Source organism: Aeromonas sp. R5-4 (genome assembly GCF_040908215.1).
GTDB lineage: Bacteria > Pseudomonadota > Gammaproteobacteria > Enterobacterales > Aeromonadaceae > Aeromonas > Aeromonas veronii.
Map to the genome: position 1 here is coordinate 1 of NZ_JBFODG010000028.1, position 56475 is coordinate 56475.

At 55.8% G+C, this 56475-nt stretch carries 52 protein-coding genes, 4 tRNA genes, 1 pseudogene and 1 riboswitch (1 of these 58 only partly in view); of the genes and pseudogenes, 36 read left to right on the plus strand and 21 right to left on the minus strand.

Annotation, left to right across the window (positions count from 1 at the left end):
- The 9 genes from AB5Y83_RS13715 to AB5Y83_RS13755 form a co-directional block, all read right to left on the minus strand.
- A tRNA-Ser gene (locus AB5Y83_RS13715) sits at positions 1-88 on the minus strand.
- A gap of 145 nt (positions 89-233) precedes the next feature.
- On the minus strand, positions 234-851 hold the full coding sequence (locus AB5Y83_RS13720; RefSeq protein WP_005337196.1) for a TPM domain-containing protein: 618 nt from the start codon (positions 849-851) through the stop codon (positions 234-236).
- Between the two features lie 20 nt (positions 852-871).
- A complete protein-coding gene (locus AB5Y83_RS13725) occupies positions 872-1597 on the minus strand; it encodes a YgcG family protein (RefSeq protein ID WP_129503897.1) in 726 nt (241 codons plus the stop codon).
- Positions 1594-2184 (minus strand): LemA family protein, encoded by a 591-nt coding sequence (locus AB5Y83_RS13730; protein WP_005346564.1) that lies wholly within the window; start codon positions 2182-2184, stop codon positions 1594-1596. Before AB5Y83_RS13730 ends, AB5Y83_RS13725 begins: the two co-directional genes overlap by 4 nt.
- Positions 2185-2269: 85 nt before the next feature.
- A complete protein-coding gene (gene mepA, locus AB5Y83_RS13735) occupies positions 2270-3007 on the minus strand; it encodes a penicillin-insensitive murein endopeptidase (protein WP_040067286.1) in 738 nt (245 codons plus the stop codon).
- On the minus strand, positions 3001-3906 hold the full coding sequence (locus AB5Y83_RS13740) for an amino acid ABC transporter permease (protein WP_100646116.1): 906 nt from the start codon (positions 3904-3906) through the stop codon (positions 3001-3003). Before AB5Y83_RS13740 ends, mepA begins: the two co-directional genes overlap by 7 nt.
- A complete protein-coding gene (locus AB5Y83_RS13745; RefSeq protein ID WP_236302580.1) occupies positions 3906-4727 on the minus strand; it encodes a transporter substrate-binding domain-containing protein in 822 nt (273 codons plus the stop codon). The genes AB5Y83_RS13740 and AB5Y83_RS13745 overlap by 1 nt, the downstream gene beginning before the upstream one ends.
- A 2-nt stretch (positions 4728-4729) precedes the next feature.
- Entirely contained in the window at positions 4730-5527 is a 798-nt protein-coding gene (locus AB5Y83_RS13750) for an amino acid ABC transporter permease (protein ID WP_064336642.1), read from the minus strand.
- Positions 5520-6290 (minus strand): amino acid ABC transporter ATP-binding protein, encoded by a 771-nt coding sequence (locus tag AB5Y83_RS13755; protein WP_368175338.1) that lies wholly within the window; start codon positions 6288-6290, stop codon positions 5520-5522. The genes AB5Y83_RS13750 and AB5Y83_RS13755 overlap by 8 nt, the downstream gene beginning before the upstream one ends.
- 106 nt (positions 6291-6396) lie before the next feature.
- Between AB5Y83_RS13755 and AB5Y83_RS13760 the strand changes: the two genes are divergently transcribed.
- Both AB5Y83_RS13760 and AB5Y83_RS13765 read left to right on the plus strand, forming a co-directional pair.
- Positions 6397-6939 carry a hypothetical protein gene (locus AB5Y83_RS13760; RefSeq protein WP_368175339.1) on the plus strand — a complete coding sequence of 181 codons (543 nt, stop codon included), beginning with the start codon at positions 6397-6399 and terminating at the stop codon, positions 6937-6939.
- Positions 6940-7155: 216 nt separating this feature from the next.
- Positions 7156-7437, plus strand: coding sequence for an RNA-binding protein (locus AB5Y83_RS13765; protein WP_005337180.1), 282 nt, complete (start codon positions 7156-7158; stop codon positions 7435-7437).
- A 70-nt stretch (positions 7438-7507) separates the two neighbouring features.
- On the opposite strand, the gene AB5Y83_RS13770 is transcribed toward AB5Y83_RS13765, so the two are convergent.
- On the minus strand, positions 7508-8407 hold the full coding sequence (locus AB5Y83_RS13770; RefSeq protein ID WP_368175340.1) for an aldo/keto reductase family oxidoreductase: 900 nt from the start codon (positions 8405-8407) through the stop codon (positions 7508-7510).
- A gap of 147 nt (positions 8408-8554) precedes the next feature.
- Here AB5Y83_RS13770 and AB5Y83_RS13775 point away from each other — a divergent pair, with 147 nt between their 5' ends.
- From AB5Y83_RS13775 to ltaE, 3 genes are all read left to right on the plus strand, one after another.
- The gene (locus tag AB5Y83_RS13775) at positions 8555-8962 is read left to right on the plus strand and encodes a helix-turn-helix transcriptional regulator (RefSeq protein ID WP_005351138.1); all 408 of its coding nucleotides are present in this window, start codon (positions 8555-8557) and stop codon (positions 8960-8962) included.
- An 87-nt stretch (positions 8963-9049) separates the two neighbouring features.
- On the plus strand, positions 9050-9751 hold the full coding sequence (locus tag AB5Y83_RS13780) for a short-chain dehydrogenase (protein ID WP_201991436.1): 702 nt from the start codon (positions 9050-9052) through the stop codon (positions 9749-9751).
- Between the two features lie 112 nt (positions 9752-9863).
- A complete protein-coding gene (ltaE, locus tag AB5Y83_RS13785) occupies positions 9864-10883 on the plus strand; it encodes a low-specificity L-threonine aldolase (RefSeq protein WP_069527969.1) in 1020 nt (339 codons plus the stop codon).
- Positions 10884-10972: 89 nt separating this feature from the next.
- On the opposite strand, the gene AB5Y83_RS13790 is transcribed toward ltaE, so the two are convergent.
- Genes AB5Y83_RS13790 through AB5Y83_RS13800 form a run of 3 tightly spaced genes read right to left on the minus strand, consistent with a single transcriptional unit; the run spans position 10973 to position 13428 of the window.
- Positions 10973-11404, minus strand: coding sequence for a PAS domain-containing protein (locus AB5Y83_RS13790; protein ID WP_005337175.1), 432 nt, complete (start codon positions 11402-11404; stop codon positions 10973-10975).
- An 8-nt stretch (positions 11405-11412) separates the two neighbouring features.
- Positions 11413-12435: a response regulator gene (locus AB5Y83_RS13795; RefSeq protein ID WP_047438363.1), complete on the minus strand. Its 1023-nt coding sequence runs from the start codon at positions 12433-12435 to the stop codon at positions 11413-11415.
- 54 nt (positions 12436-12489) lie between these two features.
- Entirely contained in the window at positions 12490-13428 is a 939-nt protein-coding gene (locus tag AB5Y83_RS13800) for a LysR family transcriptional regulator (RefSeq protein ID WP_005337171.1), read from the minus strand.
- Positions 13429-14289: 861 nt separating this feature from the next.
- Between AB5Y83_RS13800 and AB5Y83_RS13805 the strand changes: the two genes are divergently transcribed.
- From AB5Y83_RS13805 to AB5Y83_RS13825, 5 genes are all read left to right on the plus strand, one after another.
- Positions 14290-16242, plus strand: a complete 1953-nt coding sequence (locus tag AB5Y83_RS13805; protein ID WP_013723827.1) for a bifunctional diguanylate cyclase/phosphodiesterase — start codon at positions 14290-14292, stop codon at positions 16240-16242.
- Between the two features lie 143 nt (positions 16243-16385).
- Positions 16386-17951 carry an AbgT family transporter gene (locus AB5Y83_RS13810; RefSeq protein ID WP_368175341.1) on the plus strand — a complete coding sequence of 522 codons (1566 nt, stop codon included), beginning with the start codon at positions 16386-16388 and terminating at the stop codon, positions 17949-17951.
- A 71-nt stretch (positions 17952-18022) separates the two neighbouring features.
- Complete coding sequence (gene nfsA / locus AB5Y83_RS13815) at positions 18023-18748, plus strand: oxygen-insensitive NADPH nitroreductase (protein ID WP_368175342.1); 726 nt, start codon at positions 18023-18025, stop codon at positions 18746-18748.
- 191 nt (positions 18749-18939) lie between these two features.
- A complete protein-coding gene (locus AB5Y83_RS13820) occupies positions 18940-19704 on the plus strand; it encodes a hypothetical protein (RefSeq protein WP_005337161.1) in 765 nt (254 codons plus the stop codon).
- Positions 19698-20252, plus strand: a complete 555-nt coding sequence (locus tag AB5Y83_RS13825; protein ID WP_368175343.1) for a VOC family protein — start codon at positions 19698-19700, stop codon at positions 20250-20252. The genes AB5Y83_RS13820 and AB5Y83_RS13825 overlap by 7 nt, the downstream gene beginning before the upstream one ends.
- A 145-nt stretch (positions 20253-20397) precedes the next feature.
- Here the strand turns inward: AB5Y83_RS13825 and AB5Y83_RS13830 are convergent, their stop codons facing one another.
- Complete coding sequence (locus tag AB5Y83_RS13830) at positions 20398-21621, minus strand: MFS transporter (protein ID WP_368175344.1); 1224 nt, start codon at positions 21619-21621, stop codon at positions 20398-20400.
- A gap of 95 nt (positions 21622-21716) precedes the next feature.
- On the opposite strand from AB5Y83_RS13830, the gene AB5Y83_RS13835 reads away from it, so the two are divergent.
- Positions 21717-22592 (plus strand): LysR family transcriptional regulator, encoded by an 876-nt coding sequence (locus AB5Y83_RS13835; protein ID WP_005351154.1) that lies wholly within the window; start codon positions 21717-21719, stop codon positions 22590-22592.
- A gap of 63 nt (positions 22593-22655) precedes the next feature.
- Positions 22656-23612, plus strand: coding sequence for a LysR substrate-binding domain-containing protein (locus AB5Y83_RS13840; protein ID WP_368175345.1), 957 nt, complete (start codon positions 22656-22658; stop codon positions 23610-23612).
- An 81-nt stretch (positions 23613-23693) separates the two neighbouring features.
- Here AB5Y83_RS13840 and ribA read toward each other — a convergent pair whose 3' ends face one another.
- On the minus strand, positions 23694-24287 hold the full coding sequence (gene ribA, locus AB5Y83_RS13845) for a GTP cyclohydrolase II (protein WP_005351157.1): 594 nt from the start codon (positions 24285-24287) through the stop codon (positions 23694-23696).
- A 248-nt stretch (positions 24288-24535) separates the two neighbouring features.
- Here ribA and cmk point away from each other — a divergent pair, with 248 nt between their 5' ends.
- From cmk to pyrF, 6 genes are all read left to right on the plus strand, one after another.
- Complete coding sequence (gene cmk / locus AB5Y83_RS13850; protein WP_019444698.1) at positions 24536-25228, plus strand: (d)CMP kinase; 693 nt, start codon at positions 24536-24538, stop codon at positions 25226-25228.
- Positions 25229-25322: 94 nt separating this feature from the next.
- A complete protein-coding gene (gene rpsA, locus AB5Y83_RS13855; RefSeq protein ID WP_005337148.1) occupies positions 25323-26993 on the plus strand; it encodes a 30S ribosomal protein S1 in 1671 nt (556 codons plus the stop codon).
- Between the two features lie 92 nt (positions 26994-27085).
- The gene (gene ihfB, locus AB5Y83_RS13860; RefSeq protein WP_005299934.1) at positions 27086-27370 is read left to right on the plus strand and encodes an integration host factor subunit beta; all 285 of its coding nucleotides are present in this window, start codon (positions 27086-27088) and stop codon (positions 27368-27370) included.
- 158 nt (positions 27371-27528) lie between these two features.
- Positions 27529-27813 (plus strand): LapA family protein, encoded by a 285-nt coding sequence (locus AB5Y83_RS13865; RefSeq protein WP_005337143.1) that lies wholly within the window; start codon positions 27529-27531, stop codon positions 27811-27813.
- Positions 27814-27822: 9 nt separating this feature from the next.
- Entirely contained in the window at positions 27823-28989 is a 1167-nt protein-coding gene (lapB, locus tag AB5Y83_RS13870; RefSeq protein ID WP_368175346.1) for a lipopolysaccharide assembly protein LapB, read from the plus strand.
- Positions 28990-29007: 18 nt separating this feature from the next.
- A complete protein-coding gene (gene pyrF, locus AB5Y83_RS13875; RefSeq protein ID WP_040069331.1) occupies positions 29008-29709 on the plus strand; it encodes an orotidine-5'-phosphate decarboxylase in 702 nt (233 codons plus the stop codon).
- Here the strand turns inward: pyrF and rrtA are convergent.
- Positions 29684-30277 carry a rhombosortase gene (gene rrtA, locus AB5Y83_RS13880; protein ID WP_368175347.1) on the minus strand — a complete coding sequence of 198 codons (594 nt, stop codon included), beginning with the start codon at positions 30275-30277 and terminating at the stop codon, positions 29684-29686. The two genes, pyrF and rrtA, sit on opposite strands and share 26 nt — an antisense overlap.
- On the opposite strand from rrtA, the gene AB5Y83_RS13885 reads away from it, so the two are divergent.
- From AB5Y83_RS13885 to AB5Y83_RS13905, 5 genes are all read left to right on the plus strand, one after another.
- Positions 30276-30899 carry a tRNA-uridine aminocarboxypropyltransferase gene (locus AB5Y83_RS13885; protein WP_368175348.1) on the plus strand — a complete coding sequence of 208 codons (624 nt, stop codon included), beginning with the start codon at positions 30276-30278 and terminating at the stop codon, positions 30897-30899. The two genes, rrtA and AB5Y83_RS13885, sit on opposite strands and share 2 nt — an antisense overlap.
- Before the next feature lie 20 nt (positions 30900-30919).
- A complete protein-coding gene (gene queC, locus AB5Y83_RS13890; protein ID WP_206877013.1) occupies positions 30920-31627 on the plus strand; it encodes a 7-cyano-7-deazaguanine synthase QueC in 708 nt (235 codons plus the stop codon).
- Positions 31628-31688: 61 nt separating this feature from the next.
- Positions 31689-32360: a 7-carboxy-7-deazaguanine synthase QueE gene (gene queE, locus AB5Y83_RS13895; RefSeq protein ID WP_168769897.1), complete on the plus strand. Its 672-nt coding sequence runs from the start codon at positions 31689-31691 to the stop codon at positions 32358-32360.
- A gap of 1 nt (position 32361) precedes the next feature.
- Complete coding sequence (locus AB5Y83_RS13900; protein WP_005337126.1) at positions 32362-32592, plus strand: DUF3820 family protein; 231 nt, start codon at positions 32362-32364, stop codon at positions 32590-32592.
- A complete protein-coding gene (locus AB5Y83_RS13905) occupies positions 32589-33164 on the plus strand; it encodes a cob(I)yrinic acid a,c-diamide adenosyltransferase (protein ID WP_026034843.1) in 576 nt (191 codons plus the stop codon). Before AB5Y83_RS13900 ends, AB5Y83_RS13905 begins: the two co-directional genes overlap by 4 nt.
- 69 nt (positions 33165-33233) lie before the next feature.
- On the opposite strand, the gene AB5Y83_RS13910 is transcribed toward AB5Y83_RS13905, so the two are convergent.
- On the minus strand, positions 33234-33638 hold the full coding sequence (locus AB5Y83_RS13910) for an H-NS family nucleoid-associated regulatory protein (protein WP_368175349.1): 405 nt from the start codon (positions 33636-33638) through the stop codon (positions 33234-33236).
- 302 nt (positions 33639-33940) lie between these two features.
- Positions 33941-34112, plus strand: a riboswitch (Lysine riboswitch).
- 88 nt (positions 34113-34200) lie between these two features.
- Here AB5Y83_RS13910 and AB5Y83_RS13915 point away from each other — a divergent pair.
- The 3 genes and pseudogenes from AB5Y83_RS13915 to AB5Y83_RS13925 form a co-directional block, all read left to right on the plus strand.
- The gene (locus tag AB5Y83_RS13915; RefSeq protein ID WP_368175350.1) at positions 34201-35781 is read left to right on the plus strand and encodes a Na+/H+ antiporter NhaC family protein; all 1581 of its coding nucleotides are present in this window, start codon (positions 34201-34203) and stop codon (positions 35779-35781) included.
- Between the two features lie 91 nt (positions 35782-35872).
- Entirely contained in the window at positions 35873-36454 is a 582-nt protein-coding gene (locus AB5Y83_RS13920; protein WP_005337121.1) for a thymidine kinase, read from the plus strand.
- Positions 36455-36568: 114 nt separating this feature from the next.
- Positions 36569-37684 (plus strand): annotated as a pseudogene (locus AB5Y83_RS13925) (IS3 family transposase); the annotation flags it as partial.
- Positions 37685-37690: 6 nt separating this feature from the next.
- Here the strand turns inward: AB5Y83_RS13925 and AB5Y83_RS13930 are convergent.
- A protein-coding gene (locus tag AB5Y83_RS13930) for an IS3 family transposase (protein WP_368175351.1) occupies positions 37691-38853 on the minus strand; the annotation gives its coding sequence in 2 pieces (ribosomal slippage) (positions 37691-38598 and positions 38598-38853; 1164 coding nt in all).
- A gap of 217 nt (positions 38854-39070) precedes the next feature.
- A complete protein-coding gene (locus AB5Y83_RS13935; RefSeq protein ID WP_368175352.1) occupies positions 39071-44269 on the minus strand; it encodes a RecQ family ATP-dependent DNA helicase in 5199 nt (1732 codons plus the stop codon).
- A gap of 356 nt (positions 44270-44625) precedes the next feature.
- Here AB5Y83_RS13935 and AB5Y83_RS13940 point away from each other — a divergent pair, with 356 nt between their 5' ends.
- Together AB5Y83_RS13940 and AB5Y83_RS13945 are read left to right on the plus strand one after the other, a co-directional pair.
- A complete protein-coding gene (locus AB5Y83_RS13940; RefSeq protein ID WP_368175408.1) occupies positions 44626-45156 on the plus strand; it encodes a class I SAM-dependent methyltransferase in 531 nt (176 codons plus the stop codon).
- Positions 45140-46213: an HNH endonuclease gene (locus AB5Y83_RS13945; RefSeq protein WP_368175353.1), complete on the plus strand. Its 1074-nt coding sequence runs from the start codon at positions 45140-45142 to the stop codon at positions 46211-46213. The genes AB5Y83_RS13940 and AB5Y83_RS13945 overlap by 17 nt, the downstream gene beginning before the upstream one ends.
- Before the next feature lie 44 nt (positions 46214-46257).
- Here the strand turns inward: AB5Y83_RS13945 and AB5Y83_RS13950 are convergent.
- Both AB5Y83_RS13950 and AB5Y83_RS13955 read right to left on the minus strand, forming a co-directional pair.
- Positions 46258-46333, minus strand: a tRNA-Asn gene (locus AB5Y83_RS13950).
- A gap of 4 nt (positions 46334-46337) precedes the next feature.
- Positions 46338-46413 (minus strand) — tRNA-Asn (locus AB5Y83_RS13955).
- Positions 46414-46900: 487 nt separating this feature from the next.
- On the opposite strand from AB5Y83_RS13955, the gene dauA reads away from it, so the two are divergent.
- The 8 genes from dauA to AB5Y83_RS13995 all read left to right on the plus strand — a co-directional run.
- Positions 46901-48637, plus strand: a complete 1737-nt coding sequence (gene dauA / locus AB5Y83_RS13960) for a C4-dicarboxylic acid transporter DauA (protein WP_005333688.1) — start codon at positions 46901-46903, stop codon at positions 48635-48637.
- Positions 48638-48820: 183 nt separating this feature from the next.
- Positions 48821-48908: transfer RNA gene (locus AB5Y83_RS13965), tRNA-Ser, on the plus strand.
- A 400-nt stretch (positions 48909-49308) separates the two neighbouring features.
- Complete coding sequence (locus tag AB5Y83_RS13970; protein WP_201873082.1) at positions 49309-50256, plus strand: site-specific integrase; 948 nt, start codon at positions 49309-49311, stop codon at positions 50254-50256.
- Positions 50257-50540: 284 nt separating this feature from the next.
- On the plus strand, positions 50541-51677 hold the full coding sequence (locus AB5Y83_RS13975; RefSeq protein ID WP_042877944.1) for a tyrosine-type recombinase/integrase: 1137 nt from the start codon (positions 50541-50543) through the stop codon (positions 51675-51677).
- Between the two features lie 282 nt (positions 51678-51959).
- On the plus strand, positions 51960-52658 hold the full coding sequence (locus tag AB5Y83_RS13980) for a hypothetical protein (RefSeq protein WP_109113091.1): 699 nt from the start codon (positions 51960-51962) through the stop codon (positions 52656-52658).
- Positions 52649-54358, plus strand: a complete 1710-nt coding sequence (locus tag AB5Y83_RS13985) for a relaxase/mobilization nuclease domain-containing protein (protein WP_368175354.1) — start codon at positions 52649-52651, stop codon at positions 54356-54358. The genes AB5Y83_RS13980 and AB5Y83_RS13985 overlap by 10 nt, the downstream gene beginning before the upstream one ends.
- Before the next feature lie 155 nt (positions 54359-54513).
- Positions 54514-55506 (plus strand): AAA family ATPase, encoded by a 993-nt coding sequence (locus tag AB5Y83_RS13990; RefSeq protein ID WP_368175355.1) that lies wholly within the window; start codon positions 54514-54516, stop codon positions 55504-55506.
- Positions 55507-56269: 763 nt separating this feature from the next.
- Positions 56270-56475, plus strand: the 5' portion of a protein-coding gene (locus tag AB5Y83_RS13995; protein WP_368175356.1) for a hypothetical protein. The gene runs 556 nt beyond the window's last position; the window shows 206 of its 762 coding nt (coding positions 1-206); its start codon is at positions 56270-56272; its stop codon lies off the right edge, out of view.

The window sequence follows — 56475 nt, forward strand, 5'->3', positions numbered from 1 at the left end:
TGGCGGTGAGGGAGGGATTCGAACCCTCGATACGTTGCCGTATACACACTTTCCAGGCGTGCTCCTTCAGCCACTCGGACACCTCACCAAATTTTCGTTCGCTGCGCTGTTGCGCTGGAACGGGGCGTAATTTAGGGGAAAGGGCTGTGTGGGTCAACCTCTTTTCCCCTTATTTTTCATAATCTTTTCCGAATGCCTAACGCTTGCGCAGAATGCCTGTTTTTTAAACCGGATCAGGGCTTGTCGAGGATGATCAGGCTGTCCGGCAGCTCGTTTTGATCCCGGGTGGCCGGGAAGGCATCGGTCAGAATGGCGCTAACGCGCTCAACGCACTCCAGAAAACCTTGTTCGATCTCCTTGTTGCGCACTCGCGCCACGAAGTCGTCGATGATCTCCTGCCACTGGCCGTTGTCGATATGCTGGGCGATGCCGTCATCCACCAGTATTTCTACATAGTGCTCGGCGGCCGAGACGAAGATCAGCACCCCGAGCCGGTCGCGGGTGCGGTGCAGCCCCTGCTCGACAAATTGCAGGCGAGCCATCAGGGCCGCCCGGTGCTGGCGAACCTTCTTCGGGATGAGCCGCATCTTGATGGGGGTCCAGTGGAACAGCAGGCTCAGCAGCAGCCAGACCGACCACTGCACCAGCAGGATTTCGTACCAGCCGAGCCAGAAGCCGAGCTGGAACACCAGCAGCGGGGTGAGCATCGCCAGCAGCGCCGCCCAGAGGGTAGGAATGTAGCGATAGCCATCGCTGGCCGGGGCCAGCACGGTGACCAGTTCAGCATCAGTCTCTAGCTCCGCTTCGCGCACCTTTGCCTGAAGCGTGTGGAAGAACTGTTTAGAAATCATGATTTGTCTCTTTACTCCTGTTACCAGCCACCGGAGGCTCCGCCACCGCCAAAACTGCCGCCGCCACCGCTGAATCCGCCGCCGGAGCGACCACCAAAGGAGCCGGCACCCAATCCACCGGCCATGTAGGCCGACCGACGTCGTCCTCCCGGACCACCGCCGCCACCCCCGCGCAGGTTGTGGAGCACGATCATCGCAATCACCACCAGAATAAACAGCCAGGGGCCGCCACCGTTGTCACTCTTTGGCTGCTCGACCGGCTGATACTCTCCGGCGAGTGCCTTCATGATGCTCTGGCTGCCCGCCATGATCCCGGCCACCATATCGCCGCGCTTGAAGGCGGGCAGGATGCGGCCATGGATGATGTTGGCGGCGATGGCGTCGGGCAGGGCGCCTTCCAATCCATAGCCTACCTCGATGCGAACCTTGCGCTCATCCTGGGCGATCAGCAACAGCACGCCATTGTTCTTGCCTTTCTGGCCGATCCCCCAGTGGCGACCGAGCTGGTAGCCGTACTCCTCGATGGTCTCCCCACCAAGGCTGTCGACGGAGACCACCACCAGCTGGATGCCGCTGCGTTTTTCAAAGGCCGCCAGCTGCTGGGTCAGTTGATGGGCCTGTTTGCGGGACATCAGACTGGCTTCATCCACCACCCGTCCGCTCAGCGTCGGGAAGTCCGGCGCCGCTTGCAGGGCACTGGCCCAGAGCAGCAGACAGGGAAGAAACCAGCGCAGCATCATCTTCATTGGAAGCTGACCTTGGGCGCCTCATCGGCACCGGGTTTGGCACTGAAACTGGGTTTGGCCTCCAGATCCGAGTAGAGCAGCTTGGACCAGATAACGCCGGGGAAAGTGCGGATCTCGGTATTGAACTGGCGCACCGCCTCGATATAGTCGCGGCGAGCCACCGAGATGCGGTTCTCGGTTCCTTCCAGCTGGGCCTGCAGGGCAAGGAACTGCTGATCCGCTTTCAGCTCGGGGTAGCGCTCTACCACCACCATCAGGCGAGAGAGGGCGCTGGAGAGCTGGTTCTGCGCCGCTTCAAACTCCTTGAGCTGGGCAGGATCGCTCACCTGCACGCTGCCGACCCGGGCACGGGCATCGGTGACCGCCTTTAGGGTCTCCTGCTCATGGCTGGCGTAGCCCTTGACGGTGGCGACCAGATTGGGAATGAGGTCGGCGCGGCGCTGATACTGGTTCTCCACCTGCCCCCAGCTTGCTTTAACCTGCTCATCCAGGGTCGGGATGTTGTTCATGCCGCAACCGGTCAGGCCGAGCAGCAGGGTCAGGGTCAACAGGCTCTGCGTGGTTCTGCGCCAGAGTGATGTGGCCATCTTGTTGTTCTCCTTTGATATTTCGAGTCGATAGTGCGCCATGGATGGTGTACGACCAAGAGTGCACCACCATACCAGCTTGGGGTCAGTTGCCACAACGCGCAGGTAGCTCGGGTCGCTTGTTGATGCCGGAGACCTTGGGCAACTGGGGCTTGTCTTTTAGCCAGGATGCCAGCTCTTCCCCGCAGCCATTGCCGGGCGGAATGGGGGCCTGAGGTTCGCAATCTGGGCTGCCCACCGGGCAGCGCAGCCGTACGTGGAAGTGGCTGAAGTGGCCCACCCAGGGGCGCAGCTTGGCGACCCAGGGCTCGTCACCAGCCTGCTGGCAGACCGCGGATTTGATCACCGGATTGACGAAGATGCGGGCCACCTCGGGCTTGCTGGCCGCCAGCCGCAGCAGGGTGAGCTGCTGGGGGCCAAAGCGACCCGGCAACATCTTGTAGCTGGGTTCGTCGATCAGTGCCCACTCCTTGGGGGCATCCTGCTCCCATTTGCTGATGGGGCGGTTGGCCATGCGAAACCAGATATCGGCATCAAGGCCAGTCTGGTGGCTGCGATGGCCGGAGGTAAAGGGGCCGCCACGGGCCATCGCCAGATCGGCGATATAGAGATCCGGCAGCCCGGCCATGCGGGTCTGGTTGGCCAGCGCTTGCAGATAGTGGATGAGGTCGGGGTGGCCGTAGTAGCGCAGCCGTTTGGTACGGATCACCTGATAACCCGGCCCTTCGAGGGGTAGGGATACGCCGTTTTTCAGGCAACCGGCGGCATAACCACCGATGGCTTCCGCTTGCAATACAGTCGCCAGCAACAGGGACGTCAGCATGTGCGTGCTCCTTGTCTTGCTTCGAGTCGGCTCAGCAGTACGAACAGACTCAAACATATAAATAAATAGGCCGCGGCCACCAGCAGCCAGATCTCGTAGACCAGTCCGCTGGAGTTGGCCATTTCGGTGCCAACGAAGGTGAGCTCCTGCACCGAAATAAGCGAAACGATGGCGGTATCCTTCACCAGCGCGATGAGCTGACCGGTGAGGGGGGGCAACATCAGCAGCATGGCCTGCGGCAGGATCACATGGCGCAGCCGCACCCAGGGAGAGAGCCCGAGGCTCTGCGCCGCCTCCCACTGGCCACGGGGGATGGCGGCCAGCCCGGCGCGGACGATCTCGGCGACGAAGGCTGCGCTGATCATGCCAACGCAGAGGGTGCCTGAGATGAGGTTCTCCCAGCGGGCTGGTGGGCCAAACAGCGCCTCTTGCCACGGGGAGAGTGATACGGTGCCGAGCCAGCGGGAGAGGCCGCTCGAAGGCAGCAGCTGGTTGGCGATAAAGAAGTAGAAGATGAAGATAAAGACCAGCGGCGGTAGATTGCGGATCAGCTGGATAAAAAGGGTCGCGGGCATCACCAGCCAGGGGCGGCGGCTGAAGGCGGCTACCCCCAGCGCAGTGCCGAGCAGCAGCGCCAGCACCATGCCGAGCAGGGCGATGCGCAAGGTGGTGAGCAGACCGCTGAAAAAGTAGGGCAACTCGCCGTGAGGGCCGGGGGTGAACAGCAGGTCGAAGGCTTCATGCCAGCGCCACTGATAGGCTACCCCGATGTGCAGGCGGCTGGCCAGCCAGAGGCCAGCCAGCAGCAGGATCAGGGCGATCGCCCCATCCAGCCAGTTGATGTTCCGACATGGCCCACGGATGATGCGCCGGATGGTCTCTTTTAGAGCAATCAGCATCAGGGGTTAGCGACCTGTGCTTCCCACGCCAGCGACTTGAACCAGTAGTCATGGCGCGCCTTGAGCCAGCCATCGGCCTGACGGGCGGCGATCCACTCGTTGAACTGCTCAGCCAGGGCATCATCCCCCTTGCGCAGGGCAAAGCCTTCATCGCCTTGTGCCAACGGCTCGGCAAACGGCATAAAGAGGGCATTCGGGTGGCGCAGCGCCTCTTGCTCGGGTTTCGGGGAAGAGGAGAGGGCGCCGTGGGCGCGGCCGTTCAGCACCTCCTGAAATACCTGTGACTCGTCATCGAACTGGCGCAGGGTGGCCTTGGGGAAGTGTTCTTTTGCCACCTGTACCGGTGAGGCGCCACGACGTACCGCCAGGATCACCCCGCGCTGGTTGAAGTCCGCCACGGTTTTCTTCTCTTTGGCCATGGTGCTGGAGGCGGCCAGCTGCACCCCCGAATGGGAGTAGGCCTGGGTGAAGCGCACGCTCTTCTCCCGCTCGGGGGTGATGGTGAGGCCGCCGATGATGACGTCATATTTTTTCGCCAACAGGGAGGGGATGATGCCATCCCAGGCGGTAGGCACGAACTCTACCTGCCAGCCGTTATCTGTGGCGAGGCGACGGGCCACGTCAATCTCGAAACCGATCAGGGCCCCCTGCTTGTCGCGCATCGCCCAGGGGGCGAAGGTGGACATGCCGACCCGCAGGGTACCGCTCTGCTCGATCTGCGCCTGGGTGTCGGAGGGGGCGGTTTCTGCCAGTGCTGGAGTGAGCAGGCTTGCCAGCAGCAGGGCTGCGCCCGACAGGGTGGTCTTGAATGACAGAGTCATGGTTAGCGTCCTTGTTGATCCGGATTCAGGTGACGGGCCAGCGCCCGCGAACAGGCTGACAGCGTCAGGGTTAACAGCAAATAGAGGGCAGCTACGGTAAACCACACCTCAAAGGTCAGAAACGTATCGGCAACCAGAGTACGCCCTTCGTTGGTCAGATCGAAGATGGCGATCACACTCACCAGCGCCGAATGTTTGATAAGGGAGACCAGCTCGTTGGTCAGCGGCGGCAAGGTGATGCGCACCAGCTGGGGCAGGATCACCTTGCGCAGGGTGATGGTTCGCGACAGGCCAAGAGAGTGGGCCGCCTCCCACTGTCCTTTGGGAATGGCCTGTACGCCTGCACGCAAGACCTCGGCGGTGAAGGCACCCTGATAGAGGGAGAGGCTCAACACGGCGCAGGCAAGGGGGGCCAATCCCAGCATGGGGCCAAGCAAGAAATAGAGAATATAGAGTTGCACCAGCTGGGGCGTGGTGCGCACCAGCGCCAGATAGGCGATGGCGAGCCAGGGGCCGAGCCGGGAGGGGACCAGCCGCAGGCTGACCACGCACACCCCGATCGCCAGAGTGCCCAGCAGACTGAGCAGCGCCACCTGCAAAGTGACCAGCAGGCCGTTTAGCAAGGGGCCGGCATAAAAGGTTCCCTCATCCCATTCGCCGAGAAAGGGCAACACCCGCGGCCACTGCCACTCATAGCCCATCTGGCGAGCGCCGCTATAGAGCGCCCAGCCCAGTAGCGCACAGAGCATCACAGTGCCTGACAACCAGCCGAGCAGGCGGGGGCGATTGAGCCTAGCCATGATAGCTGAGCACCTGTTCGAGGAAGGCCCAGGTACGCGGGTGACGAGGGGCGTTGAACAGCTGGGCGGGCGGGGCCGACTCGATGATTTTCCCCTCATCCATAAAGAGCACCCGATCCGCCACTTGACGGGCAAAGCCCATCTCGTGGGTGACGCAGATCAGGGTCATCCCCTCGTCAGCCAGCTCGCGGATCACATCGAGCACTTCGCGGATCATCTCGGGGTCGAGGGCGGAGGTGGGCTCGTCAAACAGCATCAGCTCGGGTTGCATGCAGAGGGAGCGGGCGATGGCGACCCGCTGCTGCTGGCCGCCGGAGAGCTGGTGAGGGTACTTGTCGGCCTGTGCCTGAATGCGCACCCGCTCGAGCAGCCCGAGCGCCCGGGCTTTGGCCTCCTCAGGGCGCAACCCCAGGGTATGCACCGGCGCCACCATCAGGTTTTCCAGCACCGTCATATGGGGGAAGAGGTTGAATTGCTGAAACACCATGCCAACCCGACCTTGCAGGCGGCGCAGGTAGGAAGGGGTCACCGGCTCGCCAAACAGGAACAGTTGGCCGTCGTCGATCCCCTCCAGCCCGTTGATGGTGCGGATCAGGGTCGATTTTCCCGAGCCTGACGGGCCACAGATGACCCACTTCTCTCCACGTTCAATGGTGAGATCGATGTGATGAAGAGCCTGAAAATCGCCATAGAATTTGTCAACGCCACAAAAGCGCACACAGGGTTGCGAGCTGGTCAAGAAGCGGGTTCCACTGAGGATCATTTACGCCATGGTATTGATTTTATAGGGGGATGACAAAGAAAACCCCCTTGTCAGCATCCTGATGGCTATTCACAATGGCGCCATTTCGTGATGACAGGAGCTTTTCATGCGTATTACATCCTTGCTTGCCGGTTCCCAGGTGCAGCTGTTGATGCCGCCAGCGGTTCGCTATCGCTGCGTCATTTTTCTGTTGTTGCTGGTGAGTTGGGGCGTGGTGGCGGCCTCCTTGTGGGATGGTTGGGGCGCCATGGCGCAGCTCAACTGGGTGGGCGTGGTCTTTGGTGGCATCACCGGGATCATGGTGTCGCTGCCCCGCAGCTGGCAGCCCTGGCGCCTGGCGGAGCTGGGGTGGGATGAACAGCATATCTATTTGCTCAATGGCAACAAGGATGAGGCGTTGGCGCTGCCCCGCAACCAGCTGGTGGCGCTCGAACGAGAGAGGCGAGTGGGTCACGACGGCCAGTGGCTCGACTTCAGCCTCGATCTGCAACTGAGTGAAGAGGAGCTGGCGGCGGCCATGGCCTTGCTGGATCTCAAGGCGGGGGAGCTGCATCTGGTGAGCCCGTCTGTCTATCGCTTCGGCTTTAAACGGGCCTGGCACGGTCGCCGGATGCTGGCGCAACGGTTGTCAGATCTGCTATCGGCCTGAGTCGACTATTTTCTCGACAATTCCCGGCAAAGCTCAGATACTGCCAGTGACTCGAATTGATCTTGTCTGCACTGTTAACCCAAGAGATCAATCACTTGACGACAGTGTGGAGAAGGCCACGGCATGAAGCCATGGCAGGTCCGGCATAGGGGTTGTGCCCTTACCGTTATGCTGGGAATTGCATAGAGAAGGCACCTTGAATCGAGAGTGGATGGCATGAAGATTTACGTAGGAAATCTGTCGTACCGGATGACGGCCGACGAACTGAAAACCCTGTTCAGCCAGTTTGGACAGGTCGACAAGGTTGATATCATCATCGACCGCGATACCGGCCAGTCAAAGGGGTTTGGTTTTATTGAAATGCCGGTCAATGGTGATGCCGAAAAGGCCATCGCTGGTCTGCATGGCACTGAAGTCGGTGGCCGTACCATCACCGTCAACCAGGCCAAACCGAAGACAGATGCTCCCCGTGGTCGCCCGCAACAGCGCCACCGCTAAGGTGCCTCGGCAATGAAAAACGGCATGGGTTTCCCCCATGCCGTTTTTGTTTCTGGACGTTTTGCTGTTATCAGGGGACGTCATAACCGAGCGCCGCCTTGCGGATGCGGAACCACTGCTGGCGGTTCAGCTCGACAGATTCGGCGGCTACGGCGGCAGCAATCCGCTCCCGCTTGCCGGAGCCAATCAATGGCAGCGGCTGGCTTGGCAGCATCATCACCCAGGCGTAGACCACCTGCTCGATAGTCTGGGCGCCCACTTCCTGACGGATCTGCTCCAGTTCGGCACGCAGCGGGGCATAGGCGTCATCGCTGAACAGTCGGCCGCCGCCGAGACATGACCAGGCCATCGGCTTGATGCCAAGCTGCTGGCACTGATCCAGGGTACCATCGAGGGTCCCTTCCTGATGAAGCGGCGAGATCTCCAGCTGGTTGGTGATCAGCGGGAAGGGGAGGCGCGATTGCAGTAGCTCGAACTGACGGGCGGTGAAGTTGGATACCCCGGCGTGTTTGATCTTGCCCGCCTGTTTCAGGGTGATAAAGGCGTCGGCCACTTCATCTGCGTTCATCAGGGGATCCGGGCGGTGGATCAGCAGCAGGTCCAGATGGTCGGTGCCGAGCTTGCGCAGCGAGGCCTCGGCGCTGGCGATGATATGCTCCTTGCCGGTGTTGTAGTGGTTGAGAGCATGCTCCGGCTTGGCGGTGAGGGCGATACCGCACTTGGTGACGATCTCCATCCGGCTGCGCAGGGAAGGCTCGAGGCGTAGGGCGTGACCAAAGGCCTCTTCGCACTGGTAGCCACCATAGATATCGGCGTGATCGATGGTGGTGACCCCCAGATCCAGATGATATTTCATCAGATCGAGCAGAGCGGCCGGAGAGAGCTGCCACTCCATCAGGCGCCAGTAACCCATGATGAGGCGAGAGAAGGTGGGGCCTTGCGGATGCAGGGCGACACGGGATACAGACATGGTTGACTCCTTGAAAAACACGATGCGAAAACGATGTGCAACACAGATGACTGCGGGCATCTTGGCCTCATGTGGCTGGCAAAGCAATAATGGGCAGTGGCATGATTCGAACTTTGGTTCTGATCGCAGAGTAGGAGAGAGAGTTGGATGGAAGGATTTGCCGAGCGCTTGCAGAGCCTGATCGGGGAGATGAGCGTGAGCGCGTTTGCCCGCAAGGTGGGGCTCAGTGAAGCACTGATCCGCAAATATTTGAAGGGAGCCGAGCCTGGCCTGGCGCGGGCCAACCAGATCGCCATGGGGGCCAACTGCTCGCTGGAGTGGCTGGCAACCGGCTGCGGTTATCTCTACCGTCAGGCGGAAGTGGTAGACAGGGAGGCGCTGGCAGCGGCGCAGCTACTGCTGGGCGAGCAGCAACCCGGGGTGGGGCTGCCCGATGAGGAGGCACTGGTCACCCTGCTCGCCTATTACCAGTTTTTGCGCACCCACAAGAAAGCGGACGGTTTTCTCGACTTGGCGCTGGCGCGGGAGTTTGGTCGCCATCTGGGGGAAGCGTGATGAGGGGCATATTACCCTTTGGTCGTGTCACGGCCGGTTGATTATTCTGATACGCTCTAAGCAAGATAACTCTCCATGGAATGGGCGATGAGCTACTTGATCCTCGGAAGTGGTGCGCTGGGCTCGGCGCTGGCAAGAGAGCTGATGGCAAGGGGGGAGTCCTTCCTTCTGGCCGGGCGCACCTATCCAAAAGGGATCGAGATGGGGGCCTTCTTCCCGCTGCAAGAGGTGGACGCCATCTCGTTCGACGCCCTGTTTACCCTCTACGACACCGATCCTCTTCCCACTGTGGTGATCAACACCATCGGCCTGTTGCACGATGTCAGCTTTATGCCAGAGCGGCGGGTCGAAGAGGTGCACCCCAAGTGGCTGTGCGACAGCCTGCTGGCCAATGCCTGGCCAACACTGGCACTGGCTGCCCGTTTCAGTCGGTTGATGGGCAATGACCATCCGCTATGGCTCTGTGCCATCTCCGATCTGGCGGGCTCCATCACCTCCAATCTGGAGGGGGGACGTTACAGCTACCGGATGAGCAAGGCGGCCCTCGATATGGGGGTGAAAACTCTGGCCCTTGAGTGGGCGCAGCGTTTCCCGCAAGCAGGGGTGGTAGCCGTTGCGCCCGGCTTGATGGACTCCCCGATGAATACCCCCTTTCTGAGCGAGTTGCCCGCGGATCAATTGCAGGATCCTGCCGAGGTGGCGGTGAAACTGCTCAATCTCATCAAGGGGTTATCGTTGACCCAATCGGGTCAGCTACTGGATCTCAACGGTCAGCCGCTGCCTTGGTAAATCCCGCCTGCGGGTTCTATGGACGTCTATTGGCTTCACATTCTGCTCATGCGCCCCTTGCCAAGCGAGGGGCGCATGGCTAACGTCACTCTCCTGTTTCAGGAGGGATCTCATGCGCTATATCGATTTACGAAGTGACACCGTCACCCAGCCTACTGACGCCATGCGTCAAGCCATGCTCCACGCCGAAGTCGGTGACGATGTCTATGGTGAAGATCCGGGCGTCAACGCGCTGGAGGCCTTTGGGGCCAGATTGCTGGGCAAACAGGCGGCGCTGTTTGTGCCGTCCGGCACCATGTCCAATCTGTTGGCGGTGATGAGCCACTGTCAGCGCGGTGAGGGGGCCATCCTCGGCAACGCCGCTCACATCTATCGCTATGAAGCGCAGGGGAGTGCCGTGCTGGGCTCTGTAGCCCTGCAACCCTTGCCGATGCAGCGCGATGGCACGCTGGCATTCGATGATATCAAAGCTGCGCTGGCCCCTGATGATGCCCACTTCGTCCAGACTCGCCTGATCTGCCTTGAGAACACCCACAACGGCAAGGTGCTGCCGCTCTCCTATCTGCAGGAGATGGGGGCATTCGTTGCCGAGCGCGGTTTGAAGCTTCATCTCGATGGCGCCCGGCTCTTTAACGCCGCCGTGGCCAGCGAGACCCCGGTCGAGGTGATCGCTGCACCGTTTGACAGCATCTCGATTTGTCTCTCCAAGGGGTTGGGCGCACCGGTGGGCTCGCTGCTGGTGGGCAGCCACGATTTCATCGCCCGTGCGCGCCGCCTGCGCAAGATGCTTGGAGGTGGCATGCGCCAGGCGGGCATTCTGGCGCAAGCCGGTCTGTTTGCCCTCGAGCAGCATGTGACTCGCCTGGCCGATGATCACCGCCGTGCCAAACGGCTGGCCGAAGGGTTGGCTGCACTGCCGGGCATCGAGCTCGACCTCTCGCTGGTGCAGAGCAATATGGTGTTCCTGCGGCTACATGAGGGGGAATCAGCCCCTCTGCTTGCTTTTATGAAGGAGCGGGGGATCCTCTTCTCCGGTTACGGCGAGCTGCGGCTGGTGACTCATCTGCAGATCAACGATGACGATATTGAAGAGGTGATTGACGCCTTCACCGAGTATCTCGGAGCGCGTTGAGACGGCTGGTGAGGTAGAGGTTATACCAAGACCTGTTCATACCTAAATAACAGAGGGCGCTGCGGCGCCCTCTGTTATTTGCTGAAAGCTCAAGCCTGCCGCTGGCCGCTCATCAGCATGGCCTCATCGGTAGCGTCGTAGATCATCACCGCGATGTGGGTCACCTGACCGCCGAAATCGGCCAGTGGCACCAGCGTCAGGTTCTGGAACATATGGGGAGCCGAGCCGGTAATGGGGCGATAGTTGGAGAAACGTAGCAGATAGGGCTTCTGCTCCCAGGTGCTGAAGGCGCGGTTGTTGAGCTTGAAGACCATGTTGGCCTTGCGCTCGAACCAGGCTCTGTCCACATCGGGGAAGAGCTCGAACAGTACGCCATCGCGCACGTCACTGGCCAGTCGGCCGCTGTGGCTCTCCATAAAGCCGTTCCACACCTGTACCTTGTACTCCTTGTCGAGCACTACCAGGCCTACGTCCAGGTTCTGGACTATGTTCATCAACCAATGAAATTCACGGATTTCCATAGTCACTCCTAGAGCATGTGCATGATTTTGTTGTTCATGGTGGCGATGGAATCTTCGGTAAACAGCAGCAGCAGATCACACTGCACCGCGTAATCCTGGATCCGGTAGTTGATCTCGATGGCGAGCGTGCGGCGCCAGCGACTCTTGTTGGTGTTGATCAGCTCGTTGATGGGTCTGTGCTGGCCGAGCACCACCGGATGCCCCTGACTGAAGGGGGTGTCGAGCTGGTTGGCGTAGCCGCGCAGGAAGGCGCCGATCAGCACGTTGGCGGTATCCATCAACAGCTCCAGTTCGGCGGTGCGATCCAGCGTCCCCTGATGGTTCATCAGCTTGGCCAAATCTTTGAAGCTGGAGTCATGGAACAGGATCAGCGCTTCACCGGCGATCCCAGCTCCGATAAACCCCTGACAGACGGCGGAGAGGGTATCTGAATCCGCAGCGGCCGAGAGGGCCATATGCAACTCTGATACTTCCAGCACGTTGACGTTGGGGATAGGCAGTACCACGAAGGCGTTGAGCAGACGAGCCAGCAAGTCGGCCGCCTGACCCATGGAGACGTTGGCCAGCTCCTGATAGACATCGCGGATTTCGGGGGTGATCTTGACGCCTGCATCGGCTACAACGCCGTTTGGCTGCTGCTCGGGGGCGCTTGGTTGACCGCTCGGGGCGGCACTCCAGAAATCATGCTTTTTGAGCAGGGCGAGCAGGGTTTCTGGGGCGGCGGGTTTCTTGATGAAATCGAGCGCCCCCAGCCCCATGACCCGTTGATAGGCCTCTGGTTGGATATCCCCGGAGACCACGATCACCTTGTTGCGTAGACCCTCCCGTTGGAGGGTCTCCAGCACGCCGTAACCGTCCATTTCCGGCATGGTCAGATCGAGGAAGATGAGATCGCCATGACCCATCAGCACCTGTTCGATCCCTTCGAGACCATTGGCTGCGTAGTGCAAATCGACTTTCCAGTCGGCCGGGAGCGCCCGCGCCAGCTGTTTGCGGGCAAACCCGGAGTCATCACATATCAATACATTCATGGCGTTAGGCAGGCTCTGTTGGCAAGGGATGCTATAAGTGTGGCCCGCTAACGGTCAGATGCAATGGGTGAGGCTATCACCTTGTGAAAATTGGTTGTCCCACTGCCGATTGCGATAGCGTGCTGAGTATTTTTCAACAAATTCAACGAACATCTTAACACGCAACGGAGCGAACTGGTGCTGGCAACACAACATGTAGAAGGGGCGATTGCCGGTTTGCCAGTCGGTCAGTACCGGCACCAGCTGCTCGTCATGGAGGAAGCTGCTCAGATAGTGCAGCGGGGCGTTGACGATCCCCAGATGACGCCGGGCTGCGCGTACCGCGGCCTGGGTCTGGTTGACGGTCAGTTTGGCGCTGCGTTTGATGCAGACGCTCTGGCCATCTTTGTCGGTCAGCTGCCAGTGCTGGTGAGGCCAGCAGTAGATGAGATCATGCTCTTCCAGCTGGTTGGGATGGGAGGGAGTGCCCTTCTTGGTCAAATAGAGTGGTGAGGCAAACAGGCCGTACTCGATATGGCCGAGACAGATCGCATTGGGCAGCGACTGGGGCAGCTCACCGTTGAAGAACACCAGATCCCGATCATTGTCGAACAGGTGCTGGTGATCATTGGTCTGGGTAATATCGAACTGTACCTCGGGATAGTGCAGTCCGAATTCGGCCAGCATATCTATGAGGATGGTGTTGGAGAGCGCGATCGGCGCAGCTATCCGGATAAGCCCGGTGATATCGGCCTCTTGACCCTGGATCTCGCTGGTGGCCTGCTCGATTTGTGCGAGTGGCGTGCAGAGACGTTCGTAGTATCTGAGGCCATCATCGGTCAGGCGGAGCTTGCGGGTAGAGCGATGTAGCAGGGAGCAACCCAGTTGCTCTTCCAGCTGGGAAATGCGTCGACTGATGGTGCCTGTTGGCATGCCCAGTGCGGCTGCAGCGTGGGAGAATCCTCCCTCTTGCACCACCTTGACGAACAGGTAGAACTCTTCGATGTGCTTCATAAACGCTGTTCTGGGTGTAACAAGGGGGCAACCATAAAAAGAGCGTTCCGGGTTGGCAAGGTTAATTCAGCGTTTAATTGATCTGGATTCGATTTCTGTTGATACCAGTTATCCACCCGCCCGTCATCTAAGTTTCTCCGAGCTGGTGATTATTCCGGCACGATGCCAAATGGTACTGCGGCAGTGATGTTTGCCATATTCCCTGATTTGTTCCGCTATAACCGCAGGCGAAGGCCGATATTGCAACCTGATGGAAGGGCGCCGGGTTGCTCTGCGTACTCAGCCGGGGTGGTTTGCCATCTACAGCCAATGTGATGCAGATCATATATTCGGGTTTTGCTCATTGCCTGTTGAAAAATGAATTTGGGGTATATCAATTCCGCCTTAGTGAACTATTTTTGTCCGTTTTGGCGTTTTTTTGGCTGTTTATCCATCCGCTTGGTTAATTAATGGAAGCTTTGTGACAGAGAGTGATGACTATTTCCACCATTGATTTAAATGTTAATAACAAGTTTGTCGCAGCAAATATGCAATTGCTCTTTCAAGGTCTCGAGTGGATAGCTCTTAGTGCTTGTTTTTACTGGGGAAAAAAGTTAAAAATCGACTATATGATTTGCCTGGATTAACAGGGTCCTTGGCTGAGTCCTTTGTAGTATTGCCGTACAGGCTGCCCTGTTGTTGATATCTGAAATAGTTTTGTCCGCTCTTGGCTATGTGAAAAGGGATAATGGCCGAGAGGTATTTGCACCTTGCATTCTGCAGCTAGCGGTTTGCCAGATCTGTTTTCCGGTTAACCAGTGACCATCCAGCATGAATGACCTTGACCAGATGAATACGCTTGACGAACGGTTACTGAAGACGATGGATGTTCTGCATACCCCGATCTGGGTTTATGACATCGAGCATCACCATATTTTCTGGGCAAACAGCGCCGCGCTCTCCGTGTGGGAGGCGACGTCTCTCGACGAACTCTGCTCCCGCGACTTCTCTGCCGATATGGCAACCGCCATCGATCTGCTGCTGCAGCGCTATCTGGGTGATTTTCAGCAGGGGCGCAGTTACAACGAGTGGTGGACCCTCTCCCCAAAGGGTGTCAAGAAGCAGATCTATCTGCGCCTCTCCGGTATTCAACTGGCTGGCCGGCTGATGATGATGACCGAAGCGGTGCTCGACTCCGATACCCTCTATCAGGAGTCCTCGCTGGCAACCGGCGATACCCTTGCCTGCCTGTTCGATAGCCATGGTGTGTTCGAGAGTGGCAACTATCACTTCGAAATGTGTTTCGGCCACCAGATCGCCAAGCTCTCCCAGGTTTTCTCCGGCAATGATGACAGCTTCTACCAGAAGCTCTCCCGTCTCGATGAAGTGGTGACCGAGGGGGAGTGCCGTACCCTCAAGGGGATGCGCTGGTTCCAGTATCAGTTCCGCTATATCCAGCAGGGGGCCCGCATTCTGCTCACCATGCGGGATATTACCGATCGCAAACTCGAAGAGCTGGAGCATCGCCACCTCGCCTGGCACGACTCCCTGACCGGCCTGCTCAATCGGTATGGCTTGATGAAATCCCTTGAGGCCTATTGCGGGCTGGGAGAGCGTTTCGCGCTGGTGTTCATGGATCTGGACAACTTCAAGCTGGTCAACGACAACTACGGCCACAAGGCGGGAGATCGCTTGCTGGAGCGGGTCGCCGGTCGCCTCAAACAGATTTGCCCGCGGGATGTGGAGCTGGCTCGCCTCGGTGGCGATGAGTTCACAGCACTGGTGCCGCTGGGCAATCAGGGGGATCGGGCGCAAGAGGTGGCCGATCAGATGCTCTCCCAGATGACCAAGCCGCTGCAACTGAGCGGGCTGCCGGAGGTGACCATTGGCGGCAGTATCGGTATCGCCATCTATCCCGATGATGCGGATGACGGGGACAACCTCATCACCCGTGCCGACATGGCCATGTATCAGGCCAAGCAGATGGGGCGGCTGCGCTGGCAGCGTTTCACCCCCAGCATGCAACAGACCCTGCAGCGCAAGCTCAATCTCAAACAGTTTCTGGCCAAGGCCATCGGCCGCCAGGAGCTGAGCCTCTGTTACCAGCCGCAGGTCGATGCCGCCAAACGGCGTCTGATCGGTTACGAGGCCCTGCTGCGTTGGTACAACCCGGTGCTTGGCCATGTGTCGCCGGTGGAATTTATCCCGCTGGCCGAAGAGATGGGGCTGATCCGCGAGATCGGCAGCTGGGTGCTCTCCACTGCGTTGGCACAGGTCGCCAGCTGGCAGAAGCGCTTCCATCAGCGAGTGCCGGTCTCCGTCAACCTCTCCGGTTTCCAGCTCTCGTCGGCCTTGCCCGGGCAAGTTCGCCAGCAGCTGGAGCTGCACGGGGTGGATGCCTCCCTGTTGACGCTGGAGCTGACCGAAACCGTGCTGATGCTCGATATGAAGGGGTGCCTCGGCATTCTCGACGATTTGAGCGAGCAGGGGATCAAGATTGCCATCGATGATTTCGGTACCGGCTACTCCTCGCTGGCCTATCTCAACCGGTTGCCGATCAACAACATCAAGCTGGATCGCTCCTTCGTGGTCGGCCTCAACTTGCCGGTGATCCGGGCGACTGCAGCCATGGCCACCAATTTGGGGTTGGGGATCATGGCGGAAGGGGTAGAGGAGCCTCACGAGCTGGCCGCCCTGCAGACCCAGGGGTGCCATGTGTTCCAGGGATATCTGTTCAGCAAGCCGCTGACTGTGGCGCAAGTCGAGGCGAGCGGTTTCGTGGTGGAGTGCCAGGTTGGGCGTTATCCACTGCTAGATGCCGTGATGGCAGAGTAACAAGTGTGCGTTAGGCCACAACTTGGGATTTTATTCCGCAGTATTTAATCAGAATTAATCATTCTTTTGCGATCGGTCATGAGACGGATTGACTGGAATTGCTAGCATGCGACCTCGTTTCTAGGGAAAGGAGTATCGCAATAATGAGTCATGCTGCTGTCAATGACCGTCCGGCCAGCCCTCCCAAGGGGTGGCTGAACCGTTTCCTCAATGGCGTCGAGAAAGCCGGGAACAAATTACCCGACCCCGCCATGTTGTTCCTCTACGCCTTGCTGATCGTCTGGGTCGGCTCCTGGGTGTTGTCACAATTCCAGTTTGATCTGGTCAACCCCCGTACCGGGGAGGCAGTAGTGGTCAACAACCTACTGACCGGTGCCGGTCTGGCCGAGTTTCTCTCTTCCATGGTCACGACCTTTACTGGTTTTGCCCCGCTGGGGATCGTGTTGGTAGCCATGCTCGGGGTCGGGGTGGCCGAGCAGTCCGGTTTTATCAATACCGGTCTGAAAAAGTTGCTGAAAGTGACGCCTGCCCGTTTTCTCACTCCCATGCTGATCCTGGTGGCGATCGTCAGCCACACCGCCGCAGATGCAGGCTATGTGCTGGTGATCCCCATCGGTGGCATCATCTTCCACGCTGCCGGACGCCATCCGCTGGCGGGGATCGCCGCTGCTTTTGCCGGCGTTTCCGGCGGTTTTGCCGCCAACTTCCTGCCCTCCGGCGGGGATGCGCTGCTGCAGGGTTTTACCCAGTCCGCCGCTCAGTTGCTCGATCCTGACTACATGGTCAACACCCTGTGCAACATCATCTTTACCGGTGCCTCTTCGTTGCTGATCATCTGCGTCGGCTGGTTCATCACCGAAAAGGTGGTGGAGCCGCGCCTCAAGCACGTGGCGCTCAACGAGGATCTGGAGAGTGCCGACGAGATGGGGCGCTACAGCGCGCAAGAGAGCCGGGCCTTCAACTGGGCCGGGTTTGCCATGCTGGCGGCTATCGTGCTGCTGGCGCTGGCGCTCTCCCCGAGCGACTCACCGCTGCGTGCTGCTGATGGCTCTCTGACTACCTTCGCAGCACCCGTGATGAAGTCCATTGTGCCGCTCATCTTCCTGCTCTTTATCCTGCCCGGGATTGTCTACGGCTTTGTCGCAGGCAGCTTCAAGAGTGGCAAGGATGTGATCGATGCCATGTCGGCCACCATGAACAAGATGGGCTCCTACATGGTGATGGCCTTCTTCTGCGCGCTCTTTATCAAGGCGTTTGGTGACTCCAATCTGGGCACCCTGCTGGCCCTCTCCGGTGCCGAAGTGCTCCATGCGCTGGCGCTGCCAGGTGAGGTGACTATCGTCGGGATGATCCTGCTCACCGCCACCGTCAATCTGGTAGTCGGCTCGGCCTCCGCCAAGTGGGCGCTGATCAGCCCGATCCTGGTACCCATGCTGATGGCGGTGGGGATCTCCCCCGAGCTGACCCAGGCGGCCTATCGGGTCGGGGATTCCGCTTCCAACATCATTACCCCGCTGATGGTCTTCTTCCCGCTGGTGGTGGTCTATTGCCAGCAGTATGTGAAGAGCACCGGGATCGGTACTCTGGTCTCCATGATGTTGCCCTACTCACTGGCCTTCCTGGTGAGCTGGACGATTTTCCTGCTGCTCTACTGGGCGCTCGGCTTCCCGCTCGGGTTGCAAGCCCCTTACGTCTATCCGGCCCCTTAAGCTGGGTGTGCGAGGGAGCCTTGGGCTCCCTCGTTTTTTTCGCTATGGTGTTACCTCATTTTGGAGGTGCCATGAATCAGACCATCGATCTTATCCTTTCCCATCGCTCCATTCGTCAGTTCACTGCCGAGCCGATCGCCCCGCAGCAGCTGGATGTCATTCTCGCCGCCGCCCAGTCAGCCTCGACCTCGAGCTTTTTGCAGGTGACCAGTATTGTGCGAGTCTGCGAGCCCGAGGCGCGTCAGCAGTTGGCCATGCTGGCGGGCAATCAACCCTATGTGGCGGAGGCGGCCGAGTTTCTGGTGTTCTGCGCCGATTACCACCGCCACACCCAGATCGTGCCCGAGGCCCAGACCGGCTATGCGGAGCAGTTGCTGATCGGAGCCATCGACGGCGCCCTGATGGCGCAAAACGCCTTGCTGGCGGCGCAGTCGCTGGGGCTGGGCGGGGTCTATATCGGCGGCATTCGCAACCATCCGGCCGAGGTGAGCGAACTGCTCGGCTTGCCCCATCAGGTGATCCCGCTGTTTGGCCTCTGCCTTGGTCATCCTGCCCAGCAGCCGGAGCAGAAACCCCGTCTGCCCAGGGGATTGGTGGTGCATCAGGAGCGCTACCAGCACGAGCTGGATCGTGACCTGCTGGCCCGGTACGATCAGCAAATCGCGGACTACTATCAGGCCCGCAGCAGCAACAACAAGCAGCAGACCTGGAGTGGCCAGATCCGCGCCATTCTGGGCAAGGAGTCCCGCCCTTTCATGCTGGGATTCCTGCAATCGCGGGGCTTTAACCTCAAGTAATGGCGCTGATGGGCGATACTATGGGGAGGTGACCGTCATGGTCATCATCCCCTGACCCTGCAATCTCTCCCTGAGACCGGGGGCACAGCTTGGTGACAAATCGTGGGCAAGGGGGGATCTGCAGGCTACCTTAAGTGGGTAAGCTGTTGTAGGATCACGCAATTGGATAGGAACAGGGGTTTGGACATCCTATGATTTTAACTTTGGTATTGCTGTCTATCGGCGCACTCCTGTTTTTGGTTATCGCCTATAACGTGGTGCAGCAATATAAGCAGAAGGCAGAGGCGGACAAGCGTCACGCCGTTGCCAGACACAAGACGGTGGCCGACGAGACTGAAGAGGTGCTGCTGAACGTCAATCTGGTGCCTTTCTCCAAGAACATGGTGTTGCTGTTGCAGCACCGGATCCTCGATGCCTATCGCGCCATCGCCCAGGTGATGCCGAACAATCAGATCAAGCAGCGCATCGTTGATGTGCAGACCCAGATCAAGAATGTGCAGGAGAACTACAGCGTGCAGGATGAGGGGCAGTTCAAGACCCCGGAGTCCGATCGTCAGGCGATCCAGATGCTGCAGCTGGTCAAGAAGATGCGGGCCGTGCTGCGGGTCGAGCACAACAAGGGCAAGATTGACCCTCAGGGGTTTGCCCAGGAAGAGCGCCGCCTCGAGCTGATGCAGCTCAAGATCAACATCTCCAATCTGGTCAAGCGGGCGATGGATGCTCGCATTCAGGGCCAATATGGCACTTGCCGCCAGCTCTATACCAAGGGACTCTCTGCCATGGCGAGCGTGGGCGACAAGGATCCCTATCTGCTGGCTCGTGAAGAGGATATGCGTCAGGGGCTCAAGGAGCTTGAAGAGCTGCAGCAGCAAAATAGCGCGCAGGATCTGCAAAACATCAAGGACAAGGAAGCCGACGAGCTCGATGTCCTGTTTCAACCCAAGAAGAAATGGTAAGCATGTCCCATCCACTCGATTCCACACTGGGGCCAATGGCCCCATTTGTTTCTCAGCTGTTGGCCGAGCTGGCCGCCAGTGGCGTCACCATTTCCCGGCCAACGGTCGATCACCTCTGTTATCGGGCGGCTACCCTGCAGGAGTACTGCGCGCTATGTGCTGTGCTGGCTGAGGCAGGTACCTTGCTGGTGGAGGGTATGATTGGCGGACGTCCCATCGCCACTTATCAGTTGCGTCAGCCGCTGTTGGCTGATGAGGTACAGGTACCCTGTATCGAGCTGGCTGCACCGAAACCGGGTCGTGTCCATCAGGCGGGGCTGGAACATATCGAGCTGGTGGTCACTTCACTGCAAGATCTGGTAGCGTGCTATCCCGAGCTGCCATTCAAAACCGGCAACATGCAGGATATCCGCAACCCCGATATTGGCCTGATGTTGCCCTCCGGACAGATCAAGTTTCATCTGCGCTCGCTGGCTGAGGTGATTGCCGAAGAGGTGGCGACCGGTGCTGTGGTCGCGGTGCCTGCGGATTATTTCGAGCAGGAGTGATCCTGCGCTCAATGCGGTGCTAGCCTGACAGGCTCTTGAATAACGCAGCAAAAGGGGTCACCGGTGTGACCCCTTTTGTTATCTGGCGGTGCTGGGTTGCGAGATCGCTATCTGCTCGTGGGTGACCCTGTTTGTGCTGATACCGTTACCCGTGCCGGTGTGGTTGCTGGGCGGGCAGTGGCGATTGGCTTCGCTGCTTGAGACGGCCGAGCCAGAGGCTCAAGCCCGCCGTCAAGATGAGGACCAGTTCAATTCCCATGACCAGACCGCCCAGCTCGCCTTGCTCCCAGAAGGGGTGCAGGTAAAGTCCCCCCAGACTGGCTCCCAGATAGTAGGCTACCAGATAGAGAGAGGAGGCGAGGGCGCGGTTGTGTTCGACATGATGACCGACCCAGGCACTGGCGCAGGCGTGTGCCAGGAAAAAGCCGAAGCTGGAGATCAGCAAGCCACTCAGGATCCCGAGCAGGCTAGCTTGCAGCAGCCACAGACTGCCGAGGGCCATCAGGGCGATCCCGACCAGCAGCATCCGTTGTGCCCCCCAGCGGTTGGCAAAGCGGCCGCTCAGGGAGGAGGCCACCGTCCCCGAGAGATAGGTGAGAAACAGCATGCCGAGCCACTGGGTGGGCAGGGAGAAAGGTGGCTTTGCCAGCAAGAAGGTGAGATAGCTGAACTGGTTCAGAAACACCATAAAGTTGAGCCCCCCGATAAGGTAAGCCCCTACCAGCAAGGGATTGGTCAAGTGTTGCTGCAAGGCGCGGGCAAATTGACCGCGAACGGGGGCGCTCGCCACAAAGCGGGTCTGATGGGGCAGCAGCCAGAAGACCAGCGGCAGCAGTAACAGGCTGATTACACCGATCCCCAGAAAGGTATGCTGCCAGTCGCCAAACCAGCCCGCCAACAGACCGCCGACCACCCGACCGGCAATGCCACCGAGGGAGTTGGCGGCAATATAGACCCCCACCGCCGAGAGCAGCGCCCGTTTGCTGAACTCTTCCCCCATATAGGCAATCGCGGTCGCGGGCAGTCCTGCCAGCAGCGCGCCCTGCAGGATGCGCAGCAACAGCAGGGAACCAAACTGCTCAACCAGCGGGATCAACAGTGAGAGCAGGATCGCCAGGGTGAGGGTACCCAGCATGACTTGCCGACGGCCATGGCGATCAGCCAGTCTGGCGCAGATCAGCAGGGAGGCGGCGAGGCCTGCAGTGCATCCTGCCAGGGTCCAGCTGGCCGAGAGGGAGTTGACCAAGAAGACCTCGGCGATCAGGGGTAACAGGGGATGGGTCTGGTAGAGGTTCAGAAACACCAGAAAAGAGCCCAGGCTGAGGGCCAGGGTTGCACGTATCCACTCGCGACTTCCAACTTCAATCATTGCGTATTGTCCTGACTACTTTTGGTCAGGGTAGAGCCCTTGCAGCTATAAATATAATATATTTAAATTATCCATCTCATAAAATAAATTGATACATGGATCTGAAACAGCTTACCTATCTGCTGGCGGTCAGGGATGCCGGCTCATTTACCAAGGCAGCCAACAGTCTGCATGTGGCACAACCGGCTATCAGCATGGCCATTGCTAAACTAGAGCAGCAGCTCGAATTGCGGCTGTTTGATCGACAGGATCGGGCGGTACGGCTCACCCCGGAGGGAGAGGTGCTCTGTCGCCATGCCGAGCGCTTGTTGTTGCAGATGCATCAGGCCGAGGCCGAGATGGCCGAGCTCAAGGGGCTGGAGCGGGGGGAAGTGCGGATCGGGATCCCCTACATGATGGGCTCCTACTATTTCCCCCCTCGTCTGATGGCCTTCAAGCATCGCTATCCCGGCCTCAAGATCCGGGTCGAAGAGGCCGGCACCCGTGAGCTGCTCAGCCGGATGGTGGATGGCTCCCTCGATCTGGCCATTCTCATCACCAGTGATCTCCCCCCCGCCATCGAGGGAGCGCATCTGCTGAGCGAAGAGATGTTGATGGTGGTGGGGGACGATCACCCCTTGCGTGGCGCATCAGCCGTCACCCTCTCGCAGTTCTTTGCTCAGGAGTTGGCGCTGTTTCGCCGTGGCTTTTATCACCGGGAGCATATGGAGGCGCTGGCCCAGAGCCTGGGCGTTGAACCCGATATCGCCTTCGAGAGCAATCTTATCCCTCTGCTCAAAGCGGTGGTGCGGCAAGGCTTTGCGGTGACCACCTTCTTGCGGATGGTGCTGGAAGAGGAGCCGGATCTGAGTGGAGTGCCCTTCGACCCGCCCATCTACCTCGACCTCTGTGTGGCGTGGCGGCGTGGCGATCCGCTCTCCATGGCCAACCGTGCCTTGCGTGATTTTCTACTCAAGGAGCGCCCGGCCTGATGGCGGCGGGCCATTGCTGAAAGTTTGTTACTATTAACGGTGGGTTCGCTTGAGGGCTACACCATGAAATTGCAGCAATTGCGCTATATCGTCGAGGTGGCGAACCACAGGCTGAATCTGTCGGCCACCGCCGAGAGCCTCTTTACCTCCCAGCCCGGGATCAGCAAACAGGTGCGGATGCTGGAGGATGAGCTGGGGATCCAGATCTTCGAGCGCAGCGGCAAACACTTGACCCAAATCACCCCCATAGGTCGGGATGTGATCAAAGTGGCCGCGGAGGTGCTGGACAAGGTGGCCACCATCAAGGTAATGGCCAGGCAGCATGTGCATCCGGAGCAGGGAACCCTCACCATTGCCGCTACTCATCTGCAAGCCCGTTATATTCTGCCCGCCATCCTCAAGGGTTTTATGGCCCGCTTTCCCAAAGTAGCCGTAACTGTGATGCAGGGGAGTGCGGCGCAGTGCCGCGTAGCCGTGCATGATGGCGCTGCCGATCTGCTGCTGGCGGATGAACCGGAGGAGGGGAGCGATCTGCTCATGCTCCCCTCTTTTCAGTGGCAACGGGGCTTGGTGCTGCCCAAGGATCATCCGTTGGCTAAAGCAACATCGCTGACCCCGGCCGAGCTGGTGGAGTTTGCATTGGTGACCGATGGAAGGGCTCTCTCCACAGCTCATAGCACTGATTGCGCTCATGCCGAGAGCCGGATCGCCTGCTGTGCGAGCGACAGCGATGTGCTCAAGACCTATGTCAGACAAGGGATGGGCATCGGGGTTATGGCAACTTTTGCCTGGGAGCCCCAGCGCGATGGCGAGCTGGTGCTCAAAACGGCGCCCTGGCTACCAGGCGGTGTGGCCGCTATCGGGTTGCGCAGAGGGGCATTTTTATGCGGCTATCTCTACGATCTGATTGAACGTCTCGCGCCGCAATTGACCCGCGAGCGGGTCGAACAATACTGTGCTGCCCGCACTGGCGAAGAGCTTGAAGCTCTGCTGGCCAATTTGACCGTGCCACTTAGATAGCTAGGGTTGATGTGTGGTCATCCCAAGAAAAACGCCTCCCAATGGGAGGCGTTTGACTATCTGACATTCGTCAATCCAGGCTCATTTTTTGAGCATATGATCCAGCTTGTTGGCCTTGGTCGACAGATAGAACTCGTTGTGGGGATTGCGCCCTTCCTGCAACGGTACCCGTTCGGCCACTGGAATACCGAAGGATTCCATCGCTTTCATCTTGCGCGGGTTGTTGGTCATCAGTTTGAGAGACTTGACCTCAAGCTGCTTGAGCATATCAGCGCAGATGGTGTAGTCGCGCATATCGGCGGCGAAACCAAGGGCCACGTTGGCTTCCACGGTATCGGCCCCCTGATCCTGCAGGTGATAGGCGCGGATTTTGTTGAGCAAGCCGATGCCTCGGCCCTCTTGACGCACATACAGCAACACGCCACGACCGGCTTTGGCGATATTCTCCATGGCCGCCTGCAACTGGAAACCACAGTCACAACGCAGGCTGAACAGGGCGTCGCCGGTCAGGCACTCTGAGTGGATCCGGCCCAGCACGGGCTCGTCACCGGTAATGTCGCCCATCACCAGTGCGGCGTGGTCTTTGCCTGTGCCGGTTTCCTGAAAACCTACCAGCGTGAAGGTGCCCCAGGGGGTTGGCAATTTGGATTTGGCCACGAGGGTAACGCTGCTCATAGGTTGCTCCTTACTACTAACGGCTCAAAAAAGGGGGCCAGTTTAGCGCGCCTTGTCAGGAACGACCATAAGAACAAGTCCCTGCATTGCTTAATGAAATCTCCAAATGAGATACAAGCACTGCTATCCGGCGGGGTTTTGGCCCTTTGTGCGGATTGATGACTGCCAGGCTCACCACATTCGGGTATAATCGGCGCCCATTAACCCACCCCTTCGGGATGGGAGCAACACAGTGCAGGAGAGAAGTTATGCCTCAGATGGCCCCCGTAATGACAATTGATGGCCCCAGTGGTGCAGGTAAAGGCACCTTGTGTCAGCTGCTTGCTGAGAAGCTGGGTTGGCACTTACTGGACTCGGGCGCCATCTATCGGGTGTTGTCCCTGGCCGCCCTGCATCACGATGTAGAGCTGGACAGTGAAGCCTCACTGGTGCCACTGGCTGCCAATCTGGATGTGCAATTTCAGGTTGAGGGCGATCTGGTCAAGGTTATCCTGGAAGGGGAAGATGTCTCCCGCACCATCCGCACCGAAGAAGTGGGTAATGCTGCCAGTAAAATCGCCGCCTTCCCCCGGGTGCGCGAAGCATTGTTGCGCCGTCAGCGTGCTTTTCGTCAGGCCCCGGGTCTGATTGCCGATGGTCGTGATATGGGCACAGTTGTTTTCCCCGAGGCCGAGGTGAAGATTTTCCTCGACGCCAGTGCCGAAGAACGGGCCCAGCGTCGCTATAAGCAGTTGCAAGATAAGGGCTTTGATGTTAACTTTGAGCGTCTTTTAACCGAGATTCGGGAACGTGACGATCGCGACAGAAATCGCGCTACTGCACCCCTGAAACCGGCAGAAGATGCTCTGGTGGTAGACTCTACCGCCATGACCATAGATGAAGTGCTGGCAACAGTGCTCGCCTATGCAGAGCAACAACTTGGTGATGCCAGCGCAAGCTGACATCCGGTCGTCTGCACCAAGGATGGCGCAGATTATTTAAAACAGCCCCGCTTGTGCCGGATTGCAAGTGGATGTTTCATTTGTGACATAAACAATGATCGAATCTTTTGCTCAACTCTTTGAAGAGTCCCTGAACGCCGTTGAAACCCGTCAAGGTTCCATCGTCAAGGGTACTGTCGTTGCTATCGAGAACGGTTTCGTACTGGTTGACGCCGGTCTGAAATCCGAGTCCGCTATCCCGGCTGAAGAATTCAAGAACGCCATGGGCGAGCTGGAAATCAACGTCGGCGACACCGTTGACGTGGCTCTGGACTCTATCGAAGATGGTTTCGGCGAAACCAAGCTGTCCCGCGAAAAAGCCAAGCGCCACGAAGCCTGGCTGCAGCTTGAGAAGGCTTACGAAGAGCAAGCTACCGTTATCGGTATCATCAACGGCAAGGTCAAGGGTGGTTTCACCGTTGAACTGAACGGCATCCGTGCCTTCCTGCCTGGTTCTCTGGTTGACGTGCGTCCGATCCGTGACACCGCTCACCTGGAAAACAAAGAACTCGAGTTCAAAGTCATCAAGCTGGACCAGAAGCGCAACAACGTTGTTGTTTCCCGTCGTGCCGTGATCGAGACCGAGAACACCTCCGAGCGCGAAAGCCTGCTGGCTAACCTGCAAGAAGGTCAAGAAGTTAAGGGTATCGTCAAGAACCTGACCGACTACGGTGCATTCGTAGATCTGGGCGGTGTTGACGGCCTGCTGCACATCACCGACATGGCGTGGAAGCGCGTTAAGCATCCTTCCGAAATCGTCAACGTTGGCGACGAGATCGCTGTCAAGGTTCTGAAGTTCGACCGCGAGCGTACCCGTGTATCCCTGGGTCTGAAGCAGCTGGGCGAAGATCCCTGGGTTGCTATCGCCAAGCGTTACCCGGAGACCACCCGTCTGTCTGGCCGCGTGACCAACCTGACCGACTACGGCTGCTTCGTTGAAATCGAAGAAGGCGTTGAAGGCCTGGTACACGTATCCGAGATGGATTGGACCAACAAGAACATCCACCCGTCCAAAGTTGTTAACGTTGGCGACGTGGTTGACGTGATGGTTCTGGACATCGACGAAGAGCGTCGTCGTATCTCCCTGGGTCTGAAGCAGTGCAAATCCAACCCGTGGCAGCTGTTTGCCGAAACTCACGCCAAAGGCGACCGTGTTTCCGGCAAGATCAAGTCCATCACTGACTTCGGTATCTTCATCGGTCTGGATGGCGGCATCGACGGCCTGGTTCACCTGTCTGACATCTCCTGGAACAACCAGGGCGAAGAAGCCGTGCGTGAATTCAAGAAAGGCGACGAGATCGAAGCCGTTGTTCTGCAAGTGGATCCGGAGCGTGAGCGCATCTCCCTGGGTGTCAAGCAGATCGAAGAAGACCCGTTCAACAAGTACCTGGCTGACAACAAGAAAGGTGCTATCGTGAAGGGTAAGGTTACCGAGGTTGATGCCAAAGGTGCCGTTATCGAACTGGCTGATGGCGTAGAAGGCTACCTGCGTGCCTCCGACGCTGCTCGTGACCGTGTAGAAGACGCCACTCTGGTGCTGTCTGTTGGTGACGAAGTTGAAGCTAAATTCATGGGCGTTGATCGTAAAAACCGCACCGTAAGCCTGTCTGTCCGTGCTAAGGACGAGGCTGATGAGCGTGTTGCTATCGATAACCTGAACCAGCAAGAAGAAGTTGTGTTCAGCAATGCTATGATGGAAGCGTTCAAAGCCGCCAAGGGTGAGTAATCCTTGATGCAAGAAAAGGGCGGCATTGCGCCGCCCTTTTTTATCCTGGCAAAATGAATATTGCATGTGATCGGGGAAGGAGATTTAACGTTATGACCAAATCAGATCTCATCGAACAACTGGCAGCCAGCCGCATGCATATGCCGGCCAAGGATGTCGAAGCTGCCATCAAGGAGATCCTTGAGCAGATGGCGTCGACCTTGCAAAACGGCGACCGGATTGAAATCCGCGGATTTGGCAGTTTTTCACTGCACTATCGTGCGCCCCGTGTGGGCCGCAACCCCAAGACTGGGGACAAGGTTGAACTGACCGGGAAATATGTCCCGCACTTCAAACCTGGTAAAGAGTTGCGCGAGCGCGTCAACATCATTGAATAATGCAGAAATGGGCATACCTCGGGTATGCCTTTTTTCTTTTTGGCACCGATTCCTGTGCCAATCGTCTTGTTTCTTAAACTCTTTTCCCATTCACTCTAGAGTCTGCCTGCGATTTTAAGGATAATCAGCCTCTCATTAGATACTGACAGGGAGCTCTTATGAAGCGTATTTTGGCCCTCATTCCGCTGGTGCTGGTGTTTGTTCTGACCCTGGCGCTGGGCTCACAAAATGGCCAGCTGGTTCAGTTCAATTACCTGATCGCTCAGGGTGAGTTTTCACTTGCCATGCTGTTGGGCTTCTTCTTTGCTGGCGGTTTTTTGCTGGGCTGGCTGGTATTCGGCCTGCTGTTCCTGCGCCTGAAAATGCAAAACCGCACCCTCAACCGCACCATGCGTCGTCAATCCCGCGAGTTGGAGCTGGCCCGGTCACCGGGTAAGGAATAATGTTCCTCAATGCTTGAACTGCTTTTCCTGCTGTTGCCCATCGCCGCCGGTTATGGTTGGTACATGGGTCGCAGGAGTGTTCGCCAGGACACCCAAAAACAGAGTAACCAGTTTTCCCGCCAGTATGTGGCGGGCCTCAACTATTTGCTGTCCGATGAATCCGACAAGGCGGTGGATCTCTTTATCCAGCTGCTTGAGGTGGACAGTGAAACCATCGAAACACACCTCTCCCTCGGCAACCTGTTTCGCCAGCGTGGGGAGGTCGATCGTGCCATCAAGATCCACCAGAACCTGGTAACCCGCCAGCTGACCCGGGAACAGCGCCAGCTTGCCCTGCAGGAGCTGGCTCGCGACTTTTTGGCTGCTGGTCTGCTCGACCGTGCTGAAGCGCTCTGGAATGAGCTGTGTGACGACAGCGACTATGAAGAGACGGCGCTGGCACAGCTGTTGATCATCCATCAGCAGTTGCGGGATTGGGACAAGGCCATCGATGTGGCGGTGCGTCTGCAAAAATTCCAGGGCAAGAAGCTGGCCGACCCCATCTCCCATTTCTATTGCGAACAGGCCGAAACCGCGCTGCGTGAGGGCAATAGAGGGGAGGGGCTGGCCAAGCTCAAACGGGCGCTCAGTATCAATCCGGCATGTGCCCGCGCCAGTTTGCGCCTCGCTGAGCTCGCCATGGCCGAGGGGGAGTATGAGCAGGCCAGCAAGGAGCTGCTGCGGGTGTTCGAGCAGGATATCGACTTTGCCTCCGAGGCAATGCCCAAATTGCTCGAGTGCTATCAGCAGTTGGGGCGCACACCCGCCTTGATCCCGCTGCTTGAGAAGGCGGTGGAAGATCACGCTGGCGTCAGCGTGACATTGGCCCTTGCCAAGCTGGTTGAAGAGCGTGATGGCCTGAGCCAGGCCCGTTCGCTGGTGCTGCGTCAGCTGCGTCGTCATCCCTCGATGAAAGGTTTTTACCAGCTGGTGGGTTTTCAGCTGGCCAGTGCGGAGGAGGGGCCTGCCAAGGAGAGCCTCGAACTGCTGCAACAGCTGGTCGGCGAGCAGATCAAAATCAAGTCAACCCACAAGTGTCGGCAGTGCGGCTTTGCCACTCACTCGCTGTTCTGGCAGTGCCCGTCTTGTCGCCAGTGGGGTTCCATCAAGCCGATCCGTGGTCTGGACGGTGAATAACAAGCAATAGGATGTGAGATGCAAGATCCCAAAGTACTGGTAGCGCTGGATTATCAGCACGAGGCAGATGCCTTAGCGTTCGTTGAACGTATCTCTCCGGCCCAGTGCCGTCTCAAGGTAGGCAAGGAGATGTTTACCCTGTTTGGCCCACAGTTCGTACGCCAGCTGGTGGCCAAGGGATTCGATGTCTTTCTGGATCTGAAGTTTCACGATATTCCCAATACCGTTGCCAAAGCGGTGGCAGCCAGTGCCGAGCTCGGTGTCTGGATGGTCAACGTGCATGCCAGTGGTGGTGAGCGGATGATGCGTGCCGCCAAAGAGGCGCTACTGCCTTATGGCGACAAGGCCCCCCTGCTTATCGGCGTGACCGTGCTGACCAGCATGGAGCAGTCCGACATGATCCCTCTTGGTCTGGATGTGAGCCCCGCCGAGCAGGTGATCCGGCTGGCTACCTTGACCAAAGCATCCGGTCTGGATGGGGTTGTCTGCTCTGCCAACGAGGCCCATGAGTTGAAAGCCTTGCTGGGCGAAGATTTCAAGCTGGTGACCCCGGGTATTCGCCCGACCGGTTCAGCGGCCGGGGATCAGCGCCGGGTGATGACACCGAAAGCGGCGGTCGAGGCGGGGTCCGATTATCTGGTTATCGGTCGCCCCATTACGCAGGCTGCCGATCCGGCCGCCATGCTGGCCAGCATCAATGCCGAGCTGGTTGGTGCGTAACAGGCTCACTCAGTGATACACGGTGCAGGCCGAGCAACAGGCCTGCACCGGCCCCGATAAGATGAGAGCCGATGTGTACCCTGGCATTGATCAGGGTGGATATCGGGCTCTCTCCCGCATTGTAGAAGTCCATCGCCAGCTTGAGCCCCATCCCTGCCAACAGTAGCCAGCCCGATGTGCGGCGTCCGTGGCGGATATCCTGCATTGCCCCCCAGACAAACAGACCATGCAGCGAGCCGGATAGCCCCATGTACCACTGGGTCTGCGGGCACCACCTCCAGATCCCCAAGCCCACTGCCAGCCAGAGCAGCAACATCAGCAGCGGCAGGCGAGCCCCACCCAGATAGTCGCGAAACAGGCTATAGAGGATGGCGAGGCCGCCCAGATTGAGCAGCAGGTGCCACAGATTGGTATGAGCCAGATTGCCTGTTATGATCCGCCACCCTTCACCCTCGGCGATCAAGGGCCGATCGAAGGAGAGCTGAAGATTGGGAACGGTAAAGAAGAGTAGCAAGCTGGTGAGAGAGAGCGTGATAACCCAGAGCAATCCAGATTTGTCTGACAACATGAAACAGTCCAACGACAAGAACAGTCGATACTGTACACGTTGCACCCGAGCCCTCAAAGCCTGCCTGTGCGATTATATTGTGCCGGTTGACAATCACACGCCCCTCTACATCTTGCAGCACCCCAACGAGGTGGCACATCCCAAGGGGACTGCGGCGCTGCTGGCGGCCTCTTTGCAACAGTGCGAGATCCATGTGGGGGAGGACTTTTCCCGCGATGAGTGGCTCAATGTGCTGCTGGCTGACCAATCCCGTTGTTTTTATTTGCTCTGGCCGAATGAGGATGCCATTTCGCTGACCAATCTTCGCCAACAGTGGGAGAGTGAATCCTCTGGCTCCGCATCAGTCGCCTTTATCTTGCTTGACGGCACCTGGCGCAAAGCCTATCGCATGTTGCAGAGCAACCCGGCACTGGCCCGCTTGCCCCGCATCGGCATTGGTGCCATTGCCGGTCAATATGCCATTCGCAAGAAACCCTTTCCCGATGCCCTCTCTACCATAGAGGCGGGCTATCACCTCTTGTCCCGGTGGGAGGGGAGGCCGGAGCGCTATGCGCCCTTGCTGACCCTGTTCAATCGGTTGAATACCCAGTGGCAGGACTTTGCCGAAGGCCGCCGCGCGTGACATTTGAAGGAGTTATCAAGATGAAAAAAGCAGTCGTGGTTTTCAGCGGTGGTCAGGACAGCACTACTTGTCTGGTGCAGGCATTGGCCCGGTATGATGAAGTGCACGCCATCACCTTCGACTATGGCCAGCGCCATCGGGAAGAGATCGACACCGCGCGCCGTCTGGGCAGTGCACTGGGGGTTGCCGCCCACAAGGTGATGGATGTGACGCTGCTCAATGAGCTGGCGGTCTCTGCCCTGACCCGTGACGACATCCCGGTCAGCTGCGAGCTGCAGGATAATGGCCTGCCCAACACCTTCGTGCCGGGCCGCAATATCCTGTTCCTGACCCTGGCTTCCATCTATGCCTATCAGGTGGGCGCCGAAGCGGTGATCACCGGTGTCTGCGAGACCGACTTCTCCGGCTATCCCGATTGCCGTGACGAGTTCGTCAAGGCCCTCAATCAGGCGGTGTCGCTGGGGTTGGATCGCGGCATCCGTTTTGAAACTCCCTTGATGTGGCTCGACAAGGCCGAGACCTGGGCTCTGGCGGATCACTATGGTCACCTCGACACGGTGCGCCAGCAGACCCTGACCTGCTACAACGGCATTGCCGGTGACGGTTGCGGCACGTGTCCTGCGTGTGAACTGCGCAGTCGCGGCCTGAACAACTATCTGGCCGACAAGGCGGGCATTATGGCCAGACTGTTTGAGAAAACCGGGCTGGGTGAGAAAAGCGCAGAGTGAGCCTGCGTCTTGCCGTGGCTTGGGGTATAATCCGCGACTTTTGCAATAAGCCGTGATCGAGATGCACTACCCAATCAACGAGATTTTCCAGACCATCCAGGGGGAGGGCATCTTTACCGGCCTGCCCGCCATCTTTGTTCGCCTGCAGGGTTGCCCGGTGGGCTGCCCCTGGTGCGATACCCGTCATACCTGGGTTGTTGATCCGGCTCGTGAAGTGGGCAAGGCGGCGGTGCTGGATCGCTCCAACGAATCCGATTGTTGGAGCCAACTTAGCACCGCGCAGATTATCAAGAGCTTTACCGACCTGGGTTATCAGGCGCGCCATGTGGTGATCACCGGTGGCGAGCCCTGCCTCTACGATCTGCACGAACTCTCGTCAGCCCTGCTGGCGGCGGGTTATCAGGTGCAGATTGAAACCAGTGGCACCAGCGAGATCAAGACCCATGAGCAGACCTGGGTGACCGTCTCCCCCAAAATTGGCATGAAAGGGGGGCTGCCTGTGCTGGTCTCGGCGCTGGAGCGGGCCAACGAGATCAAGCATCCGGTGGCCACCGAGCACCATATTGAAGAGCTGGATACGCTGCTCGCTACTGCTACCCTGCGCCCTGATGTGGTCATTGCCTTGCAGCCGATCAGCCAGAAGCCAAGGGCCACCCAATTGGCGATGGATATCTGTATCGCGCGTAACTGGCGACTCTCAATCCAGACTCATAAATATCTGGATATTGATTAATATGGATTGGCTATCCGACGAACAGGTGCTGCTGACTCTGACCAACAAGATGCCTTACGGTAAATATCAGGGTCGGCGTATCATCGATATTCCCGAGCCCTATCTGGTGTGGATGGCGCGCAGCGGTTTTCCTGCGGGTAAATTGGGCCAGACGCTGGCGTTGGCTTACGAAATCAAACTCAATGGACTCGAGTCCATGATTATTCCCATTATTAACAGGATGTCGGTATGAGAATATATACGAGGCAGGGCGACAAGGGCATGACCCGGCTGGCCGATGGTATCCAGTTGCCAAAGGATCATTTGCGGGTCGAGACCTACGGTTATATCGATGAGCTCAACTCCCATATTGGCTTGCTGATTTGTGACGTCCCGTCGCAAGAGCTCTGCTTATTGGCTGATTTACAGCTGTTGCAACAGGAGTTGTTTGATCTGGGGGGCGAGTTGGCATTCTCCAGTGACGCCCAGAATGAATCGATTTGGCAGGTTAATGCCGCTTGGACAACTCGCCTTGAACAGCAGATAGATCGTTATAGTGAGCCATTGCCACCGCTGCGCCAATTTATATTGCCGGGTGGTTCCCGTGCCGCGGCGCAAGCGCATGTGGTGCGTACTCTGGTGCGTCATTGCGAGCGCTTGCTGCTGACATTGAGCCGGGAAGAGCGGGTCAATCCCGAGGTGCTGCCCTATCTGAACCGGATGAGTGACTGGTTCTTTACCGTTGCCCGCTATCTCATCTGCGTAGCAGGGGATCGTGAAGTGCTGTGGGTCAAGGCAGCAGATCGCCCGCAATCGGCTATCTGATATGTCACGTTTAAGCGGCAATAAAAAACCTCGCCTTGGCGAGGTTTTTTATTCGCAACGAGATTGAGATCAGATAGCAAAATCTTCCAGTGATTTGCCTGCTGCCACTGCGTTGGCAATGACCGAAGGCATACGGCCCTGGCCGGTCCAGGTTTTCTCTACGCCATTATCCTGATAGCGATATTTGGCCGGACGTGGCGCCCTCTTGGCTTTTTCTGATTTGCCGGGGTTGGTAGCGACAGCGCTTACCAATTCTGCCGGGTCAATACCGGCGGCTTTCAGCATTTCGCTATATTCGTTAATTTTCCGCAGATGCTCTTCACGGGCCTGACGCTCGGCAGCTTCATCCTGCTGACGCTCAGCAACGATCGCAGAGAGTTTTTCCAGTGCCTCTTCCAGTTGTTCCAGAGAAAGCTCGCGGCAGGTCGCACGCAGACTGCGGATATTAAGCAGTACCTTTAAAAATTCATTCATAGGAGTTACCACGTCGAGTCAGAGAAAAATATTATGTTCCAGCTGATTCTTGCTTGGCGATTTAAATAAGTCAAGCCGGGTTAAATATAATATCCGTGGGGAACATCAATACAGATATTTAATATGGCCTGCAATAGGCTTGGTGATTGGATGCCAATGAAGCCGCAGTAGGTGAAAATAGCGTCAAAACAGGCGTTATTGCATCATTTGACTACCATTTTTCGACCTTGATATGTTTATCGTGACTATTTAATCAAAAAACTTGCTATAAGCTGCCATCTCGATAAAATGTGCGCCGAATACCTTTAAGTAGAGGCGCGCTGCCTATGAGTATTTGTGCGGAGGGTGATGCCTGTGATGCACAAGGAAAGGAGTCAGCGCCGAAGTGGCCAGGCCATCATACCGGGCTGCTGGTTCTGCATCTAATAGGTGCAGGACTGCCATAGTCATCCACTATGGAGCGCTACCTGAAGGGGCTGAGGAGTATGACCTCCCCATAGGTTTTGTTTCTTTAGATCCTCTCGGTAGATCTCCACCTGTAATCTTTAGGTGCAAAGAGATCATGGACATTAGTCATTTCGCCGACTCCGGTTGGTCCGTTCTTCCCCCCCTGTTGGCTGTCGCGCTGGCGATCATGACCCGCCGCGTGCTGCTGTCTCTAGGTGTGGGCATCGTCACCGGCAGTCTGCTGCTCAATCAGTTTTCACCCCTCGAATCCCTGCATTACATGTTGAATACCGTGCTCAAGATCTTCTGGGTCGATGGCGCGCTCAATCGTGACAATGTCAACATGATCCTGTTTATGCTGCTGCTGGGTGGCCTCATCAGCCTGATGAGCGTCTCCGGGGCGACCCGTGCCTTTGCCGAGTGGGCCGAGCGTCGTGCCAAGACCCGCAAGGGCGCCAAAGCCCTGACTGGCATGATGGTGTTTGCCTTCTTTATCGATGACTTCTTCCACAGCCTGTCGGTGGGGGCCATCTGCCGTCCGGTGACCGACCGCTTCCAGATCTCCCGTGCCAAATTGGCCTATCTGCTGGACTCCACCGCGGCGCCGGTCTGCGTGCTGATGCCCATCTCCTCTTGGGGCGCCTATATCATCGCTCTGGTTGGCGGCATCATGGCGGCCCACGGTCTGACTGAACAGAGCCCCATCGCGGCATTTGTCGAGATGATCCCGATGAACCTCTACGCCGTCTTCACCCTGATCATGGTGCTGGTGGTGATTGCATTCCAACTCGATATCGGCCCGATGCGTCAACACGAAGCGTGGGCGCTGGAAGGCAAGCTGTGGGATGAGTCCAAGGGCCGCCCCATCGGTCTGGATATGGAAAGCCCGGAGGAGAGCAACGGCGGCATGATCGACATGGTACTGCCGATCCTGACCCTGACCGCCGCCACCATCTATTTCATGATCGATTCCGGTGCTGCGGCGCTGAGCGAGAAAGGGCTGCCCTTCAGCGTGCTTGGCTCGTTCGAAAACACCAACGTCGGCTCTTCGCTGGTTTACGGTGCCCTGTGCAGTCTGGTGGTCTCCATCGGTCTGGCTATGCGCCTGAAGCTGGGTGCCAAGAACTGGATCAAGGCCGCGCCGCAAGGCGTCATGGCCATGCTGCCAGCCATCAACATCCTGCTGTTTGCCTGGACCATAGGTGCCGTGGTGCGCGACGTGGAGACCGGCAAGTACCTGGCTTCGCTGGCTAACGGCAACCTGCCGATCGAAGTACTGCCTGCTGTGGTCTTTATCCTCTCCTGTGCCATGGCGTTTGCCACCGGTACCAGCTGGGGCACCTTCGGCATCATGCTGCCGCTGGCCGGTGACATGGCTGCCGCCAGCGACATCAGCCTGATGCTGCCGATGCTGGCTGCGGTACTGGCTGGCTCGGTGTTCGGGGATCACAGCTCGCCCATCTCCAGCACCAGCATCCTCTCCGCCACCGGTGCCGGTTGCCATCACATCGATCACGTGATGACCCAGCTGCCTTATGCGCTGGCCATCGCCTTCGGTGCGGCCATGGGTTACCTGGCGATGGGCTTGATGCACTCCAGCCTGGCCGGTTTCAGTGTCAGTGCCCTCTGGTTCGTGCTCTTTACCGGTTATCACCTGAAAAAGGCCAAAGCGCGGCCAGTGCTGGCCACCGCGTAACATTTATAGAGCAAGGGGCCCGCGGGCCCCTTGGTTTTGTCAGGGGCTTTGGTTAGCATGCGCCCCATAAATTCAGTTTCGGAACAGTATCATGGCTTCACTGCACTACAAATTTGCCACCATGAATTCAGGCAAATCCACCCAGCTCATTCAGGCACACTTCAACTATCTGGAGCGGGGCATGCATCCTCTGGCGATGACGCCAGCCATTGATGATCGTTTCGGGGTCGGGGTGATCAGTGCCCGGGTTGGCCTTGAACTGAAGGTGGACGTGTTCAGCGACAGCTGCGATCTGTTTGAAATGGTGAAAGAGCGCCATGCGAAGAAACATATCGATGTTTTCATCGTGGACGAGGCCCAGTTCCTGACCCGTGAGCAGGTCTACCAGTTGGCCCGCATCGTCGATGAGCAGGATATTCCGGTGATGGCCTATGGCCTCAAGACCGATTTTCGCGGCGAGCTGTTCCCGGGCTCCTACCATCTGCTCTGTCTGGCTGACAAGTTTGAAGAGCTGAAGAGCATCTGCTGGTGTGGCAACAAGGCTCACATGAACTCCCGGGTCAATGAAGCGGGGCAGGTGATGCGTGATGGCGAACAGGTGGAGATCGGTGGCAACGATCGTTATGTGTCGCTTTGCCGCAAGCACTATCTGGAAGGTCGGGCCTACAAGTAAGTCGGCTGCGATATTTGAATCGTCGAGAAGGGTGCCAATCTGGCGCTCTTTTTCTTTTCCTTGTCCCATCCTGAATATGGTTTACACCTTTCCCTCCAATAAATGGAGAACCCGATGGGACAAGGTGTGAAACGGACACAGCACGGTTACTCGCTGACTTTTAAACTGTCACTGGTCGAGAAGATTGAAAAAGGCGAGCTCACCTACAAACAGGCTCAGGTGCGTTATGGCATTCAGGGCCGCTCCACCGTTCTGGTATGGTTGCGTAAACATGGTCGGCAAGATTGGAGCCAGGGGGCTTCTGTACGTGCCGGCAGGAGCATCACCATGCCTGACCCCGACAACCAGACGCCAGAACAGCGCATCAAGGAACTCGAGCAACAGCTGGAGCTGATGAGTCAGAAGGCCCAGTTCTTTGAGGCCGTCGTCGATGTACTGAAGAATGACTACGGCGTCTCCATCGTAAAAAAGCGACCCGGCAAGTCCTCTCGCAGCGGCAAGTCGAGAGACTAACCTTGCCTGTTTCTGGGGATAAGCCGGCAGGCTTACTACAAGCGCAATCGGGTCGCCGACGAGCGCCATGCACAAGGGCTACAGGTGGTGCGCTTCGTGCGTCAGGTTCGACTGCGACAACCTCGGGTGGGCACTCGCAAGCTGCATTATCTGCTGCAGGGTCAGGATGATGGCGGGCTCAAGGTCGGGCGTGACAGACTGTTTCAGATATTGGCCGAGCACCGCCTGCTGGTGCCACCCAGACGGGCGTATCACAAGACCACCCACAGTTTTCACCGTTTCTACCGTCATCCCAACTTGCTCAAGGCGGGGCCGGAGCAGGTCTGGGTCGCAGATATCACCTATCTGCCAGCCAGGAGCGGGCCGCTGTACCTGAGCCTGGTGACGGATGCCTACTCACGCAAGATAGTGGGCCATCACGTGCACGAAGGGATGCACGCCGAGTCGGTGGCGATGGCGTTCAAGAAAGCACTGAAGCAACGCTGTGGCAGCGGGGAGCTAATCCATCACTCGGACCGCGGCGTGAAGTATTGCTCGGGGCTGTATCAGTCATTACATGAGCTGTACGGGGTGAAATGCTCGATGACGGATGGGTATGACTGTTACCAGAATGCGTTGGCGGAGCGGGTGAACGGGATTTTGAAAGGAGAGTTATTGTTGCAAAGCCCGCAGGATTTGACGCAAGCGCGGGAAATGGTGCGTGAAGCCGTGGATATGTAGTGGTCAACTAAATCCGGACACTTGGTTAGGCCGATCCTCGGCTTTTGCTGGCGGTATCCCGTCATTGTGGTGATGTGGACGCCGCCAGTTGTAGTAATCCATCAGGTAATAACTGATATCCCGCTTTGCCTCCCGCACGCTCATGTATCCCATAGCCGGAACCCACTCCGTTTTAAGACTTCTGAACAATCGCTCCATCGGGGCATTATCCCAGCAGTTGCCACGCCGACTCATGCTCTGGGTCATGCGATAGCGCCACAGTCGTTGCCGAAATGCCCTACTGCCATATTGGCTGCCCTGGTCAGAGTGAAACAGCACACCAGATGGGCAACCACGCTGCTGATAGGCCATCTCCAGTGCTTTGATTGCCAATTCTGCATCAGGTTTATCAGACATCGCCCAGCCCACGACCCGCCGGGTGTGCAGGTCAAGCACCGCTGCCAGGTAATGCCAACGGCCACCAGCCCAGACGTAGGTGATATCGCCACACCACACCTGATTGGGTTGCTGGACATCAAATTCGCGGGCCAGCAGATTGGGGATATCCGGTCGCTCAGACTGGGCGACCTGATAACGATGAGCGCCCGGCTGTTTGGATACCAGCCCGGCTGCCTTCATCAGGTTACGTACTTTGAATCGACCAATCTGATACCCCAACTCCCGCATCATCGACATCAAGGCGCGGCTGCCTGCAGAGCTCCTGCTCTCTTTGAACAACCGGCGCAACTCACTGCGTTGCTGTATCCGCTCACGGTTAATCGCCCGTCTGCGGGCCAGATAATCGTAAAAACAGGAGGTGGGCACATCGAAAGCGCAGCAGACCAAGGTGATGGGGGCTTGCTCCCTTAATCGGTCTATCAGCGCGTACGTGTGAACTCGTCCGCCATCAAGAGAGCAGTAGCCTTTTTTAGAATGTCCTTTTCACGTTCGAGCCGGTTGATACGGGCTTCCAGCTCCTGAATTTTTTGCTGCTCCGGAGTCAGTGCTTTGCCGATGGGGGTTGTACCACAGCGTTCGGATTGCAGTTGCTGAACCCAGCGGCGCAGTACGGTTTCACCGACATCCAGTGAACGGCTGGCTTCAGGGACAGAATATCCTTGGTCGAGCACCAAGGATGCGGCTTCGAGTTTGAATTCGGCAGTAAATGAGCGACGTAATCTTGTCATTGAACACCTCAGGTCATAGTGGCGACTGTACCACCTAAAATGGTGTCCGGGATGATTAGACCACTATAATCTGCTGCCATTGAGCATGAAATTGAATCGACGCATAAAAACTCCCAGGTAAGGGAAGCTGGGTGATTATGACCTGAATTGAGGCTATTAGCTGGTGCTGCAAGTCGTGAAGGTCTATCCCGGTAGCATGGGGGGCTACCAGTTTGGTTCATAACTCCAGCTCGATTATGGGGATCTCCCAACGTTCGCTGCGCATCTTGGGTTGATACTCATCCTTTTCCTGCTCTTTACGCCGCTCTACCAAGGCGATCACTCTGGCTTCGCGGATTGTATTCACATCGAATTTCCAGGTTTCTTCTCCCTGTAGGGAGAGGCGAGCGATCTTGTGACTGCGGTGATAGACATGGAGCCTGTCCTGTTTGTCGGGGGCAATGCGTACGGCATCGCCTACTTTCAACGCTCTCAGTTCGTTGTGAATAGTCTGGCCTTCATCACTGTGACCTGCATATCCCAACACCAGTTGCGACATACCCATCATGGCGAAACGACGTTGTCTATCCGGTCGGGTTGCGTTAGGTCTCTGCACGTAGCAGTGGGAGGCGATCAGTGGAATATGGGGATTATGTTGATCGTGGCGAGCCATGAGAACCAGCCTTTCGATAGCACGTGTCATCCCCACATAGAAGAGGCGCCGCTCTTCTTCCAGGTTACTGGTCGATAGCTCCGCCGCGCGTTGCCAGCCACCGTCGAGAAGTATCACATGGCGATACTCCTCCCCCTTAACCCCATGTACCGTACTTAACAATACCCCTTTACCGAAGCGGATCTGGCGCTTTTGCTCGCTCAAATACTCGTAGAGGAACATCAGGAAGTGGTGGGCAGAAAGAGCGTGCTCTCCCTGGCTGGCTTGCCATTGAGCAATCAGATTGTGCAGTAGCTCCTCCCAACGGTTGGCCAGTGAGAGTGGAGGGAGAGGGGCTGCAAGTTGCTCCGCTGTCAGCAGGGCATGACCTTGCTGTTGTAGCCAATTCTGATAGCGCAAGATTTCACGGCAGCGATGCACAGGAAAACCGTTCTCTTTATCCAGAGTAAAACGACAGGGAATATCGGCATCTGCCAGTGCCGAGCGTACCCAGGCCAGTTCCTCCTTCTCTAGCCCATTACGGGCCAGCACGGCGATAGATTCCAGCGGGCAAGTGGGAGTCTTCTCACGGATAAGCGCGATATGTCTCACGACCTCGGCTGCCTGTTGGGCTGCATCCTGGCACTGCTGGATGATGACGCGACCCTGTGCTGTCTCCATCCCCTCCCAGTGCCCCCCAGCCACTTCCATCTTGCGCCTGTCGTCGATCTCGATGGGATGTGTACGCTTCATGCGATCCTGATTGTGCTCAATCAGGCGGTTGGAGGTCTCGATGATGTGGGCGGTGGAACGATAGTTCCAGGTCAGGAAGTGAGTCTGGGCGTTGTAGTCTTGCTCAAAGCGGCGAATAAAGCTGACGTTCGCGTCGCGAAAGGCGTAGATCGATTGGTCATCATCACCCACAGCCATCAGATGCAGTCGGGCCTCCTCATCCTCTTCGCTTTTGCCCACCAGTGCCGCGATAAGCTGGTACTGTTGTTCATCAATGTCTTGATACTCGTCGACGAGCAGAAATTGCAGCCCACCGAGCAGCTTTTCCCGCTGCTCTTCCAATTCGAGACCAAGCTGGTTCTGCTCTCCCCGGAGCAGCTTGATTGCGTCATCAATGATGGTGGTAAAGTCGATATCGTCGGATGTCCGGTTTTGCACCGCATTGCCTGTCAGACTCATAGCGAGACCGTGAAAGGTGAATACCGAGACCCGTGCTCCATCACGCCCCAGCAACTCGGTCAGGCGTCGGCGCAGGGACATCGCCGCATTATGGTTGTAACAGAGCAACATGATCCGCGATGGGGAGATTTGCTTGACCCGCATCAGGTAGGCGCAGCGGTGGATAATCACCTTGCTCTTGCCTGAACCCGGGCCTGCCAGTACCAGCAAGTTTTGCTCGGGCGGAGCCTGAACGATCTGCTCCTGGGCACGGTTGTGAAGATCTTCGACAATGCGCTTCCAGGAGTGTTCGCTGGTCGCCAGCTCCAGGATTTTGTTGCGCCCTTTGAAGTAGTGACCGAGGAACTTGTCAGCTTCCATGGAGAAGTAGTCTGTCACCAGCTTTTTGGCTTTCTTGAAGTGCTCCAGGCTGATGCGGGCGTATTCATTCATCACATGGATCTGAATCACCTTCTGGCGATAGTGATGCTCAAGCGGCTGATAGTCTGCCTTGTTGTATTGTTGCTGCCGCTCAGCGGTCAGAGTGAGGGTCATGGCGCTTCGGAACACTGCAAGACCATTTTGCAGCACGATGGCGTGTTGCTCATGCAGGTAGAGCAGTGCCCGCTCTGCCCCTTTGAGCAACCACTCCTGCTGGCTGCTTGCCTCCCGCTTGTTCATTAGCTGAGCCACATCCATGTCTTCTCGCAGGTATTTGACCAGTTGTTCCAGGGCAAATGACAGCATCACTTGGCGCTGGACACTCTCTTCGCTGCTTGCCAACAGGGTGTAGAGAAAATCGAGGGTGGCGCCTGTGACGCGATGGCGTTGATCAATTGTCTGCTCAATCTGGGACCAGGTTCGGTTGAAGGTGAGTTGGTAAAGATCCCGAGAGAGATATTTGACATCAATGGAGCCTTTCTCGCCCCCCGAGCGACCATCCTGAGCCCAGCTGGTCAGCAAATTGCGCAGCAAGCCAGGGTTACACCGCTCATGCCCCAGATCTTTGATGGCCTGATTGACCAGTCGAATGTTAAAGATCAGCCCTTGCCCTGTATCAGGTTCGGGTTCTTTTTCACGCAAGGTGTCCAGCATCGCCTTTTCAATGCTGTGTACTTGCCCGCAGAGCACCCGGGCATTGTCTCTTCCTTTGGGGCGAAGCCAGGTAGTCAGTAACATCCCCTGAGAGAGAAGACCGACATCCGCCATCTGGGTGAGTACCCGCATCACTTCACTGGCCTGAACACCACTTCCTTTGTCTGCCATGTATTGGCCTGCCTCTTCGGCAATGGCATCGGCACTGAGACCATCATCGTCGGCAGCACTCATCAGCGCCTGGATAACAGCTTGCCAGATGGCTTTGGCCTTGGGAGCCAGTTTCAGACTCTCTACCCTTTTCATCGCCTCCTCGGTGGAAGCAAACAGAGGGCGCCCCTGAAAAACCTGAGTGATGTTGTCGCTACGCTCCAGATAGCCCGCTCGTTCGAGCCAGGCAATAGCTGTCTTGACCTTGGTATCCGCATTGCTGTCATCGGCAGCGAAGCTGGTTTCTACCTCTGGCTGGTTGATGAGCTCTGCACTGGTGGCGACCAGTGGCGAGTTGTTATCCTGCTTGCCTCCTTTGCTGGCCCTGAGCCTTATTCCGCGCAGGATCTGTTTGATATCGCGCAGGCTGACTTCACTCATGGCCTCGAGCTGAAACTGTTTCTCGATATCTTGTTCATCAAACAGCAATACGCAGTGGGCTTGTGCTGTATCGCGGCCAGCTCGTCCCGCTTCCTGTAGATAGTTTTCGAGGGAGCCGGGGATATCGGCATGGATCACCAAACGCACATCATCCTTGTCGATCCCCATCCCGAAGGCATTGGTCGCGCAGATGACCCGGATCTCGCCATTGATAAATTGTTCGAGGGTGGTTTTCTTCTGGGCACTGTCCATGCGGGCGTAAAAGCGTGAGACAGGGAGGGATTGTTGCTGACCGAGGAAATCGGCCAGCTCGTCCACGCTGCGCTTTGTTGCGCAGTAGATAACGCAGGAACCGGGCTTTTCCTCACCGAAGAACTGCTCGAGCAGGTTAAGGATATGGCCCTGTTTATTGAGACCGGGGCACTCAACGACGGCATATTCGAGGTTGGTACGTTCAACCCCTCCTTCCAGTCTGAGAAGAGGTCGGGGCTGTTTGTCGAGAAACTGGGCGCAAATATCCTCAATCACATCCGGTTTGGCGGTCGCGGTATAGCAGAAGACTGGAGGCATGGGGACCTGCTGTTCCTTGGCAATTGTGGCGATGGCCTTGGCGCAGTAGAGATAGTCAGGGCGGAAATCATGTCCCCATTTCGACAGGCAGTGCGCTTCGTCAAATACCCAGCCACCGATTTGACGTTGTCGTATTGCTTGTTTGACTGTGCGGTTGCGCAACTGCTCGGGGGAGATATAGAGCAAGGCGATATCCCCCATGCGGATCTGTTCAAGAATCGCGCCTCGCTCTGGTAGCGTCAGCAGCCCCGAGATAGCGGCAACCCCTTCAATACCGGCCTTGTGTTTAAGGTTGTCCACTTGATCTTTCATCAGTGCCTGCAGGGGGGATATCACGACCGTGAGAGCACCGCTTCGCTGGTTACGCACCAGTGCCGGGAGCTGGTAGCAGAGCGACTTGCCACCGCTGGTTGGGAGTATGCCGAGCAGTGCGACGCCAGCCATGGCTTCCTCGATCAAGGTCTTCTGCAATGGTGTCCCATCAGGCAGGTTGCGAAAGTTGTCGAGCTCGAAAATTCGCTGCAGATGGCGGCGTGCGTCGTGGTTCTCCTGACAATAGCTGCAGTCAGCATGACCGCAGTGACGTTCACGAACTGTGTGAATGATTTCTGCGGTCTGGGGGAAGCGGCGCCAAATCCAGGGGGGCAATACGGAGTTCCCGCCGGACACGGGCAACCAGGCGCAGGCATAAGCCAATGGTAACAACAGCATGGGTTGACGCAGGGCATCACCAATCACTCGGTTGAGCTGATTGGGGCACGCTTTCTCATGGGCAATGCTCTTGATGAGAGTGGGTAGCTCCGAGACCCGCACTGGCGGGCGGCCTGTCAGTCTGGCAAACACCAGTGACAGACCCTGAGTGTTAAATTGCGCCATGACTCCCTGGTCGAACAGATATTGATAAAGCTGCAATTGGGACAGGGGTAAGGCTTGTAGTGCTATCAGCTGTTCCGAGAAGATCTGCAATGCGAGCCTTGCATCCGCGACCGGATCATTGAGGGTATCCCGAACCAGTTTGTAATCCTTGACCAAGCGGTGATAGGGGTTTTTGGGAAAGGCAAGGGGAGATAGATAGAGGGTATCTATTACCGGCTTTTCGAGAAGCAACTGGGGACGTACAGCCTGTTTGGCCAACCAGGGGAGATCAAAATCGAGAATATTGTGACCAAGGACTACATCTGCCCCTTGTGCCAGCGCATTTAGCTCCTTGAGTGCGAGATCCTGCGGGCCCTTGAGATTGAGTTCACGACCAGCCAGGAGCGCCCCCAGATGACGGAGTTTTTCGTCCCGGGTCAGTTCAAGGTCAAAGGAAAGAATCTTGTCATCCCCAAACAGGGTCACGACATCAGTCGAGTTCATTAATAGCCATCTCCATCTGGCGTTGACCTCTCATGGCGATAATAAGTGCCAAGAGATCAGTGAGTTGGCCGAATATTACCCGAAATGTTGAATGATGGCATCATTCAGAGCCCTCTGGCCGCGGTTCTTTTGGCGGACACCCGGTTTTGTAAATGCCGCTGCCCGATTAATCGTTCATGTTGGGAAAGTGTCGTTCTGGCCATGGCCAACTAACTGATCTTGTGAGATTATTTTACTTCCTTCTCCGTTCGGAACGCATTGTGTCCCTCGACTACTACCAGTGCCATGCCACCGAATTGGCGACTCGTTACCAACAGGTATCTGCGCGCGCCGTTCACGGCGACTGACTCACACTACTGGAGCCTTGGCTCCTTGCGGCACCGCGCAGGTTACTCGATGTGGGGGCCGGAAGTGGTCGTGATGCCGCGTTTTTAGCCGAGCTCCATCAGGGCAACATGGTGGTCGCTGTCGAGCCCTGTCAGGCACTTGCTGCGCAGGGGCAATGTCATACCCGTGAGGCAGCGGTGGCGTGGGTCAATGACGCTATGCCTGCTCTCTCTCGCGTGACCGGTACTTTTGATCTGATTTTGCTCAGTGCTGTCTGGATGCATCTACCCCCGGAGTCTCGCCCCTTGGCTCTGGCACGTCTTCATGAGCTGCTCTCACCAGACGGCTATCTGGTACTGAGTCTTCGCCTGACTGTGTCGGAGCTGGAGATGCGGGAGCGAGCCATGTATCCGGTAGCTGTCGATGAAGTGGAGCTGTTTGCATTGGAGGGGGGGATGACACTGCTCCATGTGTCAGAGCCACAGGGGGATGCCTTGGCGCGTAGCGGCTTGAGTTGGCAGAGTCTGATCCTTGGGGGCGAACATGCACGCCTCCCCTGAGCAACAACTCGCTTTTATTGTCTATCTGCAACGCATCTTTACCGAAGGCGACTTTGTTGCCACTTACAAGTGCGCCTTACTTCACGGGATTGCAGATATCGCAATTGAGCGCAGTACCGAGACCCATGAGCTGATGGCGGCGCGCACTATTACGCTGGACGAACTAGCCACCAAGTTTGTGGAGCTCTATTGGCAGCACAGTCTGCCCTACTCGGCAACGGGAGAAACGGCTACCTTGCTCAAACAGAGCTGCGGTCGTCAGGCCATCATGCTGACGGAGTTGTCGCGGCTGCGTGAAGAGGGTGTCCGCTCGGTGACTGCACTGCGTCGTCACGACGCCTGGCGGCCTCTTCTTGCCCGAGTTCGGCGCATCCTTGTTGAGGGGCCCTTGTGGCGTCTGCAGATCCTGGGTGGGCGAGAGGAGTGTCACCTCTATCCTCATCAAAGGGGCACGGATCATATCTGCCTTAACCCCGGCATTCTCTACTGTCTCCACCGCTTTTACGATCTGGTGGTCTCTCTCTCCCGACAGCATTGGTTACAGCTTATCTGCGACATCAAGGGTAATCAGCCACTGATTGGCCCAAGTGTGGGGTTGGAGAATTTTCTATTTGGTTCAAGCCGTCAGGCGCTGGGGCGAGTAGGAGAGGTATTGAGGGACTTGCAGGGGGGAACCTGTTTTTACTGTAACAAGGCGATACACGGGAGTGGTGAGGTAGACCATTTCATCCCCTGGCGTCGTTATCCAATCGATTTGGGCCACAACTTCGTATTAGCACATGCCAACTGTAACCGGAGCAAACGGGATTTTCTTGCCGCGCCCGAGCACAGGGATGCTTGGTACGAGCAGAATATCCTGACTCACGGGGCGTACCTCACCGATGAGCTGGCCCCTCTGGTGAGCGTCGATGCCGAGCGTTCTACTGCCATTGCTACTTGGGCCTATCAGCAAGCACTCCGTGAGCATGCTCGGTTGTGGCGCGGTATTGACCTGTTTGTGGACGTGACAGCCCCCAGTGTGGGGATGAGTAATCCAGGCTTCTCTAGACTCTTCTGAGGCAGATACGAAAAAGCCCAGCCAAAAGGCTGGGCTTTAGAATTTGGCTCCCTCGACAGGACTTGAACCTGTGACATACGGATTAACAGTCCGCCGTTCTACCGACTGAACTACGAGGGAAAAGTGGCTCCTCCTACTGGACTTGAACCAGTGACATACGGATTAACAGTCCGCCGTTCTACCGACTGAACTAAGGAGGAATTGCCTGTCTCGTTAAGACGGGGCGAATATTAATGACCAGGGCGGCGGGTGTCAACCCGCGAATTTCCCGAAAACCGGATTTTCGGACTGTTTGCCCAAAAGTTGCGCTTTGCGGTTTATTTTCAGCACAATCAGTCCCTTGCCATCGAAGCCCCCAACCGGCGCAGGGGTTATTGGCTCGGTTCGCATCAACCTGATGATGCCAGCATGATGTCGCGAACGTGCTGGTAACACTGCGAGGCTCAAATGGTAATCTTTGTGGCAAAAAGGGGGATAGCAGGAGCCAAGATCGGCGATTTGGCGGCAAATAGGCCAAATAATGGGTGAGCGCGCGTTTCATTGATCCTGCCCATCGAAAAAATGGCCCGTCTGGAGTAAGGTTACGCAGGATACCATCGCCGCGTCGACAGCCCTGCCGGCCCTTGATGATGATCGGGCGCCGGATCTCTCCGGCCTTTATCTCCCTCTTCTGGTATTACGATATACATGCACAAGCAAGCCTCTTTAAATAGCGTGAAGCTCGCCATAGCCTTACGCCAGTCCTGTATTGATGAACCTTACAGCATGGCCCGCTTCGGCCGTGATCTTATCGCCGGTGTGACGGTGGGCATCATCGCCATCCCGCTCGCCATGGCACTGGCCATCGCCAGCGGTGTGCCGCCGCAACACGGTCTCTATACCGCCATCATTGCCGGAATCGTGATCGCCGTGACCGGTGGCTCCCGCTACTCCATCTCCGGCCCGACCGCTGCCTTTGTGGTGATCCTCTATCCTGTCGCCCAGCAGTTCGGGGTTGGCGGTCTGTTGATGGCGACGCTCATCTCAGGCCTCTTTCTGGTGGCGATGGGGATGGCCCGTCTTGGCCGCCTTATCGAGTACATTCCTCCGTCAGTGACGCTGGGCTTTACCGGTGGTATCGCCATCGTGATCGCCACCTTGCAAATCAAGGACTTCTTTGGACTGAGCGTGCCCGAGATGCCGGAAACCTATCTGGGCAAGGTCGAAGCGCTGGCCGCCGCCCTGCCAAGCTGGCAGTGGGGCGATACCCTGGTGGGGGTCGCAACGCTGGCCGTGCTGCTGCTCTGGCCGCGCCTGCGTCTGCCGGTGCCCGGCCACCTGCCCGCAGTGCTGGTCGGGGTAGGTCTGGGTTTTGGCCTCCATTACTTTGGGGTGGATGTGGCCACCATCGGCAGCAAGTTCAGCTATACCCTGGCTGATGGCACCCAGGGGATGGGGATCCCGCCCATCGCGCCGACCCTGGTGATGCCCTGGGCCTTGCCCGGACCGGATGGCTTGCCAGTTGAATGGAACCTGGCGGCTGTTGAGCGGCTGCTGCCTGCCGCCTTCTCCATGGCGATGCTGGGGGCGATCGAATCGCTGCTCTGCGCCGTGGTGCTCGATGGGATGACCGGTCGCAAACACAGCTCCAACGCCGAGCTGGTGGGGCAGGGGCTTGGCAACATCTTCGCCCCCTTCTTTGGCGGCATTACCGCTACCGCTGCCATCGCCCGCTCTGCCGCCAACGTGCGTGCCGGCGCTACGTCCCCCATCTCGGGGATCGTCCATGCGCTGGTGGTGCTGGCCGCCATTCTGGTGCTGGCCCCCTGGCTCTCCTGGTTGCCGCTCTCGGCCATGGCTGCCTTGCTGCTCATCGTGGCCTGGAACATGAGTGAAGCGCACAAGGTGGTGGAGCTGATCCGTCGCGCCCCCAAATCTGATGTGCTGGTGCTGCTGGTCTGCCTGTCACTCACCGTCATTTTCGACATGGTCATCGCCATCACCTTCGGGGTGATCCTGGCATCCCTGCTCTTTATGCGCGAAATCGCCAAGATGACCAAACTGCACGATTTGGCCGAGCACAAGCGCTATGCCCATGAGGTGCCGGACAACGGCCTGCTCTACAAGATCAACGGCCCGCTCTTCTTCGCCGCGGCCGAACGGGTCTTTGCCGAGCTGGAAGCGCAAGTGAAAGGACACAAGGTACTGGTGTTGCAGATGGAGGCGGTTTCCATCCTCGATGCGGGCGGCCTGTCAGCCTTTCTCCACTTTGGCAAGCAGATGGCTAAAGCCGGTGTCGAGTTGCGGGTGGCCGAGTTGCAGTTCCAACCGCTCAAGACCCTGGCCCGTGCCAAGGTGCGGCCGCAGCCCGGCAAGCTGGAATTTTACGGCTCGCTGGAAGAGGCGCTCAAAGGTGAACATTTGCACGAAGCGGCAGTAAATTGATTGAAAGGGATACGAAACGGCATATTTTTGGTCACTTGGTTCGGATATTGAGCAAACTAACGCAAAAAGTAAAAAATTGCATTGACCAAAAGCCATCGTATCCCTTACATTACGCCCCGTCACCGCGGCATGGTTCGCCAGTGAATGTGCAGCTCAAGCACATAAAGCAGTGAGCAAAAATTTGGTGAGGTGTCCGAGTGGCTGAAGGAGCACGCCTGGAAAGTGTGTATACGGCAACGTATCGAGGGTTCGAATCCCTCCCTCACCGCCAAATATAACCCGTTGAATTTCAACGGGTTTTTTCATTTCTAGACTTACGTGATTTTTTTCCTGGATCAACTGGGTGGAACAATCATGTATCTGAGTAAAAATGCCTCCGGCACCTACTACACTCGTCTCCCGCTGCCTAAGTCATTACGTGACCGTGGCTTGCCCTTCGCTATCCGTACTTCCCTTTGCACCAAAGATCGTCAGCTTGCCGTAGACCGCAACCTGGCAGTGGCAGCTCGTACTCGCGCACTTATCGCGGCTACTCCTGCCGATACTGCCCCCCGCAGTTTCTATCGCTGGATCCGCGCCGATCTAGACGCGTTCAAAGCAGCGGGGTTCATCCCTCCTCAAACACCTTCCACACCTCGTGAACCTTCTGTTGATGCCCCAGCAGTGGGATCATGCTCACCCACGCATTGGCGAGATTCATCGAGACTAAAACCAGTGAGGGGATCCAGCATAGGTCGGTGGGCCAGCTCCAACTTCGGATCAACGCCTTCGTCACCTGGGCCAAAGGGGTTAAAGTCGATGAGGTGACGCCCGCGCTGGCACAGGAGTACCGCAACAGCTTGCTGCGCAAGACCAACCTCAGTTTCAAAACCAAAGGAGATTACCTCGCCGCCCTGAAACAGTTCTTCCGTTGGTGCGTGGCGCTGGACTATTGCAGCCGTAACCCTTTTGATGGGTTGACGGCAGGCAAGAAGCCGCACAAACGGGCGGATGAGGAGCGAGTGCGCTGGCATCGCCCTCAACTGGCTCAGCTGTTTGCCAGCCTGCGCAGCAAACAATCCCAGAAAGGCAAAAAATTGAGAGTTCAAGACTGGTGGGTGCCCCTGCTGTGCCTGTATGCCGGGCTGCGACCCTCCGAGGCTTGCCAGCTCAAAACTCAGAACATCAAACAGGTTGAGGGGATTTGGTGTCTGATGGTCGATGCGGGAGAGGTGGATCAACAGCTCAAGAGTGCCAATGCGTACCGTACCGTGCCGCTACATAGTGCGTTGATCGGACATCAATTCCTGGACTATGTGGAGAGTCGTCGCGGTCAGGGGCAGGTATTTTTGTTCGACGACAAACCATCAGGCAAAGACGACGACTGGGCGCATAACATCACCTGTCGCTTCCAACGCCACCTCAATGATGCTGGCATCGTAGGTCAGGGCCGTCCCACGCTTTACGGGCTGCGGCATAGCTACATCGATGAGTTACAGCAGGCGGACGTTGCTGAGCATATTGTGGCTGAGTTGGCGGGACATAGTAAAACAGGGATCACTTTTGGCCGCTATGGTAAACGGGTAAGCGTATCTCTTTTGAAAGAAAAGATAGAGTTGATTCCCAGAGACTTAGTATAAGTGTCAATCCAGTACCGTCTGGTGAACTTTTGCTGTAGTGCTCATAGACGTATAAGCCCCAACTCAATGCTCACTTATCTGATAGGTGGGATCAGTCGTGCTCTACAACAGGGAAATTCAACCAGAAATCGTGCCCTGTGTGGCTCAGATGTTGTGGTGGAACGATATTATTTAAAAAAACCAAATAATTTTCTTGACTTGCAATTTCGTTTGTGCATCAAAAATCTGTTGACTTGTTTTTTTAATGCTCATAACCTATGCGCAAATCAACTGGATTAGAGCCGATGAACAATGATAAAAACTCACAGGCCAAAGATTTAAATAAGACTCTTGGACTAGCAATAAATGAAAATCTGAAATTTAAAGAAGCCCGCTATGCTGAATCAACCATTGGACCATATCGCCGCAAGAGCAAGCAGCTTGTAACTTGGTTCGGTAAGAAAAAGTTGATCGACTTTAGCTCTACAGACATAGAGATGATGGTCGTAAAACTTTTGAAGAAATATAATGGCTGTACAGTTAATCACTACCTGGAAATTCTGCGCAGTGTATTTGTTAGGGCGAAACTCGACGGTTTAATTCCATCTAATCCGATGGAAAACATAAAGAAATGTAAATTTACCAGAAAGAAGCCGAAACCATTCTTGCAGTCTGAGATTGCACTTTTGCTACAACAGAATAAGCAGGAAAACTATCAAATTGAAACTGCATTGATACAGGTAGGGATAGCAACTGGTTTACGAATTAGTGAACTGCTCGCCTTAAGTGCTGAAGTTGTTGATCTCGAAAAAAAGATGCTAACCATAGATCTGGCTTTGGTAAATGGTGTGTATAAAACCCCTAAAAATGAGGGGTCTAGACGAACAATAGAATTGACAGCGCAGGCAATAGAACCGCTAACTCTACTGCTAGAACAAGCCAAGAATAGAAAGGCAAAAAATATAAAAGTCACGCAGAATGATAATCGAACTAAATTAATCGAATCTCGGACATTGTTAGCCTATTTTTGTGCAAAGCGGCGTCCTTACGCCTCAGTTGATGAATACAGAGAAAAATTCTTTAAACCGTACTGTATCTCTCTTGGCGTTGATTATCGCGGGCCATCGCAATTCCGTCATACATTTGCCAGTCAACTATTGTCTGCCGGAATAAATGTACCATGGATTGCACGGCAGATGGGGCATGCTGGTACTGAAATGATTCAGCGCTGTTATGGCCAATGGTTAGTCGAGGATGCAGTCGATTTTGGAGCCCAGGCAGGAGCGGTTTTGCAACGGTGCTTACATTCGAATGCTGTAGATACGGTAGAGCAGTCTGCTGCGCCATCTGCCACATTGTACAGAAATTGGAATGAGTTGATGACCATGCCAGAGATGCAATCGATAATACCATTAATCGAAATGCTCCTTAAAAAGAAGTGAATTACGATAGCATAAATTAAAGAGAGTTATCGGGTTAATATGATCTAAGTGTGTACGGTATCGTTGCAGCTAAAAACTATCGTTGACGCTACTATCTAATCAGGCAGTTTATTGCTTTTAATAAAAAGAGCAAGGTCACTCCTACACCGTACAAATTGCGTTCCGCAATGTACGGTGTACGGAGCCTTGCCATGGCTGTCGCCCTGGACCTACCTGGGCTGCCGCCCAGACCCGCTAAATAAATATATAAATTAGAGCTGTTCAGCAGCCAGGAGACAATACGTGGGAAAAGAAAATAAAAAATTAAGGAATAGCAAAAATAATACTTTACGTGAGGAGCTGACAAGAGATCCTGATCTCATGCTGCTCATTGAAAGGGCCGTTATCAGGTGCATCAATGACGATGTCGCTGTCACTATTAACGGTATAGCTAGAGATGTAAATATGGATACAGACATCGTTCGACAAATGCTGCCGAGTTTTACAGAGATCCGTGATCATCGAATCGAGCTACGCTGCACATATGAGGAAAAACGTCGTTGGGAGAAAAAGGCTAAAAATGCAAGCATCACTGTATCGAGGTTAGCATCTCAATCTCTCACAAAATTGAAAATCGTCATTTCTCCAGCAGAAACATTACGCGACACAATAAATAATCTTATTGCGCAACAGACCGGGTTTTATAACAATTTCAATCAGCTGGTAAAATGGTGTAACTCCCATAAGGGCGATGTAAATCTACTTTTTATTTTATGCGAACTCAGGGAACTAGAAAAACAACATAAAGAGCAGGTTGATAAAATCAACGAGATGTTATCACCACAATTAACACAGCCATCTCGGGTTATACGCCATGACAAAAGCGATACTGCGACCCCAGACACTACATGGTCACACTCAGGTGAGGATGACGAGGATGCAGTGGAGGTAAATCCAGCATTAATCGAGAGTGAGTATGAGGAGCATGAGCTATGGCGGTGATTAGATTTTTTGCAACCAATGGGCATCGCCAGACTAAGTCCAGCGCCCCAATAGATTACCTACTGGGTATCTACAGCGCTCTGACGCCGCAACAAAAAAATGAGCGTAGTACAATCGCTGATGCGATTAGGGTTGCTCGTGATAAAAATGACGCTCCATTGGTTCATCGGTTGAACCAACAACTGAGACTGATCCATGGTGTACAACGGACTCCACCACCTGAGCTGTTGGCTGGAAATCCACGAGACATTGCTTATGCAATCGAGATATCGCCACATAAATATAAATACACCAGCGGTGTCATTGCACATGCAATTGAGGACAACCAGACGCTGAGTTCCAATCCTGATATTGCTCAAGAATTTCGTGCATTGATGGAGGAGCTGGTTTTTGCGGGATTACCCATAGAGGACAGGATGATCTTGTGGGTACAACATACGCATGAACAAAATCTGGAGAATCATTTTTTAATCCCACGGATTAATCTGCGCACTGGAAAATATTTCAACCCTCACCCACCAGGTGCGGAAGGAGATTTTAATGCGATCCGTGATTACCTCAACCTGAAATATAACCTCGCACGTCCAGATGATCCGCGACGCCAGAGGCTGACAGGAACAATACCACGGTACAGTAAAAATGCGGACTTGATTGCAGCGTTATCTGATGCGGTGCAGTTACGGGTAACTCAGGGTCAGTTATGTAACCGACAAGCTGTGATTGATTGGCTGGAGCAACCTCAGACTCGACAAATGTATGGTATTAGCGAAGTCGAGGCTAAAAAGGATTACATACGGATTGTGCCAGAGGGAAAGATCAAGGCTTTTCGGCTGAAAGGACCTTTATTTAGCCGTGCGTTTACCAGTATTGATGTGGTGAGACCGACGCTGACGATAACAACGCCTCCACAACCGTCGTTGGATGCACTCTGGCAGCAGATTGAGGAGCGGATAGCCAAACGCCGGGCCTTCAATCAGAGCCGCTATAACGTCACTGAGACGCTGCACCCAATGCCCTCTCCGAGGCCTGTGAGACGACCGACAGGTATGGCCGCAGTGATAACCCAGAGACATCGCAAACAGCCAACAAATGCGCTTTTTTGGCAACAGCAGATGCAGCTATATGCAGGTTACACACTGACCCCAATTAACCCTGAGGGAACCCTAACAGTAGACACCGAAAAGGCATTAATTCAACTGCTGATGAAAATTTTGAGCGCTATTTTAGCATTACTAGGAGTGAATCATGAATTTAGAGAAACAATTATTAGAGTTGCTCAGTTTTATCAACACCGAGCAGATGAGCTCGATAGCAACGCTCAGGGAGCAGGTTCAATCGCAGCATGTCACACAGCAGCAGATAATGAACGACCATCAGGTCTTGCTGACCATGGTGCAGCATTTGAACACGCATACCAGCGACAGCAACGTCTCTGCCGAGAACTCCATTCATCAGATGAGCGTTTCGCTCGAACAGTTGCAGGAGCAGGTTCAGACCTTGAGCGGCTCCGTAGAGAGTACGCAGAGGTCGGTGAGATTGCTACTCGAGGTCTTAGAATCATAATGGATAACCCTATATTAGCAGCCAAAAAAATTGCACGTTTCAGGATGAGGCCTGGAGAGTATGCATTAAAATCTCAGCACGAGCACTCTGGCCAGAGGACTGCACGTCATGAAATGGATTCAGATCTTTCTTTGTAAAATATTCTGAATGGCGTTTGTTTTTTATATTTACGGAACATCATCAATAAAAGATTATTTGCAATGTTTATTTTTATAAATAGCAATAATGAATATCTACTATCGATATATAAAAACAACAAACAATAATAACCTTTTTTGGGGGGAGAGTCTGTATGCTCCAGAATAAAATGTGGGCTTGGGGGGTTAGTGAGGGGCGGATTGCCAGTGAGCAAAAACCGGTTTGGTTGTTGGACGAACTGATTGAGCAGGGTGATCAGTGGATCATCAATGGTGCCCCCAAATCAGGCAAATCGCTGCTCGCAACGCAGCTCGCATTGGCCATCGCCAGTGGAGGACAGTTCCTCAACTGGAAGAATCAAACTCCAGCACGAGTGTTGTATATGGATTTTGAGCTAAAAGATCGGTTGTTTTGGAAACGCTTTTTAACCATGACAGCACATAATAATGTGACTGACCAAACAATTGAGCGGAATTTTTTCCGGTGTGGTGATTTCCAGACAACGGATGTATTGGATCCTGTAGAGGCGAAAAAAATGATCTCCATCGTGAATGAGATCCAGCCTGACCTGATTATTTGGGATGTACTAGCCAGGATGCATACGGCGGTGGAAAATGATAATAGCATGATGGGCCAGGTGATGCGGTCCATCAGAAAAATAAGTCAACCCGTAGCCCACATTGTTGTGCATCATGCAAGAAAATCCTCGCCAGGAGCGGAGGGTTACAACGCAGGCGCTGCTGGTATCAGGGGGGCATCATCCATTCATGGTGAGGCTGATGGCGTTATGTCACTAGCATTACGGGATGGGCAGGGGGCTAGATTCAGCCTCAGATTTAGTTCGAGAGCGGTTGAAACTCCTGATGAGATTTTATTAAACCGAACAGAACATCTGATATTCGTCAGCGCGAATGATAGTGATAACAACACATTATTAACTTCCCTGAAAAAAGCTCTGAGTGGGCATACCTCTGTATCAGCAGCCGAGTTAGTGAACTCCTTTTGTGCAGAATTTTCCATACAGGAACGGCAGGCAAAAAACTATATCAGAAAATGCGTATCAAATACTTGGATTCGGCGGGAAAGGAGGCCGGATAAAACGTATGAGTACATCGCCACAGATTTACTCACTGATGTATCAGTCTAAACACACAATCTCTACCATCTGGATGCAAGAGTGTAATGAACCTCTATCTATAAATAGATTGCATCCAGAATTACCCCCCTTACATATCCCCCTTTCATGCACAAGAGCGCCTAGTGCTTATTTTAGACATTGCATTTTAAATGCATTATGATTCTGAAATAAACAATTGAGCCTTTGTTTTCAAAATAAAATATGTATCACATTGAAAACAACTAGAACATGTCATTCAAGAATTGATGTCCTGCTATATGCAGGAATTCGTCTGTTTATGTTCTTTTTAAGCCTCATATCCATTAAATCGAATGGCAAAAATGTTTTTATTTATATTGCTCTTCGAGCATATCATCCACATGTAATGACTACCGCATTATCGATATTTTACCATCCCAACCAAGTCCATTCTGTTTATGGGCATGTTATAGGTCAAATGTTGTGCAATCAACACTCAGGAAGAGCAAAAAACAACCAAGAACGAAATTTGTACAATTATTTTTTCAATAAAAAACTCCTTTAAAATCAATGGCATGATCCATTTTTGTCGCTTGACAGATGGCAGTGTCTCGGTTTACCGTGGGCACTATCTTAGATACCCAATGACGACTCATGATGGATCAATTATGCGATAGACTATGCGATAGGAGTTTGAAATGGCGGGAGAAATTTAAAAATTTCAATATCTCTATTTATACGATTTTTTCGTGGGGCTGGTGATCGGGTTCTGCTCCAATATCATCCAAATAGGATGATTGTTATAGAGGTCTGAGTGTTATCAGAGTTGGTAGCTTTATTTAAATCTAAACGTAACGATCACCTGCACTACTATCATCAACACGGCAGCCATCTGCCGATTGCCCCCACTGGACTAATCATGATAATTCTTACTCGAAAACCTTTCATCGGCCCATTCATCTACCACCTAAACGGCTATGTCACCAAGCCCGGATATGAAATTCCATTTTCCGACAAAAG

Excerpts from the sequence above, each read along its gene's own strand:
- AB5Y83_RS13720 (WP_005337196.1), bottom strand. The coding sequence starts at position 851 with ATGATTTCTAAACAGTTCTTCCACACGCTTCAGGCAAAGGTGCGCGAA.
- AB5Y83_RS13725 (WP_129503897.1), bottom strand. The coding sequence starts at position 1,597 with ATGAAGATGATGCTGCGCTGGTTTCTTCCCTGTCTGCTGCTCTGGGCC.
- AB5Y83_RS13730 (WP_005346564.1), bottom strand. The coding sequence starts at position 2,184 with ATGGCCACATCACTCTGGCGCAGAACCACGCAGAGCCTGTTGACCCTG.
- mepA (WP_040067286.1), bottom strand. The coding sequence starts at position 3,007 with ATGCTGACGTCCCTGTTGCTGGCGACTGTATTGCAAGCGGAAGCCATC.
- AB5Y83_RS13740 (WP_100646116.1), bottom strand. The coding sequence starts at position 3,906 with ATGCTGATTGCTCTAAAAGAGACCATCCGGCGCATCATCCGTGGGCCA.
- AB5Y83_RS13745 (WP_236302580.1), bottom strand. The coding sequence starts at position 4,727 with ATGACTCTGTCATTCAAGACCACCCTGTCGGGCGCAGCCCTGCTGCTG.
- AB5Y83_RS13750 (WP_064336642.1), bottom strand. The coding sequence starts at position 5,527 with ATGGCTAGGCTCAATCGCCCCCGCCTGCTCGGCTGGTTGTCAGGCACT.
- AB5Y83_RS13755 (WP_368175338.1), bottom strand. The coding sequence starts at position 6,290 with ATGATCCTCAGTGGAACCCGCTTCTTGACCAGCTCGCAACCCTGTGTG.
- AB5Y83_RS13760 (WP_368175339.1), top strand. The coding sequence starts at position 6,397 with ATGCGTATTACATCCTTGCTTGCCGGTTCCCAGGTGCAGCTGTTGATG.
- AB5Y83_RS13765 (WP_005337180.1), top strand. The coding sequence starts at position 7,156 with ATGAAGATTTACGTAGGAAATCTGTCGTACCGGATGACGGCCGACGAA.
- AB5Y83_RS13770 (WP_368175340.1), bottom strand. The coding sequence starts at position 8,407 with ATGTCTGTATCCCGTGTCGCCCTGCATCCGCAAGGCCCCACCTTCTCT.
- AB5Y83_RS13775 (WP_005351138.1), top strand. The coding sequence starts at position 8,555 with ATGGAAGGATTTGCCGAGCGCTTGCAGAGCCTGATCGGGGAGATGAGC.
- AB5Y83_RS13780 (WP_201991436.1), top strand. The coding sequence starts at position 9,050 with ATGAGCTACTTGATCCTCGGAAGTGGTGCGCTGGGCTCGGCGCTGGCA.
- ltaE (WP_069527969.1), top strand. The coding sequence starts at position 9,864 with ATGCGCTATATCGATTTACGAAGTGACACCGTCACCCAGCCTACTGAC.
- AB5Y83_RS13790 (WP_005337175.1), bottom strand. The coding sequence starts at position 11,404 with ATGGAAATCCGTGAATTTCATTGGTTGATGAACATAGTCCAGAACCTG.
- AB5Y83_RS13795 (WP_047438363.1), bottom strand. The coding sequence starts at position 12,435 with ATGAATGTATTGATATGTGATGACTCCGGGTTTGCCCGCAAACAGCTG.
- AB5Y83_RS13800 (WP_005337171.1), bottom strand. The coding sequence starts at position 13,428 with ATGAAGCACATCGAAGAGTTCTACCTGTTCGTCAAGGTGGTGCAAGAG.
- AB5Y83_RS13805 (WP_013723827.1), top strand. The coding sequence starts at position 14,290 with ATGGATGTTCTGCATACCCCGATCTGGGTTTATGACATCGAGCATCAC.
- AB5Y83_RS13810 (WP_368175341.1), top strand. The coding sequence starts at position 16,386 with ATGAGTCATGCTGCTGTCAATGACCGTCCGGCCAGCCCTCCCAAGGGG.
- nfsA (WP_368175342.1), top strand. The coding sequence starts at position 18,023 with ATGAATCAGACCATCGATCTTATCCTTTCCCATCGCTCCATTCGTCAG.
- AB5Y83_RS13820 (WP_005337161.1), top strand. The coding sequence starts at position 18,940 with ATGATTTTAACTTTGGTATTGCTGTCTATCGGCGCACTCCTGTTTTTG.
- AB5Y83_RS13825 (WP_368175343.1), top strand. The coding sequence starts at position 19,698 with ATGGTAAGCATGTCCCATCCACTCGATTCCACACTGGGGCCAATGGCC.
- AB5Y83_RS13830 (WP_368175344.1), bottom strand. The coding sequence starts at position 21,621 with ATGATTGAAGTTGGAAGTCGCGAGTGGATACGTGCAACCCTGGCCCTC.
- AB5Y83_RS13835 (WP_005351154.1), top strand. The coding sequence starts at position 21,717 with ATGGATCTGAAACAGCTTACCTATCTGCTGGCGGTCAGGGATGCCGGC.
- AB5Y83_RS13840 (WP_368175345.1), top strand. The coding sequence starts at position 22,656 with ATGAAATTGCAGCAATTGCGCTATATCGTCGAGGTGGCGAACCACAGG.
- ribA (WP_005351157.1), bottom strand. The coding sequence starts at position 24,287 with ATGAGCAGCGTTACCCTCGTGGCCAAATCCAAATTGCCAACCCCCTGG.
- cmk (WP_019444698.1), top strand. The coding sequence starts at position 24,536 with ATGCCTCAGATGGCCCCCGTAATGACAATTGATGGCCCCAGTGGTGCA.
- rpsA (WP_005337148.1), top strand. The coding sequence starts at position 25,323 with ATGATCGAATCTTTTGCTCAACTCTTTGAAGAGTCCCTGAACGCCGTT.
- ihfB (WP_005299934.1), top strand. The coding sequence starts at position 27,086 with ATGACCAAATCAGATCTCATCGAACAACTGGCAGCCAGCCGCATGCAT.
- AB5Y83_RS13865 (WP_005337143.1), top strand. The coding sequence starts at position 27,529 with ATGAAGCGTATTTTGGCCCTCATTCCGCTGGTGCTGGTGTTTGTTCTG.
- lapB (WP_368175346.1), top strand. The coding sequence starts at position 27,823 with ATGCTTGAACTGCTTTTCCTGCTGTTGCCCATCGCCGCCGGTTATGGT.
- pyrF (WP_040069331.1), top strand. The coding sequence starts at position 29,008 with ATGCAAGATCCCAAAGTACTGGTAGCGCTGGATTATCAGCACGAGGCA.
- AB5Y83_RS13885 (WP_368175348.1), top strand. The coding sequence starts at position 30,276 with ATGAAACAGTCCAACGACAAGAACAGTCGATACTGTACACGTTGCACC.
- rrtA (WP_368175347.1), bottom strand. The coding sequence starts at position 30,277 with ATGTTGTCAGACAAATCTGGATTGCTCTGGGTTATCACGCTCTCTCTC.
- queC (WP_206877013.1), top strand. The coding sequence starts at position 30,920 with ATGAAAAAAGCAGTCGTGGTTTTCAGCGGTGGTCAGGACAGCACTACT.
- queE (WP_168769897.1), top strand. The coding sequence starts at position 31,689 with ATGCACTACCCAATCAACGAGATTTTCCAGACCATCCAGGGGGAGGGC.
- AB5Y83_RS13900 (WP_005337126.1), top strand. The coding sequence starts at position 32,362 with ATGGATTGGCTATCCGACGAACAGGTGCTGCTGACTCTGACCAACAAG.
- AB5Y83_RS13905 (WP_026034843.1), top strand. The coding sequence starts at position 32,589 with ATGAGAATATATACGAGGCAGGGCGACAAGGGCATGACCCGGCTGGCC.
- AB5Y83_RS13910 (WP_368175349.1), bottom strand. The coding sequence starts at position 33,638 with ATGAATGAATTTTTAAAGGTACTGCTTAATATCCGCAGTCTGCGTGCG.
- AB5Y83_RS13915 (WP_368175350.1), top strand. The coding sequence starts at position 34,201 with ATGGACATTAGTCATTTCGCCGACTCCGGTTGGTCCGTTCTTCCCCCC.
- AB5Y83_RS13920 (WP_005337121.1), top strand. The coding sequence starts at position 35,873 with ATGGCTTCACTGCACTACAAATTTGCCACCATGAATTCAGGCAAATCC.
- AB5Y83_RS13935 (WP_368175352.1), bottom strand. The coding sequence starts at position 44,269 with ATGAACTCGACTGATGTCGTGACCCTGTTTGGGGATGACAAGATTCTT.
- AB5Y83_RS13945 (WP_368175353.1), top strand. The coding sequence starts at position 45,140 with ATGCACGCCTCCCCTGAGCAACAACTCGCTTTTATTGTCTATCTGCAA.
- dauA (WP_005333688.1), top strand. The coding sequence starts at position 46,901 with ATGCACAAGCAAGCCTCTTTAAATAGCGTGAAGCTCGCCATAGCCTTA.
- AB5Y83_RS13970 (WP_201873082.1), top strand. The coding sequence starts at position 49,309 with ATGCTCACCCACGCATTGGCGAGATTCATCGAGACTAAAACCAGTGAG.
- AB5Y83_RS13975 (WP_042877944.1), top strand. The coding sequence starts at position 50,541 with ATGAACAATGATAAAAACTCACAGGCCAAAGATTTAAATAAGACTCTT.
- AB5Y83_RS13985 (WP_368175354.1), top strand. The coding sequence starts at position 52,649 with ATGGCGGTGATTAGATTTTTTGCAACCAATGGGCATCGCCAGACTAAG.
- AB5Y83_RS13990 (WP_368175355.1), top strand. The coding sequence starts at position 54,514 with ATGCTCCAGAATAAAATGTGGGCTTGGGGGGTTAGTGAGGGGCGGATT.